The following is a 57671-nucleotide window of genomic DNA, read 5'->3' as shown; positions in this document are numbered from 1 at the left end:
CATTGGCTACTGCAAATAATCCGAGGGAACTCAAGAGCAGCTTGCGTCTGTCCCATTTAGCGGTTACTGCCATCAGAATCGGCGTGCCAATCGCGTAAGCAAGGGAAAAGACTGTAATCAGCTGACCCGCTGCGGACACCGTAATCCCCATGGTTGTTGCAATCTGATCCAAAACGCCTGAGATAATGTATTCGGATGTGCCTACCAAAAAACTAACAATTGCCAAAATATACACTTTCCATGTACTCTGCATTTTTAAATAACGCCTCTTTCTTTTTGTATTTTTATATTTTTACAAATATCGAAATTAAGACTAAAAAAATTTATGTTATTAAGAACGGGGCATATTTCTGCGCTGCTTCCACATCCAAGCTGTAATAAATAAACGTCCCCTCTTTACGGTATGTGAGCAGCCCCGACTCTGCCATTTGCTTCAGATGGTGCGATAGCGTTGAAATAGCTACACTGTTCAGCTTCTCGCCCAGCACAGAGCAGCATTGGTCGCTTTCCTCTTTTAGCAGAAGTGCTATCTTGAGACGAGTCGGTTCTCCAAGTGCTTTATATATTTTTACAGCCTGCTGCATCTCTGTTGTATCTTTCACCCTGTTCGGCTCCCTTCTGTTCCAGTCTTAATTTCGATGTTTGTCGAAATAAAGTTATCACAAACATTTGTAAAAGTAAACCCGTTTATTATAAAGGTACAGCTATTTTACACTCTGTGGTGTGAATAATGTTCTTTCTCATCCGATGAATAACCCCCCATCCATAAAGGATGGAGGGAAAAATGATCTGAGTAGAGAGGGAGAATCATGGATGCCATGGCGTTAATTCGGGCTTGCCGTGGGTCTGACAATAATTTCATTAACATCTACATCTGCTGGCTGCTCCATGGCATACAGAATGGAACGGGCAATGGCATCAGGCGTGATCGAAATACGACGGTACTCTTTCATTCCTTGCCGGGCCTCTTCATCTGAAATACTGTCAGCAAGCTCAGATTCGGTTACTCCCGGCGATACCAGCGTCACACGAATATCTCCCCCCACCTCCAAACGCAATCCTTCAGAAATCGCCCGAACCGCATACTTCGTTGCGCAATACACCGCTGCAGTCGGGGTTACACTATACGCGCCAATAGAGGCGATATTGATAAACTGACCAAATCCTTGCTTTTTCATAATCGGAAGCCCTGCCGCAATCCCATGCAGAACGCCCCGTATATTTACATCAATCATGCGATCCCATTCCTCTACCTTCAGGGCTTCTAATTTTGAAAGAGGCATCACTCCCGCATTGTTCAAAATTACATCCACGCGTCCAAATGCTTTTTCCGCGTACTTAATGAACGCTTCCATCTGGTCTCTCTTTGTCACATCCAGTTGCTGATAATCAGCCGATCCACCTTTAGAACGAATCTCGGATGTCAGAGCCTCCAGTCGCTCTGTGCGTCTGGCCCCTAATATTACATGAGCCCCATGGTGAGCAAGTAAACGGGCAGTAGCTTCACCGATCCCACTACTTGCCCCCGTAATAGCTACGACTTTCCCTTTAATATCCAACATTCTTATTCCTCCTCTAGTTAAAAATATCACTGAAACAGATTACTTTTTTACTTCCCTGTAAAAAACCATCCCTGCATGATACAAAACACCATTTTTGAATACACCATCTGCCGTAAATCCGGTGTCGTCTACATATTCGATATAGTCATCTTCTAAGATATAGCTGCCTGTATAGGCACTTTGTCTCTGACCCCGTGCTTCATCATAACGGCCATTAGGCAAGAGTTCGTGACGGATATTTCCGTCTTCAGTTACCCACATCCCTATATAGGGATGCTGCGAAGCGTGTACACTTTTTTCCGCTTTGTTACTCTCCATGACTCCCACTCCTTTGCACTTCTATTTTTTTCTCAATTGCTCATTAGGTGTTGTATCTGCATCTTATTATGAGAGGAATGTCCATCAGCCCGGTAGAAGAATCAGAGCAAATTATTGCCTAATTCTCCAAAGACCCTTAATATGTAATAAACTACTGAAAATGAAAACGGGCTACGTTGCAAAGAAGGGATGTGTCATGATGGGGGCAACCAAAATAGAGGGTTCTACCATGGAAAAACAAGCCGAGTTGGCAAGGCTCATAGAACGATTTTCAAATCAGGACGGAGTTCTCACTACAGCCATACCTTCGCTTCACTTCGTCCGAAGTTCAAATACAACCGTTCCGATACATCAAGTCCATGAACCTGCCTTATGTATTGTGGCACAAGGCAGAAAAGTCGTGATGCTCGCAGAGGAAAGTTACCATTACGGCACATCCGACTACCTTGTTGTGTCGGTGGATTTGCCGATCTCGGGGCAGGTTATCCAAGCGTCAGCAGAAGCTCCTTATTTGTGCCTCCGGCTCAATTTTGATCCGCATCAGGTTTTGGACCTGATCAAGGAATCTGCTTTTCCCACAAGCCCAATGCCTGATTCCAGACGAGGCTTATATGTAAGCCAAACCAACTCTCTACTGCTGGATGCCGTGGTAAGGCTAGTGCATCTTTTGCAAAGCCCACAGGATGTTCCGGTGCTAGCTCCATTAGTCATTCGTGAGATACTGTATAGGATTTTACAGGGGAATCAGGGGGAATCCTTAAAACAACTGGTCATGACCGGCAGCCATTCCAACCGAATCGCAGAAGTCATAAAGCGGATTAAGCAGGATTATGATAAGCCGTTACGTATTGAGGAATTGTCCAAACTAGCGAATATGAGTCCTTCGTCACTACATCGTCATTTTAAAGAGGTTACGGCTATGAGCCCAATGCAATATCAAAAACAATTACGTCTACAAGAGTCCCGCCGCCGGTTGTTATCCGAATCAGCGGATGCGGCAGATGTCGGTTTTCAGGTAGGTTACGAGAGTCCCTCACAATTCAGCCGCGAATACGCCCGCTTGTTCGGCCTGCCTCCAATTAGTGATATCAAACGCTTGCGCTCGGATCAGGATCACCCGACCATTTGAACCGTTGTTAGATGAACATCTGAAACTACTGGTCCTACTAACGCTTATCCCTAATCGTACATGGCAGAATGTAAAAAAACAGCACAAAACAGCCGCTCCACCGGTAGAGACGCGGCTGTTCAATATATTCCTCTATGCATGTGGTCATCACTATTTGAGCATCAATACGGATTATCCAGCTTGACGAACAAGGCTCGAATGACATCCTTCTCTGCCGAAGTAAGCTTTTGTCCTGCCTGCCATTGTTGAATCTCTTTCTTGACTTCCTTGGGTTCTCTATAGCTGAGAGCATACCCGATGCTTCCTATACCTTGTATGCGGTTGGTTTTGTCCATATTTGCCAATGCTCGGGTCATCGCAGTTCTGTCTCTTGTAAACAAATCTCCCATAAGACCAGCATAGCTTTCGCTTAAAGCTCCATCCAATCCGTCAGAAGCCTGGATCACATTTGCAAAGCTTTCCGATGGAATAAAAGCACGCTGCCTATACAGATATTCGATAATTTCCAGGCTTTGATGTTCATTGATTTTGTTCATCTTTCCCCATTGAATTCCTGCTAAATGGTCCGTCATATGACGGACTTTTGCTTCATCACTGAGGGATGAATCCTTATAAAAGGACAGCACTAGCTCCTCTTTACTTTGCTGGGTATGCTGCGTATTGACTGCAGTTTGCTTGGACTCCCCATTGTTTGCACCGGACGGCGCCGCAGTTTCAGCATCCTGTCCCACTGGATGAGGAGTACACCCTATGGTTACAGCCAGCAATAGTGCAGCACAAGCTACAGAAACGAACCCATTACCTTTTAACATGAATCCACTCTCCTGTCTGAACAAACAATGGTCGTTATAATTGCCTAAAATCCGCTCATACCCTACTACTCATCACGCCCTACCGTGGGCTTACGGATCACAGAGACGCTCGATTCCCTCACGATCAGACGAGGCTCGAATTGCACACGCTCATAATCCCCAGGTGTCTGTTCCTGAATCCGCTTGAGCAGCAGCTCCGCAGCCAACCGTGCCACCTCTTCCCCCATGATGGAAACTGAGCTGATCTGAGGGGTCGTTACCATAGCCCACAAATTGTTATCAATACCGACTACAGCAACCTCATCTGGCACCTTTACACCCAAATCCTTAAATCGATTGACGATCCCTATCGCCACCATATCATTAACCGCATAAATAGCATCCGGCATATGTTTCAGGCTGTAAAAATAATCGGCTGCACGCAGCCCTGTCTCAAAGGAGAAATCATCGCCAAAATAAACGAGTGAAGGGTCCACATGCTGGAGAGACTGCTCATAAGCGAAGTATCTCTCTTCGATTTTGTCCTTCGCAGCGCCTGCATAGGCAATTCTTGTTCTGCCGATTTTAAGTAAATGCTCCATCACGAGTCTTCCCTCTTGCCGAGCCAGACTGACGATATCCGCTTTGACATCTTCGCCCAGCTTCTTGCCATAGTTAATAATGGACACGGGAACGCTGGCTTTGTTAATCAGATCTACCAACATTTTGGGATACGCCAGCGGCATAATGATGAGCCCGTCGACATGTAGCTTCTTGACCTCACGAACTGTTTCAAGCTCCATTCTGGCATTCCCGGCGGTGTTGATTTGCACGACTCGGTAACCATGCTGCTTGGCGGCCTGCTCTACGGACCAAGCGATCTCTGGAATAATCGCGTTACGAATGTCTGGCACGGCCAGTGCGATTTGTCGTGTCTGACGAACTTTCAAGCTCTGAGCCGAGGTGTTGGGCGTAAACCCCATCTCTTCAATCACTTGCAAAATTAAGGCTTTCGTTCTCGGGCTGATGCCCTCACTATCATTAATAGCTCTGGAGACAGTCGCTATACCGACTCCTGCCCGCTTGGCTACATCCTCTATGGTTACTTTCTTTTGATCTGTCACGCCCAAAATCCTTTCAAGAACGGAATCGTTTTCTGACTTTCTAAAATAAAGTCTTAATGTTGATATTATACCACAGAATGAGTGTCTAAAAATTGAAGTCGTTTTCTTCTTGTCTTTGCTTCACCTGAAAAATTCACAAAATTCCTTTGTATAAAAGTAACGAGCCAAATATAGCACTGTAGTCACAAGTGATTATATTCACAAAAAAATCAAGTGCTTTTTGTATTAAATTGGTTTGACAATGTGTAAAAATTGTGACATATTATCTTTCGGAAACGTTTCCTAATTCATTCACTTTTATAGAGGCAATGATCATATATTCGTCAAGGAGATGACAGACATGCAAGCATTGAGATGGCATGGAGTAAAAGACTTACGATTGGAAAACATTGAGCAGCCCGCTGCTCTGGCAGGAAAAGTAAAAATCAAAGTAGAATGGTGTGGCATTTGCGGAAGTGATCTTCACGAATATGTAGCAGGACCGATCTTCATTCCCCAAGATGCTCAGCATCCATTGACTGGCGAAAAAGCGCCGATCGTAATGGGACATGAATTCTCTGGACAAGTCGTCGAAATCGGTGAAGGTGTAACCAAGATTCAGGTTGGCGACCGTGTAGTTGTAGAACCGGTTTTTGCATGTGGAGAATGTGATGCATGTAAACAAGGAAAATATAATCTTTGCGATAAAATGGGCTTCCTCGGTCTGGCAGGCGGCGGCGGTGGATTTTCTGAATATGTCGCAGCTGACGAGCACATGGTTCACAAAATTCCAGAAAGCGTATCTTTCGAGCAAGGCGCATTGGTAGAGCCTTCGGCCGTTGCTTTGTATGCTGTTCGTCAAAGCCAACTGAAAGTCGGCGACAAAGCCGTAGTATTTGGCGCTGGTCCTATCGGATTGCTGGTTATTGAAGCATTGAAAGCTTCGGGTGCATCTGAGATTTATGCAGTAGAGCTTTCCGAGGAACGCAAAGCTAAAGCTGAAGAGCTGGGTGCTATTGTGCTTGATCCTAAGACTTATGATGTGGTGGAAGAACTGCACAAACGGACTAACGGCGGTGTAGATGTAGCCTATGAAGTCACTGGAGTACCTCCTGTACTGACTCAAGCTATTGAATCCACTAAAATTAGCGGACAAATTATGATCGTCAGCATTTTTGAAAAAGAAGCTCCGATCAAGCCTAACAATATCGTTATGAAGGAACGCAATCTGACTGGTATTATCGGCTACCGTGATGTATTCCCAGCTGTTATCAGCCTGATGGAAAAAGGTTATTTCCCTGCCGACAAGCTGGTTACCAAACGTATTAAGCTCGAAGAAGTGATTGAGCAAGGTTTTGAAGGTCTCCTGAAAGAGAAAAATCAGGTTAAAATCCTGGTATCTCCGCAAGCCTAATATCGAAAATAAACCAGATGTCTGCTTTATGCAGACATCTTTTTATAAAAAAACGCTCTCCTTCCTGCGACATGCTGTCGTCAAGATGAGTAGCGTTTTTTGTTTACCATTTGGATTACTTAGTTACATTTTTCAGAACATCGTCAATCATTTGACTGTTTGCAATTGTACCTGTATATAACCAGCTGGAATCCTTACCAAAATCGTATACGTGGCCTTCTTTAACGGCTGGGATTCCCGCCCATACAGGATCTTTTACAATATCTTCTTTACTTACATTTTTGCTATTCACGATAAAGATATAATCCGCATCCAGCTCGGCCAGCTTCTCCAGCGATAAATTACTCCAGTTCGCCTTAGCCGTTTTGGAAATCTCCTGTACGACTTGTGGAATCTTGAATCCCAAATCCTTATACAATACATCACCGCTGGATAGATTCTGGTTTACGACATACACGTTTTTATCCGTTACCCATAATGCCGCCGCAGTTTTTTGTCCCACCGTCTGGCTCAGCTTGGCCTTAGCCTCTGCTGCTTTTTTGTCGTAGTTGCTCAATGCCTGCTTCGCTTCATTGCTCTTATTCAGCACCTCACCCACGGTCAGCAGCTCTTCACGCCAATCATTGTTCATATTAGTGCCTACCACGTAGGTTGGAGCAATTTTAGAGTATTGATTATATTTGTCGCCTTCCACCATGCTCGCACTGTCCATAATGATCAAATCAGGCTTGAAGTTCAGAACCGCCTCAAACGGAAGATCTGAAGCAATGGTAGGAACGTCCTTCAGTTCTTTTTGCAGGTAACCTTGAACTGAATTTTTGCCTACCGACCATTGGGCTACGGGTTTAACACCTAGGGCCACTAGATGATCCTCCAGATAAGAAGCGATCACACGCTGAGGCTGAGCCGGAACCTTCACCTCATGCCCAAGTGCATCCTTCAGCACCCTTTCCTGTGATGTTGGTTCCGCTGATGTATTATTGTTCCCTTGGGAAGCGCCATCGGTTGCCGCAGGACTGGATGTGCCTGAGCACGCGCTGAGCAGCAGGGTAAAACTAAGCAATAAAATAAATGCCATGGAATGCTTTGCGTTTCTATTCATTCGTAAAATCCCTTCATCATGATTTTGATAATGATTATTATCCTCAATAACAGTATGCAGGGCGCCACTTGCCGAATCAATGGAACATTCGGACATGCTTAATGGATTATCCAGACTGGTATCTCTCACAAAAGCAGATGAATATAGGCTGTCCCGGTAATGAACCGGGGATACCCCCGTATATTTTTTGAATGCCCGGCTAAAGAAATAAACATCCGGGTACCCCACACTGACAGCGATATCCTGTAAAGTCGCATCCGTCTTCCGCAAAAGCTCCTTAGCCTTGTCCATTCGCAGTTGAATTAAGTACATAATCGGGCTACAATCCGTTTGTTTTTTAAATAACCGAGTCAGATGTCTCGGACTGCATTCCAACAATCCGGCCAAACGTTCGAGCGTTATGGACTCCGCGTAATGATCCTGCATAAATCGAATCGCCTGTGTCACGATATCCCGCGCAGAAGTTCGAGCCTTCGGTTCTTGCAATTGCCGCATACATTCATATGCAAAATCATAGAACCGACCCTGAGCCTGAATCTTGGATAGCGCCTCATGATCCTGCCATGCGTACTCCAGTAGTTGCAGCTTTTGGTACAGTATAACCGGATAAGGCGGTACAAAACCATGAGCTATCGAAGGATGATTATACATCGTGTGTCCGGATAGAGAAGTCGCTTTATATAGTACAAGGATATATTCTATCCCGTATTGCGAGGGTTTCATATTCAGTTCAAAGCCTTTGCTGCCATGCAGTACGTACCCTGAATGTGGCGTATCCTTCCAATCACCATCCAAACGCACGCTACCCTGCAATACAAATACAAAAGCCTGCGCAGGAAGACGATACGGTTGAAGCAACTCTTCTGGCTCCAGTCGAATATGCCGGACATCCATGACACGGATCGACGAATGAAGCCATAGGGACAGCAGTTTGTTTAACTCATCAGCTTCATGTCCCTTGCTCATCCCGGTATGGGAACCTGCCTGCTTTTGCCGATCCTGCTTCACGTATCAAAGCCTCCGCTTCATAAATATCATACTTTTTTTCCAAACCAACCTTATTATATATCATCTTTTACTGCGTCTACCATGAGACAAATATTCCTGCACGAAACAAGGTGAATATACCATTTCCATGGTACAATTTGTATAAATACAAGATTTAAAATACATAGGGGGTTTGACAGCATGAGCGGTCCCAACATTGCATTGAGTACAGGAGCTAATGCACCATTCGGTAAGGAAGATACGGTGCGGGTCACCATTACATGGAAGCATGCACCTGCCGAACTGGATGTTAGCTGTTTTATGGTAGGAGCAGACGGAAAGGTTTCCTCAGATGACTATTTCATTTTTTACAATCAACCCGCTGACCCGCACGGCCATGTACGGTTACAGCGTCCAAATGACAGAACCACTGAGTTTACTGTAGCGCTCCAGGAACTGGAACGAACCGGAGTGGAAAAATGTGTGTTTGCGGCCACACTGGACGGCCCGGGTACTTTTGCCGATGTGGTCGGCTGCTCACTTACTGCTCAAGGCAAGCAATCCCATATCACCTACAGTATCACCGAAGCCACCAGTGAGACATCACTTGTGCTGGCAGAGGTGTATCGTCATACGTCTGGCTTCAAGCTTCGCGCAGTTGGGCGTGGTTTCAATGGAGGACTAAAGCCGCTCGCCGAGGCTCATGGTGTCACCGTAGAGGAAACGGAATCACCAGCAGCACCGTCAGCGGATAAAGCCGGCGTGAAGGAGCCTTCTCCTGTGAATGGAAGAATTAATCTGCTTAAACAGAAGGTACAAATTTCACTCCAAAAGAAGCAGATAGACCGTGAAAAAGCACGAGTAGCGGTTGTATTCGATGCTTCTGTTTCTATGTTCAAATTGTACACGGGTGGGACGGTGCAAAAAGCCTGCGAACGTGTGTTGGCTGTAGCCGCCTGTATGGATGACAATGGTGAAATGGATGTATGGTTTTTTGCAGACAAAGCCAAGCGTGCTCCAAGCGTCACAGAGAGGAATTTCGAGAATTACATTCATAGGAATTATGCTGAGCCTAGTGAAGATAGTGAGCTGGGGTGGGGCAATAACGAGCCGGAAGTCATGAAGGATATCATACTTAAATACACAAAGGAAGATCCCAACGATATAATCCCGACCTACATTATCTTTTTCAGTGATGGAGGTATTTATGAACAGAAAAAAATAGAACAGCTGCTGATTAAAAGCTCAAGCACTCCGATTTTCTGGCAATTTGTAGGTCTTGGTAAAGCCGATTACGGAATCCTTCGAAAGTTGGATAAGATGCGCGGCCGCGTAGTGGATAATGCAGATTTCTTTGCCTTGGATGACATTGACTCCGTGACAGACGCAGAATTGTACGACCGTCTGCTGAATGAGTTTCCTGGTTGGCTCAAGCAAGTGCGGGCTAAAGGAATATTGCGGAGCTAATTCTTCACCGCAATGCGATACTCCTACATGATCACTTAAATATCCACCGAGCAGAGCAATAGAGGCAGAATGACCGCAGATAGAGCAATCATCAGCGCCAGCATTCTGCCTCTGTTTTCTTCAGTTTGTCCTCTAGCGATTACAATCTCCCTACCAGATCCTATTTCTTTCATTTCCTAATTGGATATTTTCATGTAGTATAAGTCTAATTGAAGTAACCCTGTTTGGGCTATGCTGAAGCTATACACTATATGAAGGAGGATTTCATATTGAAATCAAATGAAGCAACTTTGCACAAAAAGCTGCTCCCACGGCATATTACCTTTATGGCTATGGGTGGAGTCATCGGAACGGGAATTTTTAAAGGAAGTACCGAAACGATTAGCTTGGCGGGACCTGGAGTTATTTTATCCTATGTCTTCGCAGGACTCTTGCTCTTGGTCGTTATGGGCGCAATTGCCGAGATGGCTACCGTCTATCCCAACATGAATATGAAGGATTTTATTCGCAAAGCTTTTGGAGAACGACTGTCCTTTATTATCGGCTGGTTGTATTGCTTCATGTGGCTGGCCGTCTGTATCATTGAGGTCATTGCTGCGGGAAGCTTCCTGCAATATTGGTTGCCAGATGTTCCTCTATGGGTACTCAGTTTAGTGAGTGCGGCTTTCATTATTGTCGTCAACATGCTGAGTGTCGGCGGTTTTGGGGAGCTAGAATTTTGGCTTGCGGGTATTAAGATTGCCATGATTATTATCTTCATCGCCTTGGGTGGCTGTATACTGTTCGGGATTATTCCCACTGAAACTCCACCTTATCTAAGCAACTACGCGCAGCACGGCGGATTTCTACCCAATGGCTGGTTGGCTATCTTTTCAGCGCTGCTGGTCGTTACCTTTTCATACGGCGGGTCCGAGCTGATTGGACTGACGTTGACGGAGACAGAAAATCCGGAAAAGGTACTGCCTAGAGTGGTTAAAAGCTTTATTCTTCGCGTTGTTTTGTTCTATACGTTGCCCATTCTCATCATTTGTGGCTTGATTCCCTGGAACCAACTGGATGCGAATACCAGCCCGTTTGTACAGGTACTGTCTTCTGTAGGGCTTCAAGGCTCGGCTCATGTTATGAACTTTATTCTGATCACTGCTGTACTGTCTGCCGCCAATTCGGGGATTTACGGGGCTACACGTATGCTACATTCGCTGGCTATCAATGGAGAAGGTCCCAAATCACTCGCCCGCTTATCTTCAAACGGGGTTCCGGTAAATAGTCTCAAATTGTGCGCTGTAGTCCTGATTGTCGGTTCCATGGTTGCTTATGTCGCTCAGGACGGGCTGTTCCGTATTTTGATGGCTGTACCTGGCTTCGTCGTGTTGCTCGTCTGGAGCTGCATTTGTCTGTCCCAATTGAAATTGCGCAAATCTTATCCAGTGGAGCCTACTTTCAAGATATGGGGATTCCCTTATGTAACGGCGGTTACAGTGGGATGCCTATGGGTCATTGCGTTCCTATTCTTGCTTGACCCGCAAAATCGCATTAGCATTAGCGTATGTGTGGCTTTCATGGCATTTCTGGTCATTTGGTCTTTGGTGAAATTCCGGAGAAAGCAGGCGTAAGCAGCACATGATTCAATCTTACCTGTTTCCAGTTTCATATGCCTTTCTTGCGTTTCCTTTTGCTGCCTTATTGTTCACACTGCCTTTCCTAATCGTGCAATATCGCAGGCATGGCTATATTCACAAGGCTAGAGCATGGCTGCTTTACTTGATGCTTTTATACTTAATGAACGCCTTCTTTCTGGTCATACTCCCGCTTCCGGCATCGCGTCATAATGCTGCATTAGCCGGGGGAGCGTTGCAGTTGATGCCCTTGCAGTTCGTTCATGACATTATAAGAGAAACATCCATCTCACCCGCCCATCCCTCCAGCTATGTTCATTTGCTGAAGGAGCGCGCTTTTCTGCAAGTCGTTTTTAACGTTGTGATGACCGTGCCTTTCGGTATGTTCTTACGTTATTATTTCCGTGCACGATGGGGATGGTGTCTGATTCTGTCCTTTATCCTCTCCCTCTTCTTTGAGGTGACGCAGCTGACAGGACTGTATGGATTTTTTGACCATGCGTATCGCGTGTTCGATGTGGACGATCTATTGGCTAATACCTTGGGCGGTATGCTAGGCTTTCTATTAGGCGAATGGTTTTCACGCTTCCTGCCCCGCTTGGAACATCTGGACAAGCATGTGGACATGGCAACGAAGCGAGTGTCCTATACCCGACGGGGCGTAGCCTTTTTCGTGGATTCTATCATATGGATCGGGCTACTCGGCATCATGGAGTCTCTGCATGTGCCTGCTGCTTTCTGGGTTTCCAGTGGGGTCTACTTTATGGTGGTCCCTTACCTGACGAATGGACGAACGCCTGGGAAATGGCTGGTGCGTATTCATCTTACAGGGACGGGACAACGGATTTCCCTGTGGGGGCTCATCAAGCGTTACAGTCTCTTGTATTGGTTGTATTTTGGACTTAATTACGTACTGGGTGGACCCGTGCTGTGGTCTCAAGTCTCTCCATGGGTAAGTGTTCTGATCAGCCTTTTGTTGTTGGTGATCAACGGATGGTTCTTTTTCCATCTGGTCATACGCCTATTTAAGAAAGACCCGTTATTTTATGAGGAGCTTAGCCATACTTCACACCAAATTATATGGCCCAAGCACTATCATCATCCTCAAAATGACACCGCTGACTCGGCAGAAACGTCGGGAGCGAATACCGTGAAATGATAACTGAAAGACTGACAACGTGATAAGCACCCGCGATCTACGTTGCATCTAAGCAAATAAAAAAACAGGCGAAGCAAAGGATTTCCTTTGTCCGCCTGTTTTTTATTTTGCGCATAGATATTAGTTCGTTTTCCTTATTTCCACTGTGCAATTTGATCAATAGGCAATCGTGTGGACGGATGACCATCGTTGATACCTTTACCCATGGAAATGAGCATAACAGGGACATAACGATCTTTTTCCAGACCAAAGGCTTCAGCAATTTGATCCTTTTCAAAACCGCCAATAGCGTTAGTATCATAACCATGAGCGCGCGCTACCAGCATAAGCTGCATGGATACCAAACCACCGTCAATCAGGACTGTTTCTTTGTTCACAACTGGATCAAGCGCTGCAAAATGAGCTGCCACTTTTTCCTGTTGCATTTCTTTAATGTCTTTTGGCATATAGCCCAGTTCTACAGCTTCTCCGAAAATTTGTTCAAAATTATCAAAGTTATTCAAATCCCCAAATACAGCGATCACTGCCGAAGAAGTTTCTACTTGACGTTGGTTGAAACGGGCCAATGGCGCCAGTGTGGCTTTACCTTCAGGGCTGTCAATGACGAGGAAACGCCAAGGTTGCAGGTTAATGGAAGATGGTGCGCGTGTAGCTTCTGTCAAAATCTCAGTCATTTCCTCACGGCTGATCTTCACGGACGGATCGTATACTTTTACAGAACGGCGTCCCAGGGCGATTTCTTTAAAATCATTCGTTTTTACAGTACTGGATGTGTTCGTATTATTCATTCCAATCTCTCCCACTATAAATTAATATTTTCTCATGTTTTCTCACTCGTTCTTCGGTTTTCAGCCATTGACATATCGAACACTGGAGAAGTCATGTAAGGATGTCATTATTTTCCGGAAGAGCCGGTGGCAGGATAGAGGTTGAGACATTTTTCCCAATCTATGGATCGACTTCTATAATCGCACCTTGGATATCCACTCCTGACTCTTGATGGCTTACCCTCCCATATCACGCGGGGTCTTTGCCCTTATGGAAATGATTCCTGCGGCTGCTCCGTGCTTCCTTTGTCTCTGCTTATTCCTGTCCGATGAGAAACATGAATCCGGTTTTTCTTAAGCTGTCTTCTGTAACTGGGCCTCACGTACTGGCCCTAAAACGTCGTTTGCATCAATACCGAACTTGCTTGGTGCCGAGCGTGTGAAGAACGCGAATCAGCTTCCCGCACAACGCTACAATCGATTGCTTTTTCTTCAGTGGATTCTGGCTTCGTTTGGTAAAGTATTGGTGCAGTACCTTAAACTCCGCATTCTTCGCCACCATGAGCATCACGGCCCGAAACAGTAGCGCTCTTAGCCTTGCGCGTCCTCGTTTGGTTATACTGGATTTTCCTTTTTTCTTCCCCGAGCTGTTCTCTTTGAGATTCAGTCCGGCCAGCCGTATAATCTGCTGTCCATGCTCGTAACCCCTTAGATCCCCCACTTCCGCCAGGAACCCCGCCAAGGTGACCACAGCCACGCCTGGCACAGTGAGCATCTCTTTCGTTCCTGGGATTTAAGAGAGTAGACGTTCCACCTCGGCTAGAATCTCTTCGAGCTGTCTGGCGAACATGTCGTACTGTTCCAGAAGTGTTTTAATCTCTATTTTTGCTGCTGGAAGTCCTTCGGTCAGACCGATGGAACTTCTCGCCGTTTCCACCAGTTGCCGGGCTCGTTTCACGTCTTTCTTCCAGCGCTGGACGATGGCTTCTGCACCTAATTCTACGATCTCACCTGGCGTTGGAAACTCCTGCAAGGTAATGCGCGAAGCTTTCCCTTCCCAGTCTTTAATTACCTGCGTGTACTCTGGAAAAAAGCGATCCTGCCAGTTCTGTACCCGTGCATACAGGAGGCGCTTTTTTTATTCAAATCTCAAATTAATTCATTACAGAAATGGCTCCTTACCTTAAAAATGAATGAACCCACTTCATCTTCTGACATTAGCGATCAGATAATAATTTTCCTCCCAAACCAATGTTTTCTTTTTCACTTTCCTTAATCAAAACAATAAAAGCCGACTCGGGTACATTCATTATGGTTGAAGCTGATGTGGTAAGTTCAGTGACCAACGATCTTTTTTGTTCTTTATTTAATTTGCCTGCTTCAATAGTAATTACTGGCATGTAAATTCCTCCTTGTTTCCCCTATGGGTATAATGTAATTGGGGTCAGTCCATATCGGACATATGACCATTCATAACTTGCAGCATATCGGCTAGCTGGTGCCGCTGAGTCTCGTCGAAACTTTGGAGCAACCGGGTCACAAACTGTGAGCGTTCCTGTTTAAAAGTAACAATACGTTCACGCCCATAATCGGTCAGGCTAACCAGCGTAACTCTGTTGTCCTCCGGCTTGGTTCGTCGTGTGACCATCGCTATCGCTTCAAGCTGCTTCAAATGGCGCGTTACGGCTGCAGCGTCAATGCCAACCTCTTTTTGCAGGAGAGTTTGACTAATCTCCTCCACTTGATACAACTTGCACAATAGCTGCAATCTGGATGCGCTGACTCCTGCGCAACGCTCAAACTTGGAGCTAATCTGCTTGTTCAGCAACAACAGCATGTCAAAAATATACTCAGGCTCGGATGGTGTCTGGGTGATATCAATCTCTCCTCCCTTAAGCATATCGCTGGGCTTCGTGATCCGACCTTTGATCCATCAATTATTGATCTATCAAGTAATATACATCCTCTTTAAAAATAAATCAAGTCCCTGAGAAAAATAAAGTGCTCTTTGCAAATAAAAGCTGAGCGACTCGCACAAGAGCCGCTCAGCTTCAATTTAAATTTATTATGTTCCGTTGTGCTAAATAATCCCGTGTGACAGCATTGCGTCGGCCACACGCACAAATCCTGCGATATTGGCTCCGACAACCAGATTGCCCGGCACGCCGTATTCCTCAGCCGCCTTCACGCTGTTAGCATAGATATTTTTCATAATATCATGCAGCTTGGCATCCACTTCCTCAAAGGTCCATGACAGGCGCATACTGTTTTGTGACATTTCGAGCGCCGAAACGGCTACTCCGCCTGCATTGGCTGCCTTGGCTGGTCCAAACAGAACTCCATTGCCCAAGAACACTTCAATGGCCTGGAGCGAGGATGGCATATTGGCACCTTCGCCTATAGCTTTTACGCCATTGCTTACCAGCAGCTGGGCTGCTTGCTCGTCAATTTCATTCTGTGTGGCGCATGGCAGTGCGATGTCGCATGGGATCGACCAGATCCCCGAACAGCCTTCTGTATAGATTGCGCCTGGACGCTCTTGAGTATACTCGCTAATCCGCAGACGGTTCACTTCTTTCAGCTGCTTCACCAGCTTCAGATCGATACCGTCTGGATCATAGATGTAGCCATTCGAGTCACTACATGCCACGACTGTAGCGCCAAGCTGCTGTGCTTTTTCAATCGCATAAATGGATACGTTCCCCGAGCCTGACACGACGACGCGTTTTCCTTCAAAGGACGATCCCTGCGCCTGCAACATCTCGTTTACAAAATATACACAACCGTAGCCGGTCGCTTCCGTACGTGTGAGACTGCCTCCGTAATGAATCCCTTTACCCGTCAGGACGCCACCTTCATGTCCTCCGCGAATCCGCTTGTATTGTCCGAACATGTAACCGATCTCGCGGCCACCTACTCCAATATCCCCAGCCGGAACGTCGGCATCTGGACCAATATATTTATACAACTCAGTCATGAAGCTTTGTGTAAAACGCATCACTTCGTTATCTGATTTCCCTTTGGGATCAAAATCCGAGCCGCCTTTACCACCACCGATGGGAAGACCCGTCAATGCATTTTTGAAAATCTGCTCAAAACCCAAAAACTTGACGATTCCCAGATATACAGACGGATGAAAGCGAAGTCCACCTTTATAAGGCCCTATCGCACTGTTAAACTGCACACGGAAGCCACGGTTGACCTGTACAACTCCCGCATCATCCACCCAAGGTACACGGAAGGTAATGACTCGCTCCGGCTCCACTAGCCGTTCCAGAAGCCCCTGCTGCATATACTTAGGGTGCTTAGCCAATACCGGAATTAGCGAATCCAATATTTCCTTGACGGCCTGATGGAATTCATTCTCATGAGGATTGCGCGCGATAACCTTCTCAAAAACGGACTGCACATATTCGGCTGCTGCTTGTTGACTCTGCTCTGGACGGATCATGGTCATTATTTAATACACCCCTTTTATAATTAGCCCCTCTGTTAAATGACGGAACGACGTTATTCTGCACCTTCGAGAGTGGAACTTTATGTATTCATAAAATTTAGTTAACTATACATGATTTTTTATAATAATACATCTAATTCGCCTATAAAAAATTTTTGTATCCTTCATTAAATAACTCTATGAACCTCTCATTGTCTGTTAGTTTCCTAAAGCTAAATCCCTTGATTCATGGGCTTTTTTCACGATTTCTGAGGCCCTAACACCTTACCCTACATGGCATTATAATGTGAACAAATTGAAACTAAAACATACATTATGTCTGGAATATGGAAATAAGAAAAAGAGGCTGCGCGCAGGGCGTAGCCTCTTTTCCCATTCTTTTACACATAAAAGGCTTCAAGCTGACGCACAATTTCTGCCTCGTCATGCTCTACCACCTGCTGATGCTGCGATTTGGAGAACAATTGTTCAATTTGCGCTGGGAACTCCTGCTTGATGTCCACCAGACGAATGGCTTCATCAAATTTGGCCGGATGCGCTGTCGCAAAGGTTACACATACTTCGTCCGCGCCATTATACGCCTCATACGCGGCAATACCGCAAGCCGTATGCGGGTCGAGCAAATAATCGTATTCGGCCTTGTATTTCTTGATTAGCTCCAGACACTGCTCATTCGAAGCACCGAGCGCTTCAAAATCCTGCTGCACCCGTTTTAAATCCTCTGCACTGATCACAATCCGTTCCTCGGTTTTGAGGTTATTCATGTATTCAGATACCTTGGCTGCATCTTCTCCAAGGAAGTAATACAGGTATCTTTCGAAATTGCTCGCCACCTGAATGTCCATCGAAGGACTGTATGTGCTTTTGAAGTCACCTGGCTTGTATTCACCTGTCTTCACGAAGCGCTCCAAAATATTATTTTCATTGGTTGCAATAATCAGCTTATGGATCGGCAGGCCCATTTTCTTCGCAAGAAAGCCGGAAAAAATATTGCCGAAGTTGCCAGATGGCACACTGATATTGATTTTTTTCGTACCCGCAGACTCCTGCGCCCGGAAATAAGCATAGAAGTAATATACGGTTTGCGCCAAAATACGCACAAAGTTAATCGAGTTAATCGCCCGCAAATGATGTTTAGCTTTGAAATCCAGATCGGCAAACAGGTCCTTAATGACTTTTTGACAATCGTCAAAGTTCCCTTTTACGGATAGATTCAATACATTTTCATCGTCAACCGTCGTCATTTGCAGCTCTTGTACCTTGCTCACCTTTTGGTGTGGGTGCAAAATACAGATTTTAATGCCTTCCTTGCCACGCACGCCCTGAATCGCTGCCGCCCCAGTATCGCCCGAGGTTGCACCCAAAATGTGAATGATCTCATTCTGCTTTTTGGACACGTAGGAATAAAACTCACCCATAAATTGCAGGGCCACATCCTTGAACGCGAACGTAGGCCCGTGGAACAGTTCCAAAATAGACAGGGAATCGTTGATCTTCTTCACTGGCGTAACTTCTGGATGACGGAAGCTTGCGTAACTGCGCTCCACCAGCTGCTCCAAATCTTCACGAGGAATCTCATCATTGATATACAGCGCAAAAACTTCCAGCAGCAGCTCTCTGTAGCTCAATGTTGCCCATTGCTCCAGCGTAGCTGCCGACACAGTCGGAATCTGCTCCGGTATCATCAGACCTCCATCGTCAGCTAACCCCATGAGCACGGTATCAATAAATCCCTTGGCTTCTACTCGACCTCTAGTGCTTATATATCTCATATACATCCCCCAATAAAAATTCAATTCGAACCTTTTTTCGAATATATTATTGTCTATAATACCCTGTCGCGGTGCTGTAACCAAGCCTTTTTTTCATATTTCAAAGACTTTCTCCTACTTTACCATACCCTGATGCATCAGGCATCTGTAATCGCTAGGCAATCGGAACGTCAGAAACAGGCCGTGAGTCTGAAAAAAGAAGGCTACTCCAGTCATTAGGAACCTGAAATCGAGAGTGCAGCCAGCTTAAGCGAAGGGGATGTGCAGCTTCCCGTAAAACGCAAATCGTTGCCAACTTCCTCTACCTGCTGCAACACATCAAAGAAGTTGCCCGATACGGTGATCTGATTGACTGCTCTGACCACTTGCCCCTGCTCAATCCAGTATCCCAGACAAGCCAGCGAAAAATTACCGGACGCCGTATTCGTACCCGCATGCAGCCCCTGCAGCTCTACGATCATCAGCCCGCGATCCGTCTCGCGAATCATGTCCTCCAACGTAGACGTCCCTGGTTCCACATACAGATTATGATACGACACACCGATTTTACCGTTATAACTGCCCTTGGAAGCATTAGAGGTACTTTCCACCCCAGCCTTGCGAGCCGTCTTGCGATTATGGAAATACGTCCGTAGTTCGCCGTCCTTGATGATCTCATTACGATGCGTTGCGCTGCCTTCGGCATCAAACGTACTGCCTGCGGGAACGTTCTCCATCAGCGGATCATCAATCAGCGTAATATGCTCACTTGCCACCTTTTGCCCCAGTTTCCCAGCCAATCGCGAAAAGCCTTTATCCACCGACTCCGCTGAAAATACCGACGTATACGCAGCTAGCAATTGCGCTGCTGCATCATGACGGAAAATGACCGGATAGTTATCCGATTGGATCGTGTGCGCACCCAGCTTGGAAACAGCCTCTTTTACGGCTTTATGCGCCACATCCGCAATATCAATTTCCTCCACACTCCGCAGCGAATAATCATGCCAGCCCCCAGTTACCGTCTCGTCATGGTCTGCTGCAATCACATACACATAAGCGCTCGCCAGACTTTTGCGACGATGGCAGTGCAGTCCTTTTGTATTTACTATTAGAACCTCATTTTCACGAATGCTGACCGAGCAATGCCGAGCCATCACAATCCGTGGATCTGCGGCAAGCGCTGTGCGCTCCATTTCTAGCGCCGCTTCGATCAGAATCTCAGGAGCCGTGTCAGCCAACGCTGCGGCATAGGCAGGCTGCTCAGGGTAGCTCTCAGAGCCTGCGAATAACTCATCCTGTTCCTCACTCTCCAATATGTCCGCGTTGCTGCGTGCCTCTTCCAATAAAAAGTCGATCACGTCCGGTTCCACCTTCTCCGTAGAGGCATAACCCATCTTCCCGTTAATGACACCCCGGAAGGAAAGCCCATCGTTTTCGACGATGGTATATTGATCAATTTCTCCCTTCAGTACCTTTACCGAAGTAGAACGTCCATTGACATAGTAGATTTCCATATCCGCATAGCCAATTTCCCGACCTTTTGTGAACAACGCTTCCTGAAATTGCTGAATATTCATCGCCTATTCCCCCTTCCGTCCGCCGACGGTCATTTCGGACACACGAATCGTCGGCTGTCCGCAGTTGACCGGAAGACTTCCGCTGACCGAGCCGCACATCCCCTGACCATGATCCAGATTGTTGCCGACCATATCAATATTTTGCAAGGTTTCAATGCCTTTGCCGATTAGCGTTGCGCCTTTGACCGGCTCGGCAATTTTACCGTTGCGAATCATGTACGCCTCTTCGACTGCAAAATTGAAGTCGCTCGTCGAAGTATTCACCGAACCGCCGCCCAGCGATTTGGCATAGATTCCGTACTCCGTATTCGCAATGATCTCTTCACGGGTGGACTCGCCATTTGCAATAAACGTATTGTTCATACGAGATGCAGACGCGAATTTATAGGACTGTCTTCGTCCTGACCCTGTCGCAGGTACACCCATCTGGCGCGAGCCCATGCGGTCGATCAGATATCCTTTTAAAATACCGTTCTCGATCAGTACGTTACGCTGTGTCGGCGCTCCTTCATCATCGATATTGAGCGAGCCCCACGCGTTCGGAATCGTTCCATCATCTATAGCCGTGACGAGCGGTGAAGCCACCTGCTGCCCGATCTTATTCGCAAACACGGAAGTTCCATGCGCCACCGCCGTAGATTCCAGCCCGTGCCCACACGCCTCGTGAAAAAGAACACCGCCGAAGCCGTTCTCAATCACGACCGGCAGTCTGCCGCTAGGTGCATATCCAGCTTTGACCATCGTGGTCGCAATACGAGCGGCGTGTCTGGCATTTTCTTCGATATTCAGATTCTCCAAGAATTCAGTCCCTGCATACGCTCCCGGCCCACGGAACCCGGATTGTCTATGCTCCCCATCAGTCGCAATCGCGCTTATTCTCATGCGTGTATACGTGCGGGTATCCTCCACCAGTAGCCCGTTGCTATTGGCGATCAGCACGTTTTGGATTGAGTTACTAATCCCAATGGAGGTTTGCGTGATGGAAGGATCGTATTGGCTTGCCGCCTCATGCGCCCGTCTCATCATGTCGATCTTGGCTCGTTTCTGTGAAGCGTCAGGAATGATCGCAATCGGATGTTGGTTAGGGATAGCATGGGGATGGAGTGTAATGGTGTGTGTACCTGGCACTCCACCTCCGCGAATGGCCTTGGCGGCCGATTTGGCCAGTCGGATCAGGCTCTGTTCGCTCATATCGCTGGTGTAGGCGTACACCGAGAAATGCTCCTTCATAATCCGAATACCAATCCCAAAATCCCGGCCTGACAGCGCCGTATCCACGATTCCCCCGGTCATGCCCAGTTGTCCATTGGTGCGGTCCTCGACGAACACCTCTGCAAAATCTCCGCCCGTCTCCAGCGCGGCTTGCAGCATATCCTGAATCTGTGTTGGATGTATCATCACGTTCCTCCTCGTTTTTGCCATGTTTCTTATTGTACGGTTATTCGTTCAAGATAATAAGCGGGTTCATGTTTATTTCCCATAACTTTACTATACATGATGTTGGGAGTGGGTGTAACTACGTGAGAGCGGCTGTATTGGGGATGGGGTAGATTTATGCGTGGGGATGGAGGGATTGAAATGAGAAAACCCGATTAGACCGTGAAAGGTCATGTCGGGTTAGCTTGAGTTGCTTGATTACTGGTTGGATTGAGCAAGTAAGTGCAACTAAGGACGCTACGTAGACGGATCATTCTTCCGATCGCTGTTGCCCCCAGATTTTTTGATTATATTTGTAACGGTACAAATCCGGGTTCAAAGGCGAACGCTCCGCTTCTTCAGAACGATTCCGTCCCCTCCGCTGCTAAGCTTGGGTTTGCTTCATTTTGTTCGCTAAAATACTTTTTTTCAATCGAACTTTAAACAGTTCTCTGCGCAAATCTAGTTCCATGATATGAAGATGATCAGCCGCTTCTTTGACGGTTTCCATATGCAGCACGCTTGCCTTTTGAGAAATAATAGTTAGCGCATCCCAAATGAGCTTTGTGCATGTTTTAAGCCTCTCTATGTGTTCGTCTTCCTGCTGTACCAAGCTCTCGTATTGCTCAGTCGTATTTTTAGATGAGTTTGTATGTTCCACGTTCTTTAGTATCTTGGGTTGGGTATCCAAAGTTATCATCTCCTTTTTAATCAAAGTGTAGCAAAGGATGATGACGGATGTGGTACGTGGATACGTAACGTATAACACAATTATCTCAGCTAAGATTAAAAAATCCGAAAGTTGTCCCCAGAAGAGTTACTTTCTGATTGTTCTCTTAACCTATTCCTTTAAACATGATTTCTCTACATTAACTTATCACGTCTCCTAACTAGTAATTATATATATTTCAAAAAGACGTGAAGAAAAGACCCGCATCAATTGCTTGCTTTGAAACTTAAGTTTTAATCTTAATTAGGGTTTAGCACAAATATGAATGGTATATCTTGATTTCTTTCACACAGCGCATAGAGGAAAAGGTCTTCTGATTTTACCACTACTGATGGAGAGACTGACTTTTTCACCTATGTTTTATGTTTCTTCATTCAAGCATCGCAGGTTCAGAAAAGTAGTGCTACTACATTATCTTCAAAAACAAGTAAGAGATTCGTTACATAAGGGGTAGAGTTAAGATATTAAGAATTTGTCTATCAATAGCCTCTTAAAAATTCATATCATTTGTACATTTCCTTCTCCAAACCAGCCTTTTGCTTGATTTATGACTATTTCACTAGGATTATGAAAAAAAACAACTAAGTTTTCCTTAGCCCTTGTACAACAAACATAGAATATTTTTTTTGTCCTAGAATATACCGATTCTTTATCAAATCTATCACTAAATAAGTAATCGAAATTGTAACTGCTCCACTTGCCATTGTCTAAAATCACAAGTACATTATCAAATTCGGCTCCTTTGATTTTGTGCTGTGTAGAAAAAGGCGTAAATCCCTCCAAGTAATAAAACAAATTTTTGAATTCTTGATATGCTGTATCCTTCACCCTACTAAATACATATTCGTTTTCTTGAATAAATCTAAGGTATTTATCATCTACTTTACATATATTCTTTTTATCTGCGTATTCAATAACTTCTTCAATTTTTTTATTCGAAAAATTATCAATCTCAGTAATTATTTCACTTACTTCTTTCTTTTTCTTAATTGATGTCATAGGATACTCAGTCTTACGAATAAATTCATTGTAGTTTTGCTCTTTGTAGAGATGAATAATCGACTGAATTTTAAAAAGATGTTTTATTAAAGCGTCTCTCTTTGTACCTTTCTTGTTTTCATCATCTTCATCTTGCTTTTTATCATCAATCAGAGATTCTTTATCCAAATAAATGTTCTTAACTTCAGAATAAGGCTTATCTTTCAAACGATTATATAATGTATATAATGCCGGATCTTGTGTAATAATATCTTTTTTTAACTGATGTTGTCTATTTTTAGGTGCAACTAAATCAACTATTAAATCAAATGTAAGGCTCTCATCAATCAATAAATTATTTTTCTTAATTTTATTTCTAATTTCATTTTTAAAGCTTATGATGGGGTCCTTGTCATAGATTTCCATCAAATTAGGAAAACCCGCTTTAGCCGCTATTAGATTGTGTGTGAGATATAATTCCTTTGTTTGCTTCGGATTATTAAAGTCCCATCCTTGAAAATATTTTGTGTTTTTTAATTCATCCAAATTTCCATTCGAAGAATATAAAAATTTTATGTTTCCTTCCTTTATTATTCCATTGACCATATTTGGTGCTTTAGGATCCAAGGAGGGTTCCTGAGCTAAACCATCAACCCTTAATTTATTTGCCAATTCTATAACTAATCTGGGGTTTCGTCGATTTTGCTTTTTTTGAATTTCTTTTACTATTCCAGATTCAATATATTTCTTTAGATTCCCAATACCATCCTCATATATAGATTGCATTGCATCACCAAAAAAACCAATTATGTTTTCTTTTTTACTTTTCTTTAGATGTTCTAAAAATATTTCAACAACTAAAGGACTAGTATCCTGATACTCATCAATAAAGATAAACTGATATTTATCTTTTAAGATATCGCAGAGTAACAAATGCTTCTTAAACATAGCATTTGCTAATGAAAGTATTTCATCATGAGAAATAATCCCTTCTTTTATACGACTGTAATCTTTATATTGAATATTTAAATTATCAAAATATGTCATATCAACTGTGCCGTCAGGACTTTTTATACTTGATTCTTCATCATTAATAAGATCAATTAGCCCTCTTTTTAAGTCTTTTTGATAGTTTTTGATATTATCCCATAAAAAATCGTGGATTGTAGAAACCCATAAATTGGGGTGACTTACTCTTTCAACAATTTCTTTCACTGCTGCATTTGTGTATGTTACACAGGAAACTTTGGCTAATGGATTATCATTAATAGCTTCCCTTATAACTTGAACTAGGGAATAGGTTTTACCAGAACCAGCCCCACCGCTTAAAAGAAAATTTTCTTTATTTTTAACACACTCAAATATTTGTTTAACTTCAATTCCTAATTGTTCTTCAGCCATAGTAATCCTTCCTTAATGTAAATTGGAATTTCCCAATTTGAAAACTTAAGTCCATTCTCTTCTGTGCTATTGAGTAGAACTTCCATCGCAAAATCCGGTTTTTTTTCTATACAATTCTCTGCCAAAAAGTAGGGGTCCTTATTATCTTCAAAATGTTTCACATTTTTCAAACTTTTAAAATTTTCTTTATTGTCAATTATAAATTTTCTATTGATATGAAAAAAGGAATCCTCAAAGCTTCTTGCGTAGTATTGATGTCCTGTTGAATCTTTATCAAGTGTTTGATAGATAACTAAAATATTTCCATCATTACTTTGTACCCACTGCTTTAAATCAACATTTTTATGAAGTTGTTTTTCTTGTAGAGTTAAGTTTCTAAAAAATACCAATTCATTTGTCTTACCTGTATCCTGTGTAACTATCTCCTTAGCTGCAGCCACTTCCAATTCAGAATGTTTAGAATAATAATCATATGAAGCAGCATAAAAATACTTTAAAGAAGAATTTGTTGTAATAATTGCTTCTTTATCTAAAACTCTACACTTTTCGATTTTTTCTTTATTTCTTCCTTTATCATCTTTAATGTAGACTTTTTTAGCTGAATCTATATCCGTAATAATCAAAGATTTAACACCAATGAAATCAATAAATTTTTCAAAAACATGTGAGTAAGCCCCCACCTCCACAATCGATATATTCTGGGAAAGCAAAGGATTATCTTTATATTCCTGATCTATTTTCTTCATAAATGCTGGTAACAGTATTCTTTCAGTGTCCCCTTCGATAAATACTGCTTTATCTACAAAAAATAACTCAGAACGATTAAGTGTGAGGTATTGTTTTAAAAATTTAAAGTAATGAATTTCCTCGTCTTTTTCATACTCCTTTTGAAGATCCTTTAAATTTTTAGAAAAAACTTGATTGTTATATGATTTATAAAAGTATTTTATATCATCAAAATTACTTTCAGAAGTTATGTGAGATGAATGAGTAGTAATGATTGTTTGTAAATTAAAAGAGTTGCCGCCTTCACCTTTGCTGGCTTGCTCTAAGATGTCCTTTATATTTTTTATAAATATATACTGCATTTGAGGATGAGTATGTGCCTCTGGCTCTTCAATGAAGAGTAAATTAATATCTGCTGGAGCTTCACTATCACTTGACTCCATTCTAAACTCACTTAGTAAGATTTCAATTTCAAATATCATAGTTATTAAGTTTAAATAACCTAGACCATTATAATTTTCAGGTAGGGAATGTTCAGCATTATGATCATACATAACAGTTGTGTTACCTTTTAAAAGCTCTTTATGTTGCAATGTAGAGGCAATCTTTATTACTGAATCTCCCTTATTTATTCCTCCGAATTTTTTAACTTTTTCAATTACATCTGCAAATAATCCACTATATATTTCATTTAGATGAATGTCAGTATCACTTAGTGTCTCTTTAAAATCATGTACCTTTTCTGATACAATCTCCCTATCTTCTTTTTTTTCGTAGTATTTTGATGATAGGACAGATAATGTTTTGTCTGAATCATTATTAGTAACATTCCTTCTTGCACTAATCAATTTAAAATTAATTATTTTATCAATTAAGATATTTTCTTTTCCTATGTCTAAAAATTCCTCTTCATTTTCAGTTAATGCAATGTAGTTATACCCTATTGATTTCTTATATATTTTAAAATATTTTCTATGATTATCTTTTAAAAAATCGTTAATAGTCTTTTCGGTTCTAGTTATTTTTTTCGATTTTTTTTGGGCTTCCTTATATTTTTTATACTCAGATCTTATTCTTAATAGATCTTCATTTGATATAGCATATTCGAACTTGAGAACGATATTATTATTATTAGGATCTAAGTCCATCATTAGCCTACTAATATTCGTTAAATTATCTGTCTCATCATACTCAATAAATATAGTCAGCGATATTCCTATATTTAAATTTTCAATTCTTTCATTAGACTCAACCAATTTTTTAATTTCTTTTTGAAAGTCTATATTAAAATCATCATAAGAAAAAGCATTTGAAGTTGCCCTCCTTCCAATAAATTTATCTAAAATTGAAAGTAAGGATGTTTTTCCGCAATTATTTTTTCCAATAACTACTGATAATCCTGGCTCTAAATAAAGTTCGAAATTTTTTAACAATCTATAATTCTTCACCCTAATTTTACTGATTTTCATAATTTCATCCCCATTTAACATTTTTCATCACATAAAATAGATAATATTACAGTCAACTTCAGAACTTTCAAAACTGCTTGTTCAGAGAGAAACAAACGATTTAAGTCTTTCCAATGGAGACGTTATCTCACCCATAATCGACAGTAATGTATACAGGATTCCAAATGAAATGTAATTCCTGATCGTTGTAACTAATGGATGACCCAGGAAATAATTTGTTATGTACTTAAATAATTACTTTTATCATCTCTCTTCCTCTGTTTGAAATATGTTAAATCTATTACTATTGTTACCTTCCCCACCGTTGCAATTTATCAGCTAAGGCCACACCGCTAATCAATTTAATATTCAACCGCTCCGCCGCCTCCTTAGCTGCCCTTGTAAAATTGCTCGTCGTCACAATCCAAGCATCATAACAACCGTGTACCTGCTTACCAGCCTTGAGCCGGAGTACTATATCATTCCCGACATCACGCTTCCAGCGTTTGCACTGAACGGCGATTTTATAACCCTCTTTACCTTTGAGAATCAAATCGACTTCATGATCACCTGATCCACCAACTCGCTGTACTGAGTAACCTTGATCTGTATAATAAAGCTCCATTAATCGTTCAAAATCTGTTCCTGATAGTGTATCTACATCAGCTTGGAGAATCTGTGCATCGGTTAGTTTTTTACTCGTTGTTTTCGCAATTGCCTTGCGTACCCCATTGTTTGTGTTAGGTACGCTACTCCTACCATTTTTTCCACCGACGCTCTTACCCTTCTTTTTTTGTCGTCGCTTTCGTGTCCATATCGATCCAAAAATTTCTCCCAGAATCACAGAACCAAGTAAGATACCAAAAAGGTATCCCCAGTGTAGACCAGGTATTTTAAAATAAATAGTAAGTCCGACTATAATAAATAGCCCTCTCAATACATGAGCAACTTGCTTTCCTTCAGCATAATACGTCCTTGCCACTCGCTTTCACCTCATCAAAAATATATCAACGAATACCAAAGGAGGTCTATATACCCAAGTCTAAGGGTATATCCACACCCAATGCTCTACTAAATTCTGCATAAATCTTCTTTATTTCTTACACTATAGCATATTCATGGGGATATATGGAACAAAAAAAGTCCTTGCATGATTCTAAAGACCTAATTCCGAACATCGCTTATATGTTTAAATCTTTTGGGTAATTACCCAATAAATATAAAAAATAGATAGCAAATTACCCTAAACAAAGAATCAGAAATTGGTTGTTTCGTTATTTCCTTTGGTTCTCTATATATCCAACACATTCAAAAGCCATAACAAATATGGAAATCAGACGCAGTGTTCCCACAAATATGTAGGAGAGGTTTGTAATATAGACATGAAAACCTAATTATCTCCAATAAGTAATATTTAGTATTTTTTATTTACAAACCGATAATGTATATAAAAAAATAAAGGAGATTTTTTATGAAAACCAGATTAGATTCCCACTTCTTGTTAAGAAAGATTATTTATAATACTTGTTTCGAAAAACTTTCACTGAGAAAGGTTTTAATTGATAAAAAATCAAAATTACTCAAAAGTGTTGCAACTGGAGCGATAATATTTGCAGCTATTTTTGAAATTTTATTTTTTGTCATTTACTCAACAGATTTGAAATCTTATTCTTTTTGGCTCTTATTAGGGGCTCTATCTACTTTGATCATACACATCATTTCAATGATTTTGTCTGTTAGAGCTTCACGTAACTACATTAAAACTGAGTATCCTTATTATATAAAACATATGGAGCACAAAATATTAAGCTATGAAATTTCAGTTCTCAAAGCAATAAGAATTAACAAACTCTCTAATCTAATTTATAAAAAAAAATTAAATAAAAACATATTAGATACTTATATAAGTTATTTCGATGAAAAAAGCGAATCTATCAAATCTAAAAACTGGTTACCGATATCTTTCTTTGCAGTTTTTAGTTTACCTATTTGGAATGCTTATATTAATAAGATTATCCCAAGTATTATTAATCAAAAAGATTGGGTTCTCACCATTACATTTTTTATAGGATCACTATTATTCGTAGTTCTGATTTTTGCATTAAGAACAATATTAACATCTATTCTTTTTAAAAAAGCTGAGAATTATCGTCAACTGAATGAGTTACTAAAGATAATTAAGGAATCTATAGATTAGATTAAATTGTATTTCCCATACACTACCCATAGTTGTGTAAAAAGGTAATCCTGAAAAAGGAATCCCTTTGCTTTGAAAAGAACTACTCTACTTCAGATCCAGTCAAAACATGTTAGCTCCTCCAAAGTAGAAACGTATAGCATCGTAAACTGTATAGAATAAAATGGCTTCCTTCTAACAAATCGTCAACACAAAGTAAACGTACTATGGGAGGAAGAAACACTCATGTCCTAGAATATGGGTTAACAACTATGGGGAGACTCAACTAATGCTATTGAGTTGGAAAAAGAGGAAAGGGCCCCCCATGATGCAATACTTGTTTTAGGGAGAAAATAAAACATAATAGATTGACATCATAGTACAATCACAGCCAACAACAAAAAGAGGGATTCCCACCTTTTTACTATTTACACCGATACATCTCTAATAATCTTCCGCACTAACAAACAGCACTGTCGATTACACATGCCTCATGTATGTAAATAAAATATGTTCTCACACTCAACCCTAAAACGTTTTTTGAATGCAGGAACATATTCAAGTTGCTCTTAACCCCTCGTATATCAATGTTTCTCATCTCGATATATTACTACCACGCACTCCACATGTGTCGAGACAGTGGAAGGGATATATTCCTTTTATTGTATTATTCATCTATTATACGCTTTCTTCTACTCCACATTTCCCTTCCGTACTTCCTCCTTCCAAAAATACACATCGCCCCCCCAATGAATGGGTCATTCTGTAAACTAAATCTCGCTTTTAACCGATAAATACATATGCTGGGTTGTTTATTAAATATCACCTCTCGCCCCTTTTTAGCGTACAAACCTTGTAATACATATCTATTTTGACTCACAGTTTGTACCCATCTGCTGCTTCTATAATCAGAAGCGAATTCAAGATGACGACTTTACTTGGAAATACCCATTACATATAGAAAGGAGTTATGAACTCACTTGAGCGTATTATCAGATGGGATCGGATATGAAAGCCTCCGCTTTTATGGTCCCTTTCAGCCACTACACATCGAACAACTTCAAATAACACGCACCATTAATGATCATGCCTATTTACATATCAGTGGCATGCTCTCCGAAGAACAGGGAGCGGCTTGTATTGGTCAAAATATGGAGCAAGAGCCCATTGTGATTCGTCAGTTGGATGATCAGGGACAATCGCTGAGAAGATTATTCCATGGGATTGTTACGCGTATCTCCGTACACTGCGTGCGAGGCGTGTATACGTTTGAACTGGAGGCCGCTTCACATTCGTACCAGATGGATATTAAGCGTAAAAGGCGTTCCTATCAAGATATTCACCGTACTTATGATGATCTGGTCACTGCGCTGGTTCGAAAATATCAGTACGGAGATGCCATTGATACGGTAAGCAACCATGCCAAACTGGAGACATTTGTTTTACAATATGAGGAGACGGATTGGGCGTTTTTAAAACGCCTAGCTTCTCGCTTTGGCTCCGTACTCGTGCCAGAGGTAACCGCAGCCTCGCCCAAGGTTTTCTTCGGGATGCCCGAAGGCAAGCAGCATAAGGTGGAACGGGAAGTATTTTATCGTGTACGAAAAACGTTTCATGAGCTGGATGCGGAAAAGCCGGGAGAACGTGCTGGCTCGTATGTCACCTATATGATTGAAAGTCTGCAATACTATGCGCTGGGTGACCTCATCACGTTACCCATTGGTCAAGGCAAGGAGTTGGTCGTCGTTCGGGCAGTAACAACCTTAACGGATGGCTTACTGCGTACCCGTTATGATCTTCAAGCCGAACAGGATATCCGCTATGCCCGTTACGAAAACGACCAGGCCACTGGAATTTCGCTGACAGGAACGGTGCTCAAGGTACAGCAGGATTTCGTACAGCTTCAACTGGACATCGACCCGAAGCAAGATCCTGCCAAAGCCTGCTGGTTTCCCGTGGCGACTCGATATGTCGCCGAAGAACATAGCGGTTGGTACGATATGCCTGAGATCGGGGAACAGGTAGAGTTGTATCTGCCCACACACCGCGAACAGGATGCCTATGTGGCAGATTCGCTCCGACAACAACGCCACGCGAATGGACAGCCGAATGTAAAGGTATGGCAACATGTGCAAGGTAGCGGCATAGAAATGTCTGAGCAAGAATTGACCCTGTCCACCTCGGATGGATTTTCTATTACACTGCACGAAAGTAGCGGCATTACCATCGACAGTCCGGGGAATATGCAGATTCAGGGTGGTCACGTGAAGCTCGATGCTGGGCAGGAACTTTCGCTCGAAGCTGGAACGGCGCTGTATCTAAAAGGCGGGTCCAGCAGCATGGTACTGGATGGTGAGACGGATACCAAAGCTCCGGTGATTTATCAGGAAGGTACGGTGAAAGCACCTGTTTTCGTAGCCGACCTCCCTCCTGTGCCTGAGCCACCATTGATGAGCATCAAAGCATACGAGGCGGCGCAAGCTCCATCAGCAGCTAAGACTTCATCAAGCAGCACTCCTACCGCCAAAGTAACAAGTCCGGCTGCACTTCAAAAGGCCAACTCTTTGTTGGGTACGGTGTCCAAGCTATTAGGCTCCATTCCAGTGATGGGAAAAGTGGCTGGCGTTGTTGCGGGAGCTTTAGGTGGGCCTGCGGCGGGTGTCATTCTGAAAGCAACCGCAATGATCCCCGTTCGGAGCAAAGGAACTGCTACGATTGGAGGCGGAAAGGGGAACGGTATTCATCCGTTGAAACACTTGGCTGGTCTAGCACTCCAAGGATTGATTAACCAGTATGAACATGATCAAGCGAGACAAGCCTACTATAGCAAGTGGATTTTGGGGAAAGTGTTTACGAGTGCACGTCATATAGCGCATTCCGGTGGCCCACTGGAACTGGTTCAAAACCTGCTGAAAGAGTCTAATGCCATGGTTCATGCGTATCAGCAGATTCCTATAGATCTGAGACAACGCTGGAGAGCCAATTATGACAGCTACATGGCAGCTGAAAAAGCCAAAGTATCCTATAATTTTGATGAGTATGATAAAGAATTTATGGGTACTATGTGGGTCCTCAGTAAAAATGGAGTTACCGATCAGAAAGCAGCCCAAGCCACTCTTGCCTATAACGAAGCTATCAAAAATGGAGAAATCAAATTACATCACGAACCAGAAAATGTGGATATTTTCGTAGAACAGATTAAAGCAGCTAAAGAAGGAAAGAACTATTGGACAGGCGAAGAAATACCAAAATGGCAGGCAAATGCAATTATAATCAGTAGCGTATTTTCTGAATTTCAGATGGTTGGAAGTTTATACGGTGCTAAATTTGGTAGGAATATAAAGATACCTTCTAAATCAATTAAAGCTCCAAAAGTTAATGTTGAAACACCGGGGACAGGAGTAATTAAAGTATCTCCGGCTGACCAAATAAAAGAGCGAGTATTACAAAACATCGCCCAGAGCAAGGCCACAAGGGAAGCATCCAAGTTTGGGGAATATGTAAAAAAAGAAAAGCTTACTCTTGATGCTATTAAGAAACGACAGGCGTTAGAGGGGACGGGACAAGGTGGTAAACCTGTTATAGAGAAAGAGAAATGGCTTGAGAGTCTACAGAACACAGAAAACTTCAAACAAGGGACTAAAGAAAATGGATTAAACCATATTTTTGATGGTGAAATACTCAAGAATGGAAATGCCAATGGTTTTCATTATGAAGGAATGCCAAGTAGTAACGGTAAAATTGTCGGAAATATTGACCCACCTAATGAGTTTGGTGTCTATCAAGCTAATATTGAAATTAATGGAGTATTAAAAGGACCTAAATCCACATTTTTTCCAAAGGAATGGACACCACAACAGGTGATAGATTCAGTAAATGAAGCTTTTAATAATAAAGTAATTATAAAAAACAATAAATATATAGGAAAAACAAGCACGGGAATGGAAATAGAGTTTATTTTAAGAAATGATAAGATAATTTCAGCTTATCCAGTATATTGAATTGGAGGTTGTTTGAATAATGATAAAATATAAATATAAATTGAGGTATATGGAAGAATTTAATATAGTTATATTGGATTTTGACGAAGAAAAATCACTGGAGTTCGCCAATATGATAAGTGATCCCTTAGGATCTGATATACCTTGGAGATTTAAAGATTTGAAAATTGATATTGATAATTATGTTGATTTATTAAGGGGAAATATACCCGAATATAGACATGGAGGAAATGCATCAAGCGTTATATCCTTTAGAGACTATACAATAATTGAAGATCCATTTTATGACGAGGAAGAAGATGAAATTGAACCGATTTGTAAATTAGAGACAGTTGAATTTGTGAAAATTATATTAGTATGGGCTTATGAAACTTATAAATATAAAAGCGAGAGGGGGAGGATTCCTCGAGAGGAGGCAGAAATGGTTATGAATTGGATTGAACAAAAAATGATAGAAGTTAAGAGTATAGAAAATAACGAATAAACATAACAAACACTGAGAAGCTTATTCCTATAAGAGTCATAATGAGGAATAAGTTTTTCAATATGTATACAGGTATATCAACAGTCTTTATAATATTGAAACATTACATAAATTTTGATTTGGGTAACGTAGACGGATACTGACTAAGATCGTTTTCTCCTTAGGGGACGGGCAAAGCTAGTGAATCTTACTTATCACCAGAGATGGAGCAAAAAATATTAGGGGGAGAGAGAATACCAGGTAAAAATGGAATTAGAGGGGCATTCGCCTAATGTGGTAAATGATGAAAATTCTAATTATGCAGTAGAAGTTCTCAGGGAAAATCCAGATAGATCTAAATTTGTTCAATTTTATCATCAGTTTCCAGATGGAACTCTCGCAAAGCTTAAAAAAAGCACAGTATTTCCTGATTCATGGAGTGATGAGAAAATTATAGGCTCTATAAAAAAATTAGCGATACGCCAGCAGTTGGAAGTCGTACTTCAGATGGGGTAACTACAACTTTGCATAGCGGTACTGTAGATGGTGTTGAAATAGATGTTATTAAAGAAGGCAAAAACATTACTGCTGGATATCCAGTGGGAGGTAAACCAACGCCAGGATTTGAACCAATAAATTAGTGGAGGAAAATTTATGAAATATGAGGGATTTGACAAATTAATAACTGAAATGTCTGGAGAGAATGCTTCAGATGATTATTGGTATGATGTTGGAGTAAATGATGCGATGACCTTGATGGAAAAATTTTCTGAAACAGATTGGGAATTGCTTAAAAAAAATATAATGGAAAAGTCGTTAGAGTGGCAAAAAAGGGTAGTATATTGCTTTGAAGAAGAAAATGATGCAAGAGAAATTAATATAATATTATCACTTATCGAAACAACAGACAAAGAACTATTTGAAATGTGTATTGATTCTTTAAGATTTTTAATTAATGATAATAATAAAGATTGTATAATAAATAACCATGAACTTATGGAGAAATTGAGAAAAATGGAATTAATTTATAATATGTCAGGTAGAATATGTAGGGAGTTTCTTAATAAATTACAACTATGAATTAGTACACACTAATCATCAGGTTAAAACTGCAGATGATTTTTCAATGGAATGGTTTGAACAAATTCAAGCAGAAAAAAGTTTTTAGAGTAAATTCGAATACTTACCAACAAACTAAACACTAACTGATTCAAGCACTCGATAAACTTACAAAAGCTCATTCCAACTTTTTTTATTAGTAGGGATGAGCTTTTATTCCACACAAAACAGTAACTTGCCATCCCTCCCCATCAGAGTTTACATACAGAGACTCAAACGACTAAGGGAGGGAAATTCACTATGAAGGGCGTTTATTTATCAATAATAATCTAGATGAATATCAAACCAGGTATATCACTAAAGAAAATCCAAAGCTACAGAATTATCCTTATTTAGAAGAAGTTTTTTAAAGGTAGCGGATATAAAAGGTAATTCGTATACTTTTTATATAATATAACATCGCAATGGGAATCAGCTGCCCGTGTTGTGAATTCTGTTTTATCCGCCGCTATTTGCTAACAATATAAACTACAAGGGACGGCTGTTAAAAAGCCCCCCATTGCCAAGTAAGTCATCTATTCATCCAAAAGCAGACTAGACTTAACCCATGTAATACCCGTATTAAGATGTTGTCATTCTGTTTGTATGCACAACATTGCTTGAGTTTTGTATCCTAAATAACGTGTTTCCATTACGTCGAACGGACGAATATGTGAAACTTATATCAGAAGGTGCGACTAACGTTCATGAAGCGGCAAGATGTCTAGGTGCATTTACCGCCTCCGGCAGATATTCTTACAATTGGCCAATAAATTAAATAATGAATTTGCCGTTGAAATACTAGTTTCAATGGGACGTTCTAATTGGGGAGAAATCCCTCATTACCTAGAAACATTTGCCCAAGAGGTTCAAAAAGCACAAAGGATAAGATATCGTTCAGGAATAATTGCATTGTTCATCCTCTGTGTTCAGACGCTCATGTCAGTTCGTTTTCTTTTGGATATCCATTTACTGAAGCAGCTGTGAATGATTGGGCGTGGGTAACTCCAAAAAATACAGAAAATATAGTACAAAAGAAAATAGTAACCTCAAAAGAAGCTGACGTATTGGTGAAACTAGGGAGCTTATTACGATGTAATGAGGACTTGAATTCAAACGAAATTGCAAAGCTCTACACCGATTTTTTTGAAGATAAGAACCCATTTGATGTTATTTACACTTTACTAAAATAAAAAACATAACGCCAAAGAAGTCGCTGCGAGAGTTGCTGCGTTTTGTATCGGGCTTAGTTTTCTGTAGGGAAATAGAAAAAATATCCTCGCTTCAATTGATTGGATCATCTTAAACTGATAAGTTCATGTCCTATAACTATGCAAGAAATCGTAGAACCCGCCCCTATCTTTCCCCTAAAACAATGACTTGAGATCCCTCCCCATCTGAAGGCGTTTGACTTGCAAAAGAAAATGCTCGAAGAATACAGCGCTGGAAAAGCATGGGCAACAAAGCAGATAAGAAACATTCATATTGATATTCTAGAATAGGAGAATAATCAAATGCTTACAATAAAGGCTTTAACAAAGGTGTACGAGGATTGGGGTGAAGATATAGACGACTTCTATATTACTTATAATGTAGATATCGGACCCGTTGAAATAAATGGAGCATCAGACATGTTTTCATTTGAACTAGTAAGTCCTAAAAGGTTAGATAGGATGACAGATCAAGGTGATATTATTATCGGGCATGGTCATTTTATAGCAAAGAACTTTAATGAAAATATACTTGAAGCCACATTAAATCGTATCATTAATAAGTGCGCAGATAATGATATGAATAAGGCATACAAAAACCTATCTGCATATTTCCATTGGGAGATGGATGAATAATTAACAATATCCCTGGAAATCAGATTTATATTTAGATAAAGCTAATTCTCTATTAGAAAAATTAAGTTAAAAAGAGGGATCTGGCTGATTTATACACACACAGTTAGCCCTATAATAGATTTTACAAAATGTTGTCGTGATCGTGATCACGGTTTAGACTGTAAATTTAAGTTAAAATACAAACAATTTTAAATTTATTTCAGCTGAAACCAAAGATACTGTGATCGATCACAAAGAAAAAACAAGGAAGTGTACAAAGATGAAAAGAACTGATTTACCTCTTGTCTATTCTTGTTCTGGATGTTCCTCCGCAGCACAAACCGCTAACATGATCGCTATACAAATGGATCGAGAAAAAGTCGCTGAAATGTCCTGCATAGCTGGTGTTGGTGGTGATGTCAAACCTCTTGTCAGAACAGCAAAATCGGGACGTGACATCATTGCAATTGACGGCTGTCCCTTGTCCTGTTGCAAGAGTTGCTTAGCAAGGCATGAAGTTCAACCCAAACACCATTTCCTGCTGTCTGACTTCGACGTGCCCAAGATAATAGGAGAAGATCCTAACCCCGATCATTATAGGAATGCTTACACACAAATCTTAGAACAAATTGGACAATAATTCTTAGTCAAAATTAAGGTGTGTATCGAAAGATGGCTCACCCATTTTTTTATTCCTTTGAGGTGTTGGTACAATATACAGTAAAAGTATAGTTGGCTCTTATTAACAATATAAGTAAATTAGTTTTTACTGGTGGCTCCTATCGCATCTTTAAGGGCCACCAGTATTTTTTTACTCCCAGTTTAATCCAGAGTCATTTTTTAAATTTTTAAGTAGCTCATGCAACATCTGGCAAAGCGTTTTTCGAACACTTTTCTTACAAGTACTAAACATTTATTCTCTTTTTTTAATTATTTTCAGATAACTAAGGTTCCCCCTCCTATATTACAAGCTCCCCCGCTCCTTGATGCCTTGTAAAATTACTCGTCGTTACCATCCAAGCAACACAGCAACTATGTACCTGCTTACCAGCCTTGAGTTGGAGTACTATATCATTCTCAACATCACGTTTCCAGCATTTGCACTGAACGGCGATTTTATAGCTCTCTTTGCCTTTGAGAATTACTTTGCGTAATAGCGAAGAGCCTAAAAATAAACGTAATGATGAAATCGGTGAATATCACAATATGACAACAGATGTTATATTATACTTGATTGAAGTTAAGCAAAGGAGATGCTTATAATGAATCAAGAACCAAGTCAGCAATTAGGTGAGATTATTGAGCAGTTCATACATTCATTTATAGCAGAAAATAACAATATTCGATCCCGAAAAGTAATCAACACTGCAGATGGGGATACAATAGCTCATTTAAGGGGAATTGGTTTTCCGAAAAAAGGAAGACCGATACAAGAGGTCGTCGATGAAATGAGGAAAAACGTCTATCCTCACCAAACCTTCATGCAACACCCTCGCTTTTTCGCATTGGTTCCTGGTCCAATGTCTCTTTACTCGTGGTTAGGAGATATCATGACCAGCGCTTATAATACCCATGCCGGAAGCTGGATGCTGAGTTCGAGCGCAAGCCTTTTAGAGGGGGAAGTGATCCGGTGGATGTGTGACCAAGCAGGATATCCCAATACTGCTGGAGGCTTATTTCTGTCGGGCGGATCGCTGTCGAATTTGACCGCTTTAGCGGCTGCACGCAATGCAAGGTTATCCGAGCAGGAATATGCCATTGGAACTGCTTATGTTTCAGATCAAACTCATTCATCGGTCGCCAAAGGGTTACGCATCCTCGGATTCCGTGGTGATCAAATCAGAAAGATTCCAAGTGATAAAAATTTTGGTATGGATGTTTCAGCCTTAGAAAAAAAAGTAATGGATGATCAGGCGGCTGGCATGAAGCCTTTTGCGATCATTGTTACGGCAGGCACAACCAATACGGGAAGCATCGACCCGTTAAACGAAATTGCTGACCTATGTGAAAAACATAACATTTGGTTACACGTGGATGGAGCTTACGGTGCATCGATTTTGGCTTCTTCGAAATATAAGCCCCTTTTGAGCGGGATATCGCGTTCAGATAGCATCACCTGGGATGCACATAAATGGTTAATGCAGACATACTCCTGTAGCGTAGTTTTAGCCAAAGAAAATCAACAGCTCAGAAACTGCTTCAGCACACATCCAGAATATTTGAAAGATGCCGAGACTAATGAAGAATATATTAATTATTGGGATCTGGGCCCTGAATTAACGCGGCCTGCTCGAAGTTTGAAACTATGGGTGACACTACAGGCTTTAGGAACTAATGCTGTCGGTGAAGCCATAGAGCATGGAGTTCAACTCGCAGAATGGGCTGACGATGAAATCAAAAAACATAATGATTGGGAAATTGTATCCCCCGCACAGTTAGCGATTGTTAATTTTCGATATGCGCCAACTGGATTATCTGAGCAAGAATTAGATTCACTCAATAAAAAGATCTCCCAAGAAATGATGACAAACGGATACGCCTCTGTGCTTACGACACAACTTAATGGAAAAACTGTTCTCAGAATCTGTGCAATTCACCCAGACACTACGGAACATGAGATAAGGAATACAATTCAGCTTTTATCGAATATAGCACGCTCATTGAATGAGACAAAAGCCTTTTTGTGATGAAAAATTGTGAAATGAAATGCTACGCTTTCTGTAAATGAATAAAAATGCTCAACATCACACAAATAAGAGGGGCTCGCCGCCTCTCTTTACCGTTTCCTAAACATCTTCCAAATTATTTGCCATTGTGCAATGCAGTAACAATGAACAGCACTCAATCCTAAAACGTTTTTTTGAATGCAGGAACATATTCAAGTTGCTCTTAAATCCTCATTCATCAATGCTTCTCATCTCGATATATCACTACCACGCACTCCACGTGTGTCGAGACTATGGAAAGGATATACCCCCTATTACCACCTGAATTTTCATAAAGCAACCTGTTCTGAGAAAGAACCAATGTAGTATACATTCGAGATGATGGAGAGATTCTTGCAAACAAGCCCGAATTATTGGAGCAGTGGTCTAATGCAGAGCAAGTAGGAGAAAATTTATTTAAAACTAAAGAAGGACAAACTATCACTGCTCCAAAGCAAACATGCGACCTAACACAACCTATCTCAATTCACGGAGGGTGAAAAATGAAACGAAAATATTTTTATAGAACGGCTGTATTATCCCTTGCAGTTCTTGTGAGTTCTATATTTGGAACCTCTTCTTATAACGCTAATGCAGCACCGATTAATCACTCTATTCATGTCAATGGAACCTCTTTGCTCAAAGTGAATGATTATGACGTTTTGTACTGCACGCCGATTGGTCCCTACGTTAATGAAGAAAAACGTCTCATGGTTCCGCTTCGTTCCGTTGCCGAGCTTCTTGGCGCAAAAGTTGATTATAACGGTAAACTTCAGGAAGCAAAAATCAGGTGGAGGTCAAATGAAATTGTGTTTCAAAAGGGAGCGAAAACATATAAACTGAACGGTACTCCAGCGCAGATGGACACTCAGCCCGAAGTGATTCAGGATGCCTTTGTCATTCCGCTTGGGGTATTAGGGAGAAGTATGAATATCCCGTTTGAGTACATGAACAACAAAGTAATTTTAAAAGATCTTGCTTTTGACCAAAGCAAGATTTTTCAAAAAGTAATAGAACTGGATCGAGGAAGATCCATTGTTGACAATCCTTCTGCACTGGATATTCAAAATTTCAATCTTGTGGAAGAGAAAAACTCAGCAAGCGAAACCAGAGGGAGTATCACAGTGAGTGGGTTAAATCGGACAGGCTCCACGATTAAAGAAGGGAAAGAAGATTTGCACATCATTGGCTTCTTTAATCAAACGGTGGAAATGGATGCAGATTTCGCGTCTGTAGATATCCCGGATCGAAAACGTCCAAAAGTTAATCAGGAAGGTCGCGTGTCTCAAAGTCTGTCGTATCTTAAAATAAATGACCCTTTGCAGTATATACTAGCTGCCGGAAGAACATTACAAACGAAGAATGAACGAAAATAGTAATATTCCATTGGACTGAGGCCTTTTAGTTTTGCCTGCAACCTCATTATTTTAAATAATAGATGTATAGGCTTCAATATCCTTCTTCAGTTCCTCAAAGGTCCACCCTATGCCTTAAATTTTTCATATCTACATTAGGTCTACAATTAAAAGTGATTAAAAGCAAAAACCCGCTCAGTGAGCGGGTTTCAGTATAGAGACGTGGAGAGTTGAACCCCTGTTCAAAACTTTCTCTGCTATTCATTAAAACATTGCTCCTCAAGCCTTATGTACCAGACTTAAGGAGCAATTAGTTTGTTACCCATTCCCAAGCAATCAAGTATTATTTCTTAATGTCAACATGTAATGTTCCATTGATCTTAGTTGTATTTACTGTAGCCCCCAGAACTTCTGAAACAAATCTAAGAGGAACCATAACCCGATTTGGATATGGCGGCATAATGGGAGCACTCGGCATCATCTTTTCTTCATCGTTCATGTATGCAACTTTGTGCCACCAGAATTTCTATTACATCATTTTAGCAGATAGTCACTTTAACACTTTTCATCAAAAAAAGTTATTGCATTTATTCTCCACTAAAGCTTTTAGCCCATTCGGCAACCCTACGACTACTTTCTTCTTCTGACAAATCCTCGATTCTGGTCATAATAGACCATCTTACTCCGCAAGGATCCAATATACTTCCGAATCGATCACCTGAAACAAAGTTTGTAACTGGTTCCCTTACTTTCGCTCCTCTTGCTACCGCATTTTCAATGACCTGATCAGCATTCATGACGTAAATTCCGAAAGAATAACACGCATTCTCTTCATCTGGCGGCAAGACCAATTGATATGCCGGATTCGCTGCTCCCAGCTGCAAAAAACCATTTCCAAAATCTAATTCAGCATGAACAATTATTTTATTGCCATTCTCATCAGGATATTCAGTAATATCCTTAACCCTTGCATTGAAAACCGTTGTATAGAACTCTATTGCTTCCGAAGGATTCTTCACGGTAATAAAAGGGGTAATAGATGTAAAGCCGTTGGGCATCCCCTTCTTTGTATATTTACCTGACACTCCCATATATTCTCTGCTTTCAGTCATTTTGACTCCTCCTTTAAATGATCGTAACAGTTCAATTTAATGCTCATATCTTTATTGGATTGAATTCATCAACTCATAGTAATATTTGGATTCACGAGTTTTGTTAAGACTATACCAGGCTTCTAATGTTTTTGAAGAAAACACACCCAGAGCTTTTAAGACATGTACAGAAAACTCCAACGGAGCTGTTCCAGATGCAGTGATTAGTTTTCCATCCGTTACAGCAGACTCCACTTTGTAATAATTTTCGCCCGTGTAGTTGGGACAGATCATTTTAAGGTATTCCAGATCATTGCTTGTATGCCAACGTGAATTCAGCAATCCTGCCTGGGCAAGTCCCATGGTAGCACCACAAATCGCTGCAACCCATATCCCTTCCTCTAAACACCTCTCAGCGATTTTTAAGATGGGTTGGTGAATGGTTTCTGTCCATGTATCTCCACCGGGTAAAATCAATGTATCTGTGCTTTCAATGCTGCACTCATCCAGTGTGATGTCAGGCAGGATTTTCAATCCGCCCATTGTAGTTACAGGGGTCTTTTCCATTCCCACGGTAACTATTTTTGATGGGACCAGCCCCTTTTTATAATATCTCCCCGAGTTCAGTTCGGCAGTTAAATAACCTATCTCCCAATCTGCCATGGTGTCAAACACATAAAGATATACCGTATTATTCATTTGCAAGTTCTCCTTATTTTATAATTTATCGAGTGTTACCAGCCCTCGGTAATCCATGATTATCCTCATTATAAAAAAGCTTCACTGACATCTACTGTCAGTGAAGCTTTTAACGTTGATAATATTCCATTAACTCCGACGCAACAGCAACAAGTTTTTCCTTCAAACTCTGTGGTTCGATGACTTGAATGGATTTCCCGTAGGGTAGGAGTAAATAAGGGACATATGTATGAAGTGATTTTTTCTCAAGCAAAAAGATGGCATGATTAGAGGTCCTCTCTTTCAGATGATGCCCCAAAAACCAATGCAGACATAAGTCATCCAATGCCTCTGTCCTGCCTTCGATAGTTAAAGAAATTAAACTGTGCTTGCCCACTAAATCAGGTAATAGATTTTGCATAAAAAATTCACGGGCTGAAAAAGCTTCAGAACGCTTAAATATGATTGGAGTACGCTTGATTTGTAGAATTCGATCTGCCCGAAAGCAACGGATCTCATTTCTTAGGTGACAAAATGCAACAGTATACCATTTATTGTTCCAGTAGACCATTCCATAGGGGTCTATCACCCTATTCTTGGGTTGTTCTTCATGGCTTGTGCGATAATCCATTTCTACAGAGAATTGGTTGGCTACAGCCTGCTCTAATTCCGCCAATACCGGCTGAAGAGAAGGGTCTCCCATGCGATTAATCACTTCAAATCCGGCTAAATGACGGCTAAGTATACTTTCCTGCTCTTGATTCGAATACATTTTCAATTTTGATGTCGCTTTGTCTAATGCCTCACTCAAAGGGTATCCAGCCTCTTTTGCAAAAACAGCAGCATGAAGGAGTGCCTTTTTCTCCTCCATATCAAATAGTAAAGGTGCTCTAATAAAATTATTCAGCAGGCTATACCCGCCATTATGACCCGCGTCAGATATTATAGGCACTCCACTGGCACTTAGTGCATCAATATAACGATAAACTGTCCTTATATTTATTTCTAACTTTTCGGATATTTGTTTTGCAGTCATTTTTACGCCCGAATTCAGCATCCATAGAATGGCCAGCATATTATCGTTTTTTGGCATAACCTGAACCCTCATCTCTCATTAGAACTCAATCTTTTATAAATATCTCTTTGTACTCTTCTTACCACCTATTATATGCTTTTCTCTGCTCAAAACTCCCCTCCCATATCTCCTACTTCCAATAATACACATAGTAAATACCACATCGAATGGGTCATTCTGTAAACTAAATCTCTCTTTTAACCGATAAATACATATGCTGGATTTATCATTAACAACATATCTAGCTGGGAATCTCATAATAACATTTACCAATCCCAACTATAGAAGGAGTCAACTATGGAAAATACCGTGACGTACGGTCATATCGAAATCATGCCTTATGAATTCGTACGCCTCCATGAACTTAAAATCTTAAAAACAATCAATGACCATGCCCGAATGATCTTTACAGGCATCATCTCGGAGAAAAAACGCGAGCTGTATGTGCGTGCTTCGGATGAAGAAACCCAGGTCAAAGCCTTTGTTACAGACAAAAACGGTAATCGGCAGCCCCTTTTTCGAGGCATTGCCTTGGATGTGGAGGAAAAAGTTGTTCACGGGGTCCATTACCTGACTGTCGAAGCTATATCTCATACCTACGAGTTAGATATTAAGCGCCATCAACGCTCTTTCCAGAACCCTAAGCTCACCTATACGGGTCTGATCGAAAGTATTGTATCGGACTATTCTAAAGCCGAAGCGATGGATGTTGTGTCCCAAAAGAAGCCTATCGGCACCTTTATCATGCAATATGATGAAACCGATTGGAAATTTCTGAAACGGATGGCCTCCCACTTTTACTCTCCACTCATTCCTGCGGTGGGCTATGGGGTTCCCAAGTTTTATTTTGGCCTACCTATGGGACTCAGCAAGGGGGAAATAAAATCTACCAATTATAAAGTCAGCAAACGGGTCGCGGATTTTCAAACCGCCTCAGAGAACCATATCCCCGGCGTACGTGATGCGGATTTTATCCAATATGAGGTCGAAACGGAGAAATTGCTGGAGCCTGGCTACGAAGTGACCTTTCAAGGCCATAAACTGATCGTAGCTGAGGTGCTAACGGAGATGAAGGATGGGGTGCTGACCCATACCGCCAAGCTGTCACCACGAAGCGGCTTACGTCCGATTAAAGACTACAATCGCTCCATTATCGGCGCTTCCATTCATGGCAAGGTACTGAGCGTTCGTCGGGACAAAGTACGCGCCCAGCTTGACATGGACGATCAGCAAGATCCGAACACGGATTACTGGTTTCCCTACTCTACCATCTATGCATCTGCGGATAACACGGGCTGGTATTGTATGCCTGAAGACGGGGACAGCATCCGTATCTATTTCCCCAGTTATAAGGAAGAAGAGGGTTACGCGATCAGCTCAGTCAAAAGAGAACCACAACCTTCCGGGGGAAAATCTACTGCTACTTCTGGACATGCCACAGCTTCTGCTTCGTCTGCTGGATCAAAGTCTTCTTCGGCACTGTCTGCGGCAGCTCCTGCGCCAGATCGAATGGCTGACCCTGCCATTAAGACGCTGCGAACCAAATACGGCAAAGAAATCATGCTCGCTCCGGATCAAATCGTTATTTCTGGCAATGGCATGTCCATTGTCATTAACGATAAAACAGGCATTGATATTGTAAGCGGAAAAAATGTGAGTATTAGTGCGGCTTCGGATATTGTTATGAGTTCTGGTAACATCCAGCTTTCTGCCGGAAAAATTGAGTTGTCTGGTAAAGGCAATACCATTACGCTGGATGACAAAACGACCTTCTCCGGTACGGAAATCAAGATGAACTAACGGGAGGTGAGAACTAGCAGATGGATAAACAAGCGGCGTTACACCATTTTAAAGAGCATCATTTTACACCTTTGCTGGACATTCAGTTGGACGTGCTGGAAGCCAAGTTTCAGCGTTGTCAGGATCAGCTGATCTTCGACTTCAAAGAATCGTTCAGGGATTTGTGTATACACATTCTGAGCATGCAGCAACAAGGTCAAAAACAACCCATTGGATATATTCACTACTCGTTCTTGCGCACTCAGATCCTAGAGCAATCCTACCTGTATATGGTCGAGGCTTACTCTGCTGAATGGTACGAAGATGATTCCGATTGCAAGTTAACCTATGACGCTTCATGGGCCTATGCACCGATGAGTACCATGTTGGAAACCTTGGAGCAGGAACGAAAAATATATATGGGGACGATTACTTCTGTGGACGTTGAACGAATGATGCTGGAATCCGCTCCTTTTTTCCATCAGTTTGTGAACTCCCTCCTGCGCTTAGGAATGGCAGAAGTGGTTCAAATGCCTGAGTATCTCGCCATTCATAAAGCTGATCGTGTAGCTATCCGAACGGGCGAGTACAAGGATATCAGCGAGAATCTATATGTCGAAGATCAGAAATCGCTTCTTGCAGATCAAGTGAGAGAGCAATTGATACATTCCAGTGAAGAAGAACCCTATGTTTACGAAAACCTAAAGCGGCTCTCTCTTCCCCACATTCACCTGATGCAAAAGGATTTGCGCTATAACGATTTTAGCCACAGTGACTTACGGGAAAGCCAGTTTCACAGCTGCATATTGATCGGAAGCATTTGGCAACGAGCGAATCTGGCAGGAAGCAGCTTTCAGGGATGCCTCCTGACCGACACGGATTTTAGATATAGCGATTTGAGAGGTGCTAACTTCAGCAGTGCCAGCGGACAGCCGCATCGGGAACATGGAGTTCGTGTGCCGGGGCTATGTGGACTTCGTTTCGAGCACGCCAACCTGGATGGGGCTGATTTTACAGATGTACATTCGTTTGAACATGCATATTTTGAGGGGGCTTCGATGCAAGGAACCCTTGTCCCGCGAAAGTACCAACAGTATTGGAAATTAAGCGAAGCACAGCGTCAATCTATTGTGTGGACGGAATAAGGAGGAATGTGTATGCGCCATTATTATGTGCTGGTCGATGATCATCGTATTTCCCGAAACATTAAACCGATGAATTTAGACCTTTTTAAAACGCCATTTGTTGGCATGCCTCCGGCTCAGGTTTTAGATGTTCATGCGACAGAAAATGCCGAGTACACGGACTGGCTACCGTTTTCACCCTCACAACCGCTATTTTCCGATCCTATGAAACGGATTCTAGAACTATACAATACACAAGCTCGTTTTAAGCAGTTGTATATCGTGAACCGGGAACCCAGCCGTCAGGAGCTATATTGGATTCCATCTGTTACCTCCGTGGATGGTATTTCGGAACAGACTGAATTTTATCCGCATGATCAAACCCTGAAACGCCTTGTGCTGGATAGTCAAAAGGTGAATGGACACCATTTTTTCAGACTCTCCAACGTGAGGGAACCTTATTTCATCATTAGCTTAGAGGCTGCTGAAAGTTTGCTGCGACGGAGTTTGAGTGGTTTTCGGCTACAAAAGCTAGAACTCTTATAAGGAGGTTCAACCTTGACGGAGCATTGGGATGAATTTTTTTTGAAACTGCATCATCAACAAACGTTGAAAGAGCAACTAAGTACAGCGGAAAACGATGAAAGCTGGATGATGATATCTATTGAAGCGGCGATGGAGGGAATTTTGAAAGGCTCACTAACCCTACCGAATGAACAGGAAATTCGATTTCAAACCCTTTCTGTCTTTGAAAATCAACACACCATTTCCCTGCCTGACTCTCTTATTCCAGAAGTTCGGGCTGGACAGACGGTAGATCCGTCGAAAAGCTTCGTTGTTCAGGACAAGCTGGGTGGAATCCTGTTAGGTCTGCACCAAAGCAGGCAAGAACTGAACCCCACGCAAATAGAAATCTATCAACAGCAGATGATTGAGCAAACGAGTCGCGCACAACCAAGTATGAAGCTCGTGGATGAAAAGGCTCTTTCTATTCATGATACCGTCATTGGTTGTTATGAAGCTATTTTTCTAGTTTCCCCCTCTCCCTATTATCAGATTGTCTTTGTGCGTTCCTGGCATGGCAAGGCTGTGATCGGAAGTTGCCAATTTAAGCTGGAGGATGCTCCCCTCTGGGTTCCCTTAACCTATGCCATGCTGCACACCGCAACATGGTTGGAGCTTTCTTGATTCTATACCTTTTATTCAAGGAGGTACTTGTATGTTTTTACCTTTACTTATTAAAGCTCTGGCTCAAGGTGCACTCAGCGGAGAACATTCTTATGTGGTGAGAGGAGCCAAGTTACAGTGCAGTCAAGGCACAGACCCTGGTGTGCTCAATATGATGTACAGCCACGGTGTCTTCATTAAAGATAAGCCCGTTCTGAACGTGGACGATGCCATTTGTGGAGCCAATATTAGCAAAATCAATGCTTTTGGATTGTGTAAATTGAAGCAGGGTCTTCCCTGTGAACCGGAGATTGCGTTTGGGTCCAAGTGGACAGGCGGTAAGGAAGACGTATTGATTGAGGGGGCACCTGCCCTACTCAACAATTCTACCTTAATGTGTAGCTGTCAAGGTGTACAAGAGGCGATATCCTCCTTTTTTGGTGCAGACAGCACGGGATCAGGTGGTGGAGGTATCATCTCCATTACTGATGACGGACAGGATGGTTGATTTTAACAGGCAAGGAGATTAAGGATGAACATCGTAGCGAAAGACCGCTTTACCTATCAGCACTTACATGTCACTTGGCCCTATGGCAAGCTGCGTCTTCACAACGTCCATATGAGTCACGAGCTGGGAGAGCATGCTAGACTGGTGATCACGGGTAGTCTAGAAGCCGATCAAGCAGACACAATCATTACCAAAGCAAGCAGTGACGACGAAGTTGAGCTATGGTATTCCGATGCCAAAGATCAGAAGCATCCCTTATTTATGGGACAACTATACTGCTTAGATGTGGAGCACAGACATCAGGAGATCGTGGTAACTCTCGACGTCATTTCTCATAGTTTTAAACTGGATACGCAGCTCAAAAACCGCTCCTTTCAGCACATCAATCAAAAGTATGCGGAGATTGTAGATGCGGTGCTGGCCGATTATAAGGGCTCGGACAAGATTGATGAAGCTTTTGAGAAAAAAGCGACAGGCCAGTTTATGTTGCAGTATCAGGAGACCGATTGGACTTTTTTAAAACGGCTGGCTTCGCATTTGGGAGCCCTTCTCGTCCCAAATATCGTTTCACACCATGCTCAAATTTGGATCGGTATTCCGCAGGCCAGACAGCATATTCATTTGAAAGAGGTTCCTTTTACGCTTCAACGCAAGATTGCTCCCTATCTGGATCAAGAGGCGAATGGCTGGAGATCTGCCAGCATCGGAGATTACACCCGGTATACCTTTGAGTGGGATCGAATGCTGCAATTGGGAGATGAAGTCGAGCGCAATCACGAAACCTACGTCATCACCAAACGTGAAGGACGGTTGATTCGCGGTTTAATGACCTGGTCGTATGAATGCGCATTGTCACAAGGCTTGAAGGTCCCTAAAATCTATAATCGTACCATCATTGGCGCGGCTATTGAAGGAAAAATACTAGATGTCAGCCGGAATCAGGTTCGGTTGCATTTGGATATAGACGATCAGCAGAATCCCAAGGATGCCCAATGGTTCCCCTATTCTGCTGAAGGGAATCAGGTGTGGTATCTAATGCCGGAAAAAGGTGCGCAGGTGAAGCTGTATTTTCCAAGTGCAGACGAAGACGATGCGATGGTCATACAATCGGTTCGAACAAAACCATCCAGCGTTGCTGTCCCTTCATCTCACACAGCTCAAGGTGCCGTGATCGAATCGCCTGCAGTACGCCACCAGCGTAAAACAGCCGATCCAGGGGTCAAATCCTTTGCGAATCCACAGGGAAAAGAAATTTCCTTAGGGAACTCTGAACTGTCGATGAGTGCGCAGGAAGGGTCGCTGTACATCTCCATGAATACCCATAACGGTGTCAGCCTGAACAGCACCCAACGTATACAAATTCAAGCGACAGGCAGTCTTAGTCTTTCGGCAGGTAGCATCCTGCTGCAAGGAACCAACGGCTTACACTTAAATACGACAACTGATACGTTGGATCTGGAGCAGGAAGTTAACAGCGTGAGCTCAGAAATCCAGCTTATAGCTTCCCTCCATCAATACTACCCAGAACCGATTTTGTCTGACTTTGAGAAGCAGGTCGCTGAAAACGGAATCCAAAGTGTGCTCGGAGCACGCGTTAAGGAAAACGTAGGCGCCACGCTCAAGGGAGAATGGGATGCGGGTATAGAGTTTTTAGGCGGTGTATGGGACTCAGTTGTCGACATAGCGGATATGGGGACCATGGTAATGACTCCTTTCGTTATGCCGGGAAATTACACTGGTAAAGGTTTTCTGGAACGCAATGAGACGCTCGAGGGTATTAAGGGCGGTGCAAAGTTTGGCTGGAACTATATTGCCGATTCATTCCAAGGAAAAAAAACAAAGAAAGATGTGGTTCACGACCTTGAAACCGTGTGGGACGGCATAAAAAGCATACCCGATCCGATTGAGCGAAAACTGAATAATTTCTTCCCTAATCCATTGACCGATACCAAACAGGAAAGTTACGATGCAGGATATGACAGTATCAAGGCCGTTGAACGTGTAGCAGACATTTATGCATCTGTCAAAGGCGGCGCAAAGTTAGTTAGAAATCTGGGAAAGTTGGGCAAAGAAGAAGCCTCCTTATCTAAGGGACTCAAGGAAGCTGAAGAAAAGAAAGCTGGGAAAGGAGGAACACCGGGGTTATTCGGAGATTCAGCAAAGGCCGACTCTGCTCTCGCCAAAGTTGGAGATGGAAAATTCAAAACGAATGCCATCCGTTTTCCAACCAATTTTGAATCCTTAGGAAGTTACTTGCAAAGTGTAGCTAGAAAGATGAACATCCGTATAACTAAAAGGTTACCCATCTTTGCAACTGCTGGAGGTCATTATCGGTTTCATGATCCTGGTCCTGACGTCCCACATTCTAAAGGTTCCGGTGCAAAGATTTCGCCTGAGAGACAAAAACAAATTGATGCGTTAGAATCAGGAGAGTATACGGGTAAGAGCACTAAGGGGACGGGAGAAGGTGGCAATGGTAGTAGTAGTAAGCTACCTTATTTAAAAAACATTGATGATTTCTTGTCAGGTAATAAGAAATTTGATGAAGTATTAGATGACTTTGCTACAGTTTATGCAGAGAAAGTTAATTCAAACGTCCCTTGGAAGTGGAGAAATGTACCAGGGGGAGATACTCTAACACAAAAGCAAATTAAGTTGATTAGAGAACGAGCGAAAGAACTAGAGAAAATACCTGATGTACCTATGAAGCCTGGTACAAGACATCCTGATTTTGAGAAAGCTGATTTAATCATAAAGTTTGATGGGAAACCTGTTATTTTAGAGTTGCCGAAAGACTATTGGAAGAAATCTGATCCTAAACAGTTCCAATGGCTTGATTCACAACTTCCAGGTGGAACACGCCCACCTGGAACAACATGGCATCATTCTGAAATTAACGGTAGAATGGAATTAGTACCTTTTGGAATACATAATTCCATAAATCATAAGGGTGGAAGAGCTCCAGGTGGTTGGGCGCATGCTAAAAGATAAGAATAGGGAGTGAAAAAAGTGAGATTAGATGTTAATACAATTGTTTTTCCATTGCCAACCGACGAATTATTAAATGTAGTTGAGCGAAGCTTGAGAGTCTCATTTCCTGAAACTTATAGGAATTTTATTAAGGAAAATAATGGAGTTGTGCCTATCACAAATGTGTTTAGTTTTAATCATCATGAATATATAATTGAAAAATTTCTTTGTATATTGAATGATAGTGAAGCTGATCCTATTAATGGATGGTATGATATTGAAGTTATTATTACTCAAATAGGTGATAGATTAACTGATAATGAAGATTTAGTGGGGATGAATGTAGTTCCTATTGCGGCGCTTTTTTCAGGGGATTTTATTTGTTTGGATTTTAGAGAAACGGAAGAGCCTACTGTAGTTATTTGGTTTCATGAAGAGTCGGAGGAGTTTTCTCCTGTGACACAAAGGGTCGCCCCAAATATATCTGAATTTTTTGAAACGCTAAAAGAGTAGTGTTTTTCTAGTTCATGTTAGCACGTGATGAATAGACTTCACCCAGTGCCGAATAAGTCGGGCGTCTAAGTCCAAGTGGACCTAACTCGGTAATGCCCGTATAAAGATTTGTTTGTACACGCATCAATGCTTAAATTTCATCCCCTAAATTACTCTATTCCGTTACGTTTGAACAGGTCGATTATGGTTAGGTATCACCATGATTGACCTGTTTTTTGTTATTCTTATTACTTAAATAAATTTTTTACGACATTTAAATTTCATGTCCAAAAATTTCTTAATGAAAAATATATTTCTAAAGATAATTCAACATCTCACTACACAAAACAATGAATTTCCATTCCTTCCCATCAGAGTTAACATACACACACTTCAACCACGGGAGGGAAATATGCTATGTCAAATTAACCAGATTGGTTTCTGGAAGCATTACGCCACTATTTTATCGACAACATGATTTAAATGTAGCAGAATGTCTACAAGTTTCACCAATTTCTAACATGTCTATGATTAGAAGCAAAAACCCACTCAATGAGCGGGCACTCAATGTGAAGACGTGGGGAATCGCCCCTGCTCCAAACTTTTTCTGCTATTCTTTAACTATTTATTGTTCCTCAGGCCCTACATGCCAAGAATTGAAAAGTAATTCCCTTTGCTATTAATGGATCTGAAGATAAATTTTTATTTGATTTTCGGAAAGATAAAAATGAACCCCAAATTTTGTTTCAAAACCATGAAGATTTAATTTTAGAAAGTGAAATAACCGAAGAGGAATTAGAAGAAAAATCACTTGAAGACTGGCAAGACGAAACATTAGATTTTGTATGTGAATCATTCGCAGCTTTTCTTAAATTAATTTCTCCTAGAGACTAAATGGATTACTCTTTAAAGCTACTGCCCTAAACATAGCTGTAAAATAAATGAACTTAATTATATAGATTCGGGAGTGAATTATATAGAGAAATCATTACTAAATATATATTAAATTCATTTACTCTTTTATTTAAGATGGGTCACTCTAAAATTTTGAAAGTCCATTCCAATTTGAATCATAAGAGGAATGGACTTTTTCAATTTAAAGAAGAAATAAAAATAGCAGTCCCACCAATCTCCCTGCACCAAAACAATAACTTGCCATCCCCCTATCAGAGTTACCAACCACATCATAATCTCTGATGGATTCACAATTGGTCGGCATCATAAATATCAACATGTTTGCTCATCATTTATTTTCAGAAAAACTTAAACTTATAGATTTTCTACTTTCATTTATGTATTTCCCATCGACTCAAACTAGACTCGCATAAAAAAGCACCTCCTAGCATTCATCGGACAAACCAAGAGGTTTGTTCCAATGTCTACACTAGGGGGCACTCTTCTAATCTGGGGAATTTGTTTTACCCCTTAACCGACCCGGCTGCAATCCCTTCCACAATCCGGTCACTCATGATGAGGAACACGAGCAAAATGGGTAAAATGCTAATCATCAACGTAGCTCCAATAGCTCCCCAGTCGGTCGTATATTGTCCGATAAAGTTTTGGACGCCTACGGTCAGTGTTTTGTTTTCATCCGAGCTGATGAACGTATTGACGAAAATAAACTCATTCCAGTTATAGATCATGTTAATAATAGATGTCGTTGCCATGACGGGGGTTGTCATGGGCAGTACGATCCGGAAGAACATCCGGTTGACGGAGCAGCCGTCCATAACGGCCGCTTCTTCCACTTCACGAGGCAAGGCGTAATAGAAGCCCAGCAAGATCATCATCGTTGTCGGCAGATTAAAGGCAACATACGACAAGATGATGGAGAGTGAAGTGTCTGTTAAATGCAGTTTGAGAAACATACTGAACAACGGAATCAAGGTAGAATGGACCGGAATCATCAGTCCGACCATAAAGAGCCCGAGGACCAGCTGGCTTCCTTTCCACCGCATACGCGTAATAGCAAACGTTACAAAGCTGGCTAGCAGCACCGTCAACGCCACGGATATGACCGTAATCCACACACTATTGAAAAAGTACCGCCCGATGTTGCCGCTGGTCCACACATTCATATAGTTCTCCCAATGCGGCTGGGACGGGAGTGCAAACGGCGGAAGGTTAAACACTTCCTGATTATTTTTAAGCGAGAACAGCATCAGCCACACCAGCGGTAAAAGCTGCGTCACCGCCAAGATGATTAAAATGATATACAAAGCGGCATAACCGACCCGAGTTAACATTTTGCCGCGGGTAGCGACTCCAAGCGGATAGTTGGCGGCTGCCTGGGTTTTCATATCCGTTCCTCCCTCTTCCTGTCCTTTGTTACCCTCATCTATTAGCAAGACTGCGTTATGAATACTGGATGGTGTCACTCGTAGCCGTAACCTTGCGGATCAGCCACGTAGCGATCAGACAGATGAGCAGCAGGGCAAAGGCTGTAGCGCTGCCGTATCCAAAATCAAAGCTGCGGAATGCCTGGTGGTACATGTAAGAGGCCATCACTTCACTGGCTCCATTCGGTCCACCGTCCGTCATGACGTAGATAAGGTCAAAATATTTGAGCGAGCCGACAATGGACAATATGATCGTAACGTTAATCACCTCGCGCAGCAGGGGCAATTTGATACGAGTCGCAATCTGCCAGGCACTGGCCCCGTCGATCCGGGCAGCCTCCATCAGCGTTTCGGGAATGTTTTTCAGCCCGGCATAATAGATCAGGATATAAAAGCCTGCATATTGCCAAATAATCGGAATGAACAAGGCCAGCAGCACCAGAGACGGATTGGCTAACCATTCAGGCGGGTTGTGAACTCCAACCGACGTCAGTAAGGAATTGAGCACTCCGTTCGTTGGATGATATATTTTGAGCCATAGCTGTGCGATCGCTACAGAAGACAGCAGCATGGGAATCAGATAAATTTTCCGCAGCAGATTCGCTCCCTTGATTTTCCCTGACAAAATCATCGCAATGGCCAGATAACCGATCAGACTAATTCCTGAAAACAAGGCCAGCAGCAGCGAATGCCATGCACTTTGCCAGAACGCTTTGTCTGTAAACAGATGTTGATAATTGTCCAGCCCCACAAAAGTCATAGAGCCAATTCCATTCCACTGATTCAAGCCGTAATAGCCGGTCAGTACGATGGGTACATATATAATAGCGAATAGCAATAGTAGAGAAGGCAATACATATAGAGCAATGACGAGCTTATTCGACATGACCTTTTCCACGGTCGGACCTCCTTAGGTGGTCAATTTCAATTTCCTTTCTCGATGGCAGCCTTATGCTGGTCGGCAAATTGTTGCGGTGTCACCGCTTTACCAAACAACGCCTGAATCATATTCAAATGCACCTGCGCTGCATTCGGCTTCATCTGTACATCGGCGAACAATGTAATGCTGCTAGCTTGATTCAGTCCGTTCAGCAAATCGACATACAGCTTGGGCAAATTTTCTTTGGAGGTGTCCACTTTCGTCGCCGGAATAACGCCTGCCTGTGTGACCGATTGCTCTCCCCATTTGACTACGAAGTATTCAACGAACGCTTTGGCCTCTTCTTTCACCTTGGAATTTTCCGAAACGAACAAGCCTACTCCCGGACCTCCTACCCAACTGTTCTCGTTGCCCTTGCCGCCTGCAACCATCGGGAATTTAAAGAAGCCAATTTGATCTTTAAATGCTTGTGGGATTGCGGGATTGGTCGTAAAATTCGGCAATTCCCAAGTAGCCATCAAATACATAGCTGCCTTGTCGTTCATAAACTCGGATTTTCCCTCATCATTGGACAAGCCGTTAAATCCTTTGTTAAAGGCATTCATATCCACAAGCGTCTGGACTTCGGAGGCCGCCTGAATTAAACCAGGGTCATCGAACGATCCTGAGCCGTCAATCGCTTTTTTCAGCGTTTCGTTACCTGCTATACGGTCCGCCAGATACATATACCAGAGCGAGCCGGTCCAGCGGTCTTTATTGCCCAATGCAATCGGTGCAACTCCATGATCCGTAAGTGTTTTCACAACCTGCTTAAACTCGTCAAATGTCGCAGGTACCTTCAAGTTGTATTTTTGGAATATGGCTTTGTTGTAATAAATAGGTGTAATATTCAATTCAATCGGAAGCGCATACGTTTTGCCATTCAGCGCATAAGCTTCGGTCGTTCCCGGTACAAATTTGTCCTTCAGCTTGGAACCATTCAACAGGTCATCCATCGGTGTAAATAATCCACCTTTAACGTAAGGCTCCATAAAGCCCGCTGCCCAGGTAATTCCGATATCCGGCAATTCATTGGAAGCTGACAGCACTTTGAGTTTGTTTTTATATTGTTCATTTTCCAGCACTTCCTGCTGAATGACGACATTCGGATGATCCTTTTGGTATTGATCTATAATCTGAGTCACAAGCTTGCTCTGCTGTGCCGAGCTTCCCTCTGGCCACAGGTGCATCATTTTGAGTGTAACCTTTCCCCCTTCTCCACTGGAACCGCCTTGACCATCCTTACCAGCACCGCAACCGGATAGCACCAGCATGAATGACAGCAGCAGGGTCAACCCAGCAAACCATTTTTGATGTGAGCGCTTACGTAAACCATACTTGTTGGACATCGTTAGACCTCCGTTTGTTGTATTTATATTTTTTTGTAACCGTTATCATTTGTAAGTTTAGCACTCCATTCCTGCTTCCAACAGGGTACGCTCATTGGGTATAATTCCACTTTTATTGGGTTTGATCTGCCTATACGTCAGTCGATATTCTCCGGCCCTGTACGCATCTGCTGCCTGTAGCGGCTGGGACTTACCCCCTCGGTCGCTTTGAATACTTTAATAAAATATTTATCTGTTCGGTAGCCTGATCGCTCGCCGATTTGGGCAATCGTTAACTGAGTATGCAGCAGCAACTCCTTAGCCCGTTGGATCCGTAGCCGATGCAGATATTCGCTGAAGGACAAACCACTTTGCTCCTTGAATAAAACACTAAAATAGCTGGCATTCAGGTGTGAATGCGCGGCAGTCTGCGCCATCGTAATGGATTCGTGAAGATGCTCCGCCATATAGGTGAAGGCACGTCGTACCGGATCACTAAGAGTAGTTGCCTGGAGATCAAGCTCTAGCAGAACAGGGTCAGCCAGCTTGTCCAGCTTCTCGTACCGCTGCCGCTCCTCTTCCAGCCGAAGCGCTTCATTGACCGCATTCAGCAGCTCCTGCTTATCAATCGGTTTGAGCAAATAATTGACGGCTCCCAGACGAAGAGCCTGCTGGACATAATCAAACTCCGCATAACCCGAGATGACAATGATCGCTGGTCGTCGTGAATCCCGTTCCAGAGAGCGGATTAAATCCAGCCCACTGAATTCCGGCAACCGGACATCCGTAATCAACAGATGAACTGTCTCTGCACGCAGTATATTTAATGCTTCCAAACCATTATCGAATGTTACAATCCGGTATTTCCCGGCGGCCCATTTCTCCAATGTCTGGTGTATCCCCTGACGTGTTCGCTGTTCATCGTCTACAATGACAATGGTTTTGGATGAAACACTCATTCCTACCGCCCTCCATATTCATCAGGAATTTCAAAAGCGACCACTGTTCCTTCCTGCTCAGCACTATGTATCAGCACACCATCCGTTGAATAAGATGCGCTGTCATAATAAAGAGCAAGCCTGCGCTGCACATTCACTAGTCCCATACCGGTTCCCTTGCTCTGGCAGGCTGCTCCCCCCATCAACGCTGTACGCACAGCTGCAAGTTCTTCCAGTGTTATTCCAGGTCCGTTATCTATGACCGCGATCTTGGTCCAACCCGTTCTGGTCGAAGGAGTGACACTAATTTCAACACGGCCGTTGCCGATGCGATTTTCGACACCATGCAAAATGGCATTCTCTAGAATAGGCTGGATCAGCAGTTTAGGAAGCGGAATTCTGGCTGCCTCCGAAGGCATATGAATTTGCCAGCTCAGACGTTCACCCAGACGCATCTCCATCAGTTCCAGATAACGACGGATTTGCGCCATTTCTTCCCCGAGTGTCACCCAAGAGTCATGGTGAGCAGGTTCGATAACATAACGAAACAGCCGCGACATGGACACCATCAGCCCGGCAAGCTCCTCCTCTCCCTTCTCCTGTAGCGACCAGTTGAAAGCATCCAGCGTATTAAAAAGAAAATGCGGATTGATCTGCGCCTGCAGAGCTTTAAGCTCGGTTTGGCTTTGTAAAACCTCCTTCTCGCAAATAACACGGATCAATTCATTAATATCGAC

General features: G+C 42.3%; 50 protein-coding genes and 1 pseudogene (2 of these 51 only partly in view). 22 read left to right on the top strand and 29 right to left on the bottom strand.

Annotated elements, in window-relative coordinates; translation table 11 throughout:
• The 4 genes from NSQ58_RS09825 to NSQ58_RS09810 form a co-directional block, all read right to left on the bottom strand.
• A protein-coding gene (locus NSQ58_RS09825) for an MFS transporter (protein ID WP_069081162.1) crosses the window boundary here: on the bottom strand, window positions 1–253 show its 5' portion. Its footprint begins 920 nt before the window's first position; 253 of the gene's 1173 nt are visible here — the first part of the coding sequence; its start codon is at window positions 251–253; its stop codon lies beyond the left edge, outside the window.
• Window positions 254–323: 70 nt separating this feature from the next.
• A complete protein-coding gene (locus tag NSQ58_RS09820) occupies window positions 324–602 on the bottom strand; it encodes an ArsR/SmtB family transcription factor (RefSeq protein WP_013311367.1) in 279 nt (92 codons plus the stop codon).
• A 222-nt stretch (window positions 603–824) separates the two neighbouring features.
• Entirely contained in the window at window positions 825–1562 is a 738-nt protein-coding gene (locus NSQ58_RS09815) for an SDR family oxidoreductase (protein WP_071642266.1), read from the bottom strand.
• Between the two features lie 39 nt (window positions 1563–1601).
• Window positions 1602–1880, bottom strand: a complete 279-nt coding sequence (locus NSQ58_RS09810) for an Atu4866 domain-containing protein (RefSeq protein ID WP_013311369.1) — start codon at window positions 1878–1880, stop codon at window positions 1602–1604.
• A 199-nt stretch (window positions 1881–2079) separates the two neighbouring features.
• Between NSQ58_RS09810 and NSQ58_RS09805 the strand changes: the two genes are divergently transcribed.
• Window positions 2080–3009, top strand: coding sequence for an AraC family transcriptional regulator (locus NSQ58_RS09805; RefSeq protein ID WP_341057768.1), 930 nt, complete (start codon window positions 2080–2082; stop codon window positions 3007–3009).
• A 161-nt stretch (window positions 3010–3170) separates the two neighbouring features.
• Here the strand turns inward: NSQ58_RS09805 and NSQ58_RS09800 are convergent, their stop codons facing one another.
• Window positions 3171–3821 (bottom strand): hypothetical protein, encoded by a 651-nt coding sequence (locus tag NSQ58_RS09800; protein ID WP_341057270.1) that lies wholly within the window; start codon window positions 3819–3821, stop codon window positions 3171–3173.
• Window positions 3822–3886: 65 nt separating this feature from the next.
• The gene (locus tag NSQ58_RS09795) at window positions 3887–4924 is read right to left on the bottom strand and encodes a LacI family DNA-binding transcriptional regulator (RefSeq protein WP_023989739.1); all 1038 of its coding nucleotides are present in this window, start codon (window positions 4922–4924) and stop codon (window positions 3887–3889) included.
• A 340-nt stretch (window positions 4925–5264) separates the two neighbouring features.
• On the opposite strand from NSQ58_RS09795, the gene NSQ58_RS09790 reads away from it, so the two are divergent.
• A complete protein-coding gene (locus NSQ58_RS09790; RefSeq protein ID WP_023989740.1) occupies window positions 5265–6317 on the top strand; it encodes a 2,3-butanediol dehydrogenase in 1053 nt (350 codons plus the stop codon).
• A 115-nt stretch (window positions 6318–6432) separates the two neighbouring features.
• Here the strand turns inward: NSQ58_RS09790 and NSQ58_RS09785 are convergent, their stop codons facing one another.
• Window positions 6433–8427, bottom strand: coding sequence for an AraC family transcriptional regulator (locus tag NSQ58_RS09785; RefSeq protein WP_341057269.1), 1995 nt, complete (start codon window positions 8425–8427; stop codon window positions 6433–6435).
• A 180-nt stretch (window positions 8428–8607) separates the two neighbouring features.
• On the opposite strand from NSQ58_RS09785, the gene NSQ58_RS09780 reads away from it, so the two are divergent.
• The 3 genes from NSQ58_RS09780 (at window position 8608) to NSQ58_RS09770 (ending at window position 12648) form a co-directional block, all read left to right on the top strand.
• The gene (locus NSQ58_RS09780) at window positions 8608–9873 is read left to right on the top strand and encodes a VWA domain-containing protein (protein ID WP_069081164.1); all 1266 of its coding nucleotides are present in this window, start codon (window positions 8608–8610) and stop codon (window positions 9871–9873) included.
• Between the two features lie 269 nt (window positions 9874–10142).
• Window positions 10143–11486, top strand: coding sequence for an amino acid permease (locus NSQ58_RS09775; RefSeq protein ID WP_028542243.1), 1344 nt, complete (start codon window positions 10143–10145; stop codon window positions 11484–11486).
• A 7-nt stretch (window positions 11487–11493) separates the two neighbouring features.
• Window positions 11494–12648 carry a VanZ family protein gene (locus tag NSQ58_RS09770; protein ID WP_341057268.1) on the top strand — a complete coding sequence of 385 codons (1155 nt, stop codon included), beginning with the start codon at window positions 11494–11496 and terminating at the stop codon, window positions 12646–12648.
• 134 nt (window positions 12649–12782) lie between these two features.
• On the opposite strand, the gene NSQ58_RS09765 is transcribed toward NSQ58_RS09770, so the two are convergent.
• The 12 genes and pseudogenes from NSQ58_RS09765 to NSQ58_RS09710 form a co-directional block, all read right to left on the bottom strand.
• Complete coding sequence (locus NSQ58_RS09765; RefSeq protein ID WP_023989745.1) at window positions 12783–13436, bottom strand: nitroreductase family protein; 654 nt, start codon at window positions 13434–13436, stop codon at window positions 12783–12785.
• Window positions 13437–13769: 333 nt separating this feature from the next.
• Window positions 13770–14532: pseudogene (locus NSQ58_RS09760) on the bottom strand (transposase); the annotation flags it as partial.
• A gap of 100 nt (window positions 14533–14632) precedes the next feature.
• Window positions 14633–14815: a 4-oxalocrotonate tautomerase DmpI gene (gene dmpI / locus NSQ58_RS09755; protein ID WP_023989746.1), complete on the bottom strand. Its 183-nt coding sequence runs from the start codon at window positions 14813–14815 to the stop codon at window positions 14633–14635.
• Between the two features lie 44 nt (window positions 14816–14859).
• On the bottom strand, window positions 14860–15252 hold the full coding sequence (locus tag NSQ58_RS09750) for a MarR family winged helix-turn-helix transcriptional regulator (RefSeq protein WP_028542241.1): 393 nt from the start codon (window positions 15250–15252) through the stop codon (window positions 14860–14862).
• A 243-nt stretch (window positions 15253–15495) separates the two neighbouring features.
• Window positions 15496–16872 (bottom strand): NADP-specific glutamate dehydrogenase, encoded by a 1377-nt coding sequence (gene gdhA, locus NSQ58_RS09745; RefSeq protein ID WP_028542240.1) that lies wholly within the window; start codon window positions 16870–16872, stop codon window positions 15496–15498.
• A gap of 380 nt (window positions 16873–17252) precedes the next feature.
• Window positions 17253–18644: a threonine synthase gene (gene thrC / locus NSQ58_RS09740; protein WP_254347595.1), complete on the bottom strand. Its 1392-nt coding sequence runs from the start codon at window positions 18642–18644 to the stop codon at window positions 17253–17255.
• A 215-nt stretch (window positions 18645–18859) separates the two neighbouring features.
• Entirely contained in the window at window positions 18860–20203 is a 1344-nt protein-coding gene (locus NSQ58_RS09735) for a TldD/PmbA family protein (RefSeq protein ID WP_254347596.1), read from the bottom strand.
• Window positions 20204–20206: 3 nt separating this feature from the next.
• Window positions 20207–21601 carry a TldD/PmbA family protein gene (locus tag NSQ58_RS09730; RefSeq protein WP_341057266.1) on the bottom strand — a complete coding sequence of 465 codons (1395 nt, stop codon included), beginning with the start codon at window positions 21599–21601 and terminating at the stop codon, window positions 20207–20209.
• Window positions 21602–22004: 403 nt separating this feature from the next.
• Complete coding sequence (locus NSQ58_RS09725) at window positions 22005–22310, bottom strand: hypothetical protein (protein ID WP_445671667.1); 306 nt, start codon at window positions 22308–22310, stop codon at window positions 22005–22007.
• Window positions 22311–22847: 537 nt separating this feature from the next.
• A complete protein-coding gene (locus NSQ58_RS09720; protein ID WP_341057264.1) occupies window positions 22848–24728 on the bottom strand; it encodes a UvrD-helicase domain-containing protein in 1881 nt (626 codons plus the stop codon).
• Window positions 24710–26923 (bottom strand): ATP-dependent nuclease, encoded by a 2214-nt coding sequence (locus NSQ58_RS09715; RefSeq protein ID WP_341057262.1) that lies wholly within the window; start codon window positions 26921–26923, stop codon window positions 24710–24712. Before NSQ58_RS09715 ends, NSQ58_RS09720 begins: the two co-directional genes overlap by 19 nt.
• 289 nt (window positions 26924–27212) lie before the next feature.
• Window positions 27213–27884, bottom strand: coding sequence for a restriction endonuclease (locus NSQ58_RS09710; protein ID WP_341057260.1), 672 nt, complete (start codon window positions 27882–27884; stop codon window positions 27213–27215).
• Between the two features lie 489 nt (window positions 27885–28373).
• Between NSQ58_RS09710 and NSQ58_RS09705 the strand changes: the two genes are divergently transcribed.
• The 7 genes from NSQ58_RS09705 to NSQ58_RS09675 all read left to right on the top strand — a co-directional run bounded on the left by NSQ58_RS09705 (window position 28374) and on the right by NSQ58_RS09675 (window position 37106).
• A complete protein-coding gene (locus NSQ58_RS09705) occupies window positions 28374–29099 on the top strand; it encodes a hypothetical protein (RefSeq protein ID WP_341057259.1) in 726 nt (241 codons plus the stop codon).
• 959 nt (window positions 29100–30058) lie between these two features.
• A complete protein-coding gene (locus tag NSQ58_RS09700; RefSeq protein WP_341057257.1) occupies window positions 30059–33079 on the top strand; it encodes an EndoU domain-containing protein in 3021 nt (1006 codons plus the stop codon).
• 19 nt (window positions 33080–33098) lie between these two features.
• Window positions 33099–33563 (top strand): hypothetical protein, encoded by a 465-nt coding sequence (locus NSQ58_RS09695; protein WP_103744725.1) that lies wholly within the window; start codon window positions 33099–33101, stop codon window positions 33561–33563.
• A 273-nt stretch (window positions 33564–33836) separates the two neighbouring features.
• Window positions 33837–34058, top strand: a complete 222-nt coding sequence (locus NSQ58_RS09690) for an EndoU domain-containing protein (RefSeq protein ID WP_219818462.1) — start codon at window positions 33837–33839, stop codon at window positions 34056–34058.
• 138 nt (window positions 34059–34196) lie between these two features.
• Window positions 34197–34622 (top strand): hypothetical protein, encoded by a 426-nt coding sequence (locus NSQ58_RS09685; RefSeq protein WP_340858129.1) that lies wholly within the window; start codon window positions 34197–34199, stop codon window positions 34620–34622.
• Window positions 34623–36154: 1532 nt separating this feature from the next.
• On the top strand, window positions 36155–36487 hold the full coding sequence (locus NSQ58_RS09680) for an Imm8 family immunity protein (protein ID WP_103744727.1): 333 nt from the start codon (window positions 36155–36157) through the stop codon (window positions 36485–36487).
• A 259-nt stretch (window positions 36488–36746) separates the two neighbouring features.
• Complete coding sequence (locus NSQ58_RS09675) at window positions 36747–37106, top strand: putative zinc-binding protein (RefSeq protein ID WP_013311396.1); 360 nt, start codon at window positions 36747–36749, stop codon at window positions 37104–37106.
• A gap of 319 nt (window positions 37107–37425) precedes the next feature.
• Here NSQ58_RS09675 and NSQ58_RS09670 read toward each other — a convergent pair whose 3' ends face one another.
• Window positions 37426–37581 carry a restriction endonuclease gene (locus NSQ58_RS09670; RefSeq protein ID WP_445671673.1) on the bottom strand — a complete coding sequence of 52 codons (156 nt, stop codon included), beginning with the start codon at window positions 37579–37581 and terminating at the stop codon, window positions 37426–37428.
• A 147-nt stretch (window positions 37582–37728) separates the two neighbouring features.
• Between NSQ58_RS09670 and NSQ58_RS09665 the strand changes: the two genes are divergently transcribed.
• Together NSQ58_RS09665 and NSQ58_RS09660 are read left to right on the top strand one after the other, a co-directional pair.
• Window positions 37729–39153 (top strand): pyridoxal phosphate-dependent decarboxylase family protein, encoded by a 1425-nt coding sequence (locus NSQ58_RS09665; RefSeq protein ID WP_341057256.1) that lies wholly within the window; start codon window positions 37729–37731, stop codon window positions 39151–39153.
• A gap of 521 nt (window positions 39154–39674) precedes the next feature.
• A complete protein-coding gene (locus NSQ58_RS09660; protein WP_071558402.1) occupies window positions 39675–40547 on the top strand; it encodes a copper amine oxidase N-terminal domain-containing protein in 873 nt (290 codons plus the stop codon).
• A 322-nt stretch (window positions 40548–40869) separates the two neighbouring features.
• Here the strand turns inward: NSQ58_RS09660 and NSQ58_RS09655 are convergent, their stop codons facing one another.
• The 4 genes from NSQ58_RS09655 to NSQ58_RS09640 all read right to left on the bottom strand — a co-directional run bounded on the left by NSQ58_RS09655 (window position 40870) and on the right by NSQ58_RS09640 (window position 43388).
• On the bottom strand, window positions 40870–41025 hold the full coding sequence (locus NSQ58_RS09655) for a stalk domain-containing protein (RefSeq protein ID WP_071558401.1): 156 nt from the start codon (window positions 41023–41025) through the stop codon (window positions 40870–40872).
• 88 nt (window positions 41026–41113) lie between these two features.
• Window positions 41114–41638 carry a VOC family protein gene (locus NSQ58_RS09650; protein ID WP_053325911.1) on the bottom strand — a complete coding sequence of 175 codons (525 nt, stop codon included), beginning with the start codon at window positions 41636–41638 and terminating at the stop codon, window positions 41114–41116.
• Window positions 41639–41689: 51 nt separating this feature from the next.
• A complete protein-coding gene (locus tag NSQ58_RS09645; RefSeq protein ID WP_053325912.1) occupies window positions 41690–42316 on the bottom strand; it encodes a type 1 glutamine amidotransferase family protein in 627 nt (208 codons plus the stop codon).
• Between the two features lie 109 nt (window positions 42317–42425).
• The gene (locus NSQ58_RS09640) at window positions 42426–43388 is read right to left on the bottom strand and encodes a helix-turn-helix transcriptional regulator (protein ID WP_076264772.1); all 963 of its coding nucleotides are present in this window, start codon (window positions 43386–43388) and stop codon (window positions 42426–42428) included.
• Window positions 43389–43667: 279 nt separating this feature from the next.
• On the opposite strand from NSQ58_RS09640, the gene NSQ58_RS09635 reads away from it, so the two are divergent.
• From NSQ58_RS09635 to NSQ58_RS09600, 8 genes are all read left to right on the top strand, one after another.
• Window positions 43668–45170 (top strand): hypothetical protein, encoded by a 1503-nt coding sequence (locus tag NSQ58_RS09635; protein WP_341057255.1) that lies wholly within the window; start codon window positions 43668–43670, stop codon window positions 45168–45170.
• A gap of 20 nt (window positions 45171–45190) precedes the next feature.
• Window positions 45191–46294 (top strand): pentapeptide repeat-containing protein, encoded by a 1104-nt coding sequence (locus tag NSQ58_RS09630; RefSeq protein WP_076264774.1) that lies wholly within the window; start codon window positions 45191–45193, stop codon window positions 46292–46294.
• Between the two features lie 12 nt (window positions 46295–46306).
• Window positions 46307–46819, top strand: coding sequence for an imm11 family protein (locus NSQ58_RS09625; protein WP_076264775.1), 513 nt, complete (start codon window positions 46307–46309; stop codon window positions 46817–46819).
• Between the two features lie 12 nt (window positions 46820–46831).
• Window positions 46832–47461 carry a hypothetical protein gene (locus NSQ58_RS09620; protein ID WP_068942092.1) on the top strand — a complete coding sequence of 210 codons (630 nt, stop codon included), beginning with the start codon at window positions 46832–46834 and terminating at the stop codon, window positions 47459–47461.
• Between the two features lie 31 nt (window positions 47462–47492).
• Window positions 47493–47948: a DUF4280 domain-containing protein gene (locus NSQ58_RS09615; protein WP_023989777.1), complete on the top strand. Its 456-nt coding sequence runs from the start codon at window positions 47493–47495 to the stop codon at window positions 47946–47948.
• Between the two features lie 24 nt (window positions 47949–47972).
• A complete protein-coding gene (locus NSQ58_RS09610) occupies window positions 47973–50939 on the top strand; it encodes an HNH endonuclease (protein ID WP_341057254.1) in 2967 nt (988 codons plus the stop codon).
• 18 nt (window positions 50940–50957) lie between these two features.
• Window positions 50958–51431 (top strand): SMI1/KNR4 family protein, encoded by a 474-nt coding sequence (locus NSQ58_RS09605; protein WP_341057253.1) that lies wholly within the window; start codon window positions 50958–50960, stop codon window positions 51429–51431.
• Between the two features lie 720 nt (window positions 51432–52151).
• A complete protein-coding gene (locus tag NSQ58_RS09600) occupies window positions 52152–52304 on the top strand; it encodes a hypothetical protein (RefSeq protein ID WP_181127247.1) in 153 nt (50 codons plus the stop codon).
• 524 nt (window positions 52305–52828) lie between these two features.
• On the opposite strand, the gene NSQ58_RS09595 is transcribed toward NSQ58_RS09600, so the two are convergent.
• From NSQ58_RS09595 to NSQ58_RS09575, 5 genes are all read right to left on the bottom strand, one after another.
• Window positions 52829–53710 (bottom strand): carbohydrate ABC transporter permease, encoded by an 882-nt coding sequence (locus NSQ58_RS09595; RefSeq protein WP_013311404.1) that lies wholly within the window; start codon window positions 53708–53710, stop codon window positions 52829–52831.
• Window positions 53711–53765: 55 nt separating this feature from the next.
• On the bottom strand, window positions 53766–54647 hold the full coding sequence (locus NSQ58_RS09590) for a carbohydrate ABC transporter permease (RefSeq protein ID WP_341057252.1): 882 nt from the start codon (window positions 54645–54647) through the stop codon (window positions 53766–53768).
• Window positions 54648–54673: 26 nt separating this feature from the next.
• Window positions 54674–56017 carry an extracellular solute-binding protein gene (locus NSQ58_RS09585; RefSeq protein ID WP_023989782.1) on the bottom strand — a complete coding sequence of 448 codons (1344 nt, stop codon included), beginning with the start codon at window positions 56015–56017 and terminating at the stop codon, window positions 54674–54676.
• A gap of 137 nt (window positions 56018–56154) precedes the next feature.
• A complete protein-coding gene (locus tag NSQ58_RS09580; RefSeq protein ID WP_069080746.1) occupies window positions 56155–56955 on the bottom strand; it encodes a response regulator in 801 nt (266 codons plus the stop codon).
• Between the two features lie 2 nt (window positions 56956–56957).
• Window positions 56958–57671 carry the 3' end of a cache domain-containing sensor histidine kinase gene (locus tag NSQ58_RS09575; protein WP_341057251.1) on the bottom strand. The gene runs 1053 nt beyond the window's last position, so only the last 714 of its 1767 coding nucleotides appear in the window; the start codon falls outside the window, past its right edge; it ends in the stop codon at window positions 56958–56960.

The sequence above is a fragment of the Paenibacillus sp. FSL M7-0134 genome (assembly GCF_038007865.1).
GTDB classification, from domain to species: Bacteria; Bacillota; Bacilli; order Paenibacillales; family Paenibacillaceae; genus Paenibacillus; species Paenibacillus polymyxa_B.
The sequence above is the reverse complement of the archived record's forward strand: the minus strand, read 5'-3'. Positions and strand labels throughout refer to the sequence as shown.

Bases quoted from the DNA above. Each gene is read 5' to 3' on its own strand.
- dmpI (WP_023989746.1), bottom strand. From the start codon at position 14,815: ATGCCAGTAATTACTATTGAAGCAGGCAAATTAAATAAAGAACAAAAA.
- NSQ58_RS09810 (WP_013311369.1), bottom strand. From the start codon at position 1,880: ATGGAGAGTAACAAAGCGGAAAAAAGTGTACACGCTTCGCAGCATCCC.
- NSQ58_RS09730 (WP_341057266.1), bottom strand. From the start codon at position 21,601: ATGATACATCCAACACAGATTCAGGATATGCTGCAAGCCGCGCTGGAG.
- NSQ58_RS09705 (WP_341057259.1), top strand. From the start codon at position 28,374: ATGAAAACCAGATTAGATTCCCACTTCTTGTTAAGAAAGATTATTTAT.
- NSQ58_RS09645 (WP_053325912.1), bottom strand. From the start codon at position 42,316: ATGAATAATACGGTATATCTTTATGTGTTTGACACCATGGCAGATTGG.
- NSQ58_RS09655 (WP_071558401.1), bottom strand. From the start codon at position 41,025: ATGAACGATGAAGAAAAGATGATGCCGAGTGCTCCCATTATGCCGCCA.
- NSQ58_RS09650 (WP_053325911.1), bottom strand. From the start codon at position 41,638: ATGACTGAAAGCAGAGAATATATGGGAGTGTCAGGTAAATATACAAAG.
- NSQ58_RS09585 (WP_023989782.1), bottom strand. From the start codon at position 56,017: ATGTCCAACAAGTATGGTTTACGTAAGCGCTCACATCAAAAATGGTTT.
- NSQ58_RS09580 (WP_069080746.1), bottom strand. From the start codon at position 56,955: ATGAGTGTTTCATCCAAAACCATTGTCATTGTAGACGATGAACAGCGA.
- NSQ58_RS09805 (WP_341057768.1), top strand. From the start codon at position 2,080: ATGGGGGCAACCAAAATAGAGGGTTCTACCATGGAAAAACAAGCCGAG.
- NSQ58_RS09660 (WP_071558402.1), top strand. From the start codon at position 39,675: ATGAAACGAAAATATTTTTATAGAACGGCTGTATTATCCCTTGCAGTT.
- NSQ58_RS09635 (WP_341057255.1), top strand. From the start codon at position 43,668: ATGGAAAATACCGTGACGTACGGTCATATCGAAATCATGCCTTATGAA.
- NSQ58_RS09735 (WP_254347596.1), bottom strand. From the start codon at position 20,203: ATGAATATTCAGCAATTTCAGGAAGCGTTGTTCACAAAAGGTCGGGAA.
- gdhA (WP_028542240.1), bottom strand. From the start codon at position 16,872: ATGACCATGATCCGTCCAGAGCAGAGTCAACAAGCAGCAGCCGAATAT.
- NSQ58_RS09765 (WP_023989745.1), bottom strand. From the start codon at position 13,436: ATGAATAATACGAACACATCCAGTACTGTAAAAACGAATGATTTTAAA.
- NSQ58_RS09680 (WP_103744727.1), top strand. From the start codon at position 36,155: ATGCTTACAATAAAGGCTTTAACAAAGGTGTACGAGGATTGGGGTGAA.
- NSQ58_RS09630 (WP_076264774.1), top strand. From the start codon at position 45,191: ATGGATAAACAAGCGGCGTTACACCATTTTAAAGAGCATCATTTTACA.
- NSQ58_RS09615 (WP_023989777.1), top strand. From the start codon at position 47,493: ATGTTTTTACCTTTACTTATTAAAGCTCTGGCTCAAGGTGCACTCAGC.
- NSQ58_RS09695 (WP_103744725.1), top strand. From the start codon at position 33,099: ATGATAAAATATAAATATAAATTGAGGTATATGGAAGAATTTAATATA.
- NSQ58_RS09750 (WP_028542241.1), bottom strand. From the start codon at position 15,252: ATGCTGTTGTTGCTGAACAAGCAGATTAGCTCCAAGTTTGAGCGTTGC.
- NSQ58_RS09675 (WP_013311396.1), top strand. From the start codon at position 36,747: ATGAAAAGAACTGATTTACCTCTTGTCTATTCTTGTTCTGGATGTTCC.
- NSQ58_RS09595 (WP_013311404.1), bottom strand. From the start codon at position 53,710: ATGAAAACCCAGGCAGCCGCCAACTATCCGCTTGGAGTCGCTACCCGC.
- NSQ58_RS09665 (WP_341057256.1), top strand. From the start codon at position 37,729: ATGAATCAAGAACCAAGTCAGCAATTAGGTGAGATTATTGAGCAGTTC.
- NSQ58_RS09610 (WP_341057254.1), top strand. From the start codon at position 47,973: ATGAACATCGTAGCGAAAGACCGCTTTACCTATCAGCACTTACATGTC.
- thrC (WP_254347595.1), bottom strand. From the start codon at position 18,644: ATGAGATATATAAGCACTAGAGGTCGAGTAGAAGCCAAGGGATTTATT.
- NSQ58_RS09715 (WP_341057262.1), bottom strand. From the start codon at position 26,923: ATGAAAATCAGTAAAATTAGGGTGAAGAATTATAGATTGTTAAAAAAT.
- NSQ58_RS09770 (WP_341057268.1), top strand. From the start codon at position 11,494: ATGATTCAATCTTACCTGTTTCCAGTTTCATATGCCTTTCTTGCGTTT.
- NSQ58_RS09790 (WP_023989740.1), top strand. From the start codon at position 5,265: ATGCAAGCATTGAGATGGCATGGAGTAAAAGACTTACGATTGGAAAAC.
- NSQ58_RS09800 (WP_341057270.1), bottom strand. From the start codon at position 3,821: ATGTTAAAAGGTAATGGGTTCGTTTCTGTAGCTTGTGCTGCACTATTG.
- NSQ58_RS09685 (WP_340858129.1), top strand. From the start codon at position 34,197: ATGAAATATGAGGGATTTGACAAATTAATAACTGAAATGTCTGGAGAG.
- NSQ58_RS09640 (WP_076264772.1), bottom strand. From the start codon at position 43,388: ATGCCAAAAAACGATAATATGCTGGCCATTCTATGGATGCTGAATTCG.
- NSQ58_RS09815 (WP_071642266.1), bottom strand. From the start codon at position 1,562: ATGTTGGATATTAAAGGGAAAGTCGTAGCTATTACGGGGGCAAGTAGT.
- NSQ58_RS09625 (WP_076264775.1), top strand. From the start codon at position 46,307: ATGCGCCATTATTATGTGCTGGTCGATGATCATCGTATTTCCCGAAAC.
- NSQ58_RS09780 (WP_069081164.1), top strand. From the start codon at position 8,608: ATGAGCGGTCCCAACATTGCATTGAGTACAGGAGCTAATGCACCATTC.
- NSQ58_RS09720 (WP_341057264.1), bottom strand. From the start codon at position 24,728: ATGGCTGAAGAACAATTAGGAATTGAAGTTAAACAAATATTTGAGTGT.